This is a genomic window from Streptomyces sp. NPDC127068 (genome assembly GCF_042724695.1).
In the GTDB taxonomy this organism is placed as follows: Bacteria; Actinomycetota; Actinomycetes; order Streptomycetales; family Streptomycetaceae; genus Streptomyces.
Map to the genome: position 1 here is coordinate 1 of NZ_JBHXEN010000051.1, position 43,116 is coordinate 43,116.

Annotated in this window: 40 protein-coding genes, 1 tRNA gene and 1 pseudogene; 20 read left to right on the forward strand and 22 right to left on the reverse strand. The window is 72.7% G+C overall.

The window, feature by feature from the left end:
* From ACFWIA_RS27210 to cdgB, 3 genes and pseudogenes are all read right to left on the reverse strand, one after another.
* Window positions 1–229 (reverse strand): annotated as a pseudogene (locus ACFWIA_RS27210) (LytR family transcriptional regulator); the annotation flags it as partial.
* Window positions 230–497: 268 nt separating this feature from the next.
* Complete coding sequence (locus tag ACFWIA_RS27215) at window positions 498–1,484, reverse strand: carbohydrate-binding protein (protein ID WP_387009494.1); 987 nt, start codon at window positions 1,482–1,484, stop codon at window positions 498–500.
* A 308-nt stretch (window positions 1,485–1,792) separates the two neighbouring features.
* Entirely contained in the window at window positions 1,793–3,484 is a 1,692-nt protein-coding gene (gene cdgB / locus ACFWIA_RS27220) for a diguanylate cyclase CdgB (RefSeq protein ID WP_387009496.1), read from the reverse strand.
* Between the two features lie 533 nt (window positions 3,485–4,017).
* On the opposite strand from cdgB, the gene ACFWIA_RS27225 reads away from it, so the two are divergent.
* Window positions 4,018–4,584 carry a flavin reductase family protein gene (locus tag ACFWIA_RS27225; RefSeq protein ID WP_387009592.1) on the forward strand — a complete coding sequence of 189 codons (567 nt, stop codon included), beginning with the start codon at window positions 4,018–4,020 and terminating at the stop codon, window positions 4,582–4,584.
* Between the two features lie 250 nt (window positions 4,585–4,834).
* Here the strand turns inward: ACFWIA_RS27225 and arfB are convergent, their stop codons facing one another.
* Window positions 4,835–5,263: an alternative ribosome rescue aminoacyl-tRNA hydrolase ArfB gene (arfB, locus tag ACFWIA_RS27230; RefSeq protein ID WP_387009498.1), complete on the reverse strand. Its 429-nt coding sequence runs from the start codon at window positions 5,261–5,263 to the stop codon at window positions 4,835–4,837.
* Between the two features lie 215 nt (window positions 5,264–5,478).
* Between arfB and ACFWIA_RS27235 the strand changes: the two genes are divergently transcribed.
* A complete protein-coding gene (locus ACFWIA_RS27235; RefSeq protein ID WP_385489684.1) occupies window positions 5,479–6,054 on the forward strand; it encodes a TerD family protein in 576 nt (191 codons plus the stop codon).
* A 166-nt stretch (window positions 6,055–6,220) separates the two neighbouring features.
* Here the strand turns inward: ACFWIA_RS27235 and ACFWIA_RS27240 are convergent, their stop codons facing one another.
* Window positions 6,221–6,691 carry a hypothetical protein gene (locus tag ACFWIA_RS27240; protein ID WP_387009501.1) on the reverse strand — a complete coding sequence of 157 codons (471 nt, stop codon included), beginning with the start codon at window positions 6,689–6,691 and terminating at the stop codon, window positions 6,221–6,223.
* Window positions 6,692–6,974: 283 nt separating this feature from the next.
* Here ACFWIA_RS27240 and ACFWIA_RS27245 point away from each other — a divergent pair, with 283 nt between their 5' ends.
* Entirely contained in the window at window positions 6,975–7,901 is a 927-nt protein-coding gene (locus ACFWIA_RS27245) for an SAM-dependent methyltransferase (RefSeq protein ID WP_387009503.1), read from the forward strand.
* Between the two features lie 334 nt (window positions 7,902–8,235).
* Here the strand turns inward: ACFWIA_RS27245 and ACFWIA_RS27250 are convergent, their stop codons facing one another.
* Both ACFWIA_RS27250 and ACFWIA_RS27255 read right to left on the reverse strand, forming a co-directional pair.
* Window positions 8,236–9,756, reverse strand: coding sequence for a M1 family metallopeptidase (locus ACFWIA_RS27250; RefSeq protein ID WP_387009506.1), 1,521 nt, complete (start codon window positions 9,754–9,756; stop codon window positions 8,236–8,238).
* Between the two features lie 97 nt (window positions 9,757–9,853).
* Window positions 9,854–10,480, reverse strand: coding sequence for a heme-binding protein (locus ACFWIA_RS27255; RefSeq protein WP_387009508.1), 627 nt, complete (start codon window positions 10,478–10,480; stop codon window positions 9,854–9,856).
* A gap of 370 nt (window positions 10,481–10,850) precedes the next feature.
* On the opposite strand from ACFWIA_RS27255, the gene ACFWIA_RS27260 reads away from it, so the two are divergent.
* Complete coding sequence (locus tag ACFWIA_RS27260; protein ID WP_387009594.1) at window positions 10,851–12,035, forward strand: sensor histidine kinase; 1,185 nt, start codon at window positions 10,851–10,853, stop codon at window positions 12,033–12,035.
* Window positions 12,032–12,706 (forward strand): response regulator, encoded by a 675-nt coding sequence (locus ACFWIA_RS27265; protein WP_387009510.1) that lies wholly within the window; start codon window positions 12,032–12,034, stop codon window positions 12,704–12,706. Before ACFWIA_RS27260 ends, ACFWIA_RS27265 begins: the two co-directional genes overlap by 4 nt.
* Before the next feature lie 25 nt (window positions 12,707–12,731).
* On the opposite strand, the gene ACFWIA_RS27270 is transcribed toward ACFWIA_RS27265, so the two are convergent.
* Window positions 12,732–14,333: a transporter substrate-binding domain-containing protein gene (locus ACFWIA_RS27270; protein WP_387009512.1), complete on the reverse strand. Its 1,602-nt coding sequence runs from the start codon at window positions 14,331–14,333 to the stop codon at window positions 12,732–12,734.
* Between the two features lie 144 nt (window positions 14,334–14,477).
* Between ACFWIA_RS27270 and ACFWIA_RS27275 the strand changes: the two genes are divergently transcribed.
* Window positions 14,478–14,726 (forward strand): hypothetical protein, encoded by a 249-nt coding sequence (locus tag ACFWIA_RS27275; protein ID WP_387009514.1) that lies wholly within the window; start codon window positions 14,478–14,480, stop codon window positions 14,724–14,726.
* A 44-nt stretch (window positions 14,727–14,770) separates the two neighbouring features.
* A complete protein-coding gene (locus tag ACFWIA_RS27280; protein WP_387009515.1) occupies window positions 14,771–15,271 on the forward strand; it encodes a hypothetical protein in 501 nt (166 codons plus the stop codon).
* Between the two features lie 96 nt (window positions 15,272–15,367).
* On the opposite strand, the gene ACFWIA_RS27285 is transcribed toward ACFWIA_RS27280, so the two are convergent.
* Window positions 15,368–16,042 carry a pentapeptide repeat-containing protein gene (locus tag ACFWIA_RS27285; RefSeq protein WP_387009517.1) on the reverse strand — a complete coding sequence of 225 codons (675 nt, stop codon included), beginning with the start codon at window positions 16,040–16,042 and terminating at the stop codon, window positions 15,368–15,370.
* 129 nt (window positions 16,043–16,171) lie between these two features.
* Here ACFWIA_RS27285 and ACFWIA_RS27290 point away from each other — a divergent pair, with 129 nt between their 5' ends.
* The 3 genes from ACFWIA_RS27290 (at window position 16,172) to ACFWIA_RS27300 (ending at window position 19,499) form a co-directional block, all read left to right on the forward strand.
* Entirely contained in the window at window positions 16,172–17,194 is a 1,023-nt protein-coding gene (locus tag ACFWIA_RS27290) for a zinc-binding dehydrogenase (protein WP_387009519.1), read from the forward strand.
* A 177-nt stretch (window positions 17,195–17,371) separates the two neighbouring features.
* Window positions 17,372–18,796, forward strand: coding sequence for an MFS transporter (locus tag ACFWIA_RS27295; protein WP_387009596.1), 1,425 nt, complete (start codon window positions 17,372–17,374; stop codon window positions 18,794–18,796).
* 109 nt (window positions 18,797–18,905) lie between these two features.
* Complete coding sequence (locus ACFWIA_RS27300; protein ID WP_387009521.1) at window positions 18,906–19,499, forward strand: dihydrofolate reductase family protein; 594 nt, start codon at window positions 18,906–18,908, stop codon at window positions 19,497–19,499.
* A 3-nt stretch (window positions 19,500–19,502) separates the two neighbouring features.
* Here ACFWIA_RS27300 and ACFWIA_RS27305 read toward each other — a convergent pair whose 3' ends face one another.
* The 4 genes from ACFWIA_RS27305 to ACFWIA_RS27320 all read right to left on the reverse strand — a co-directional run bounded on the left by ACFWIA_RS27305 (window position 19,503) and on the right by ACFWIA_RS27320 (window position 24,257).
* Window positions 19,503–19,991, reverse strand: a complete 489-nt coding sequence (locus ACFWIA_RS27305; protein WP_387009523.1) for a GNAT family N-acetyltransferase — start codon at window positions 19,989–19,991, stop codon at window positions 19,503–19,505.
* A 91-nt stretch (window positions 19,992–20,082) separates the two neighbouring features.
* Window positions 20,083–21,000 (reverse strand): aminoglycoside phosphotransferase family protein, encoded by a 918-nt coding sequence (locus ACFWIA_RS27310; protein WP_387009525.1) that lies wholly within the window; start codon window positions 20,998–21,000, stop codon window positions 20,083–20,085.
* Window positions 21,001–21,070: 70 nt separating this feature from the next.
* Entirely contained in the window at window positions 21,071–23,332 is a 2,262-nt protein-coding gene (locus tag ACFWIA_RS27315) for a restriction endonuclease (protein ID WP_387009527.1), read from the reverse strand.
* Window positions 23,333–23,501: 169 nt separating this feature from the next.
* Window positions 23,502–24,257 (reverse strand): ATP-binding protein, encoded by a 756-nt coding sequence (locus ACFWIA_RS27320; RefSeq protein WP_387009529.1) that lies wholly within the window; start codon window positions 24,255–24,257, stop codon window positions 23,502–23,504.
* Window positions 24,258–24,504: 247 nt separating this feature from the next.
* Here ACFWIA_RS27320 and ACFWIA_RS27325 point away from each other — a divergent pair, with 247 nt between their 5' ends.
* From ACFWIA_RS27325 to ACFWIA_RS27335, 3 genes are all read left to right on the forward strand, one after another.
* Entirely contained in the window at window positions 24,505–25,878 is a 1,374-nt protein-coding gene (locus tag ACFWIA_RS27325; RefSeq protein ID WP_387009531.1) for a hypothetical protein, read from the forward strand.
* 86 nt (window positions 25,879–25,964) lie between these two features.
* Window positions 25,965–26,942, forward strand: a complete 978-nt coding sequence (locus tag ACFWIA_RS27330; protein ID WP_387009533.1) for a hypothetical protein — start codon at window positions 25,965–25,967, stop codon at window positions 26,940–26,942.
* Window positions 26,939–27,532, forward strand: coding sequence for a hypothetical protein (locus ACFWIA_RS27335; RefSeq protein ID WP_387009535.1), 594 nt, complete (start codon window positions 26,939–26,941; stop codon window positions 27,530–27,532). Before ACFWIA_RS27330 ends, ACFWIA_RS27335 begins: the two co-directional genes overlap by 4 nt.
* A gap of 69 nt (window positions 27,533–27,601) precedes the next feature.
* On the opposite strand, the gene ACFWIA_RS27340 is transcribed toward ACFWIA_RS27335, so the two are convergent.
* Window positions 27,602–28,891 carry an XRE family transcriptional regulator gene (locus ACFWIA_RS27340; RefSeq protein WP_387009537.1) on the reverse strand — a complete coding sequence of 430 codons (1,290 nt, stop codon included), beginning with the start codon at window positions 28,889–28,891 and terminating at the stop codon, window positions 27,602–27,604.
* A gap of 236 nt (window positions 28,892–29,127) precedes the next feature.
* Here ACFWIA_RS27340 and ACFWIA_RS27345 point away from each other — a divergent pair, with 236 nt between their 5' ends.
* The 3 genes from ACFWIA_RS27345 (at window position 29,128) to ACFWIA_RS27355 (ending at window position 31,099) form a co-directional block, all read left to right on the forward strand.
* Window positions 29,128–29,568, forward strand: coding sequence for an ATP-binding protein (locus ACFWIA_RS27345; protein ID WP_387009539.1), 441 nt, complete (start codon window positions 29,128–29,130; stop codon window positions 29,566–29,568).
* Window positions 29,569–29,843: 275 nt separating this feature from the next.
* The gene (locus ACFWIA_RS27350; RefSeq protein ID WP_387009541.1) at window positions 29,844–30,230 is read left to right on the forward strand and encodes a hypothetical protein; all 387 of its coding nucleotides are present in this window, start codon (window positions 29,844–29,846) and stop codon (window positions 30,228–30,230) included.
* A gap of 65 nt (window positions 30,231–30,295) precedes the next feature.
* Complete coding sequence (locus ACFWIA_RS27355) at window positions 30,296–31,099, forward strand: class I SAM-dependent methyltransferase (RefSeq protein ID WP_387009543.1); 804 nt, start codon at window positions 30,296–30,298, stop codon at window positions 31,097–31,099.
* Between the two features lie 71 nt (window positions 31,100–31,170).
* On the opposite strand, the gene ACFWIA_RS27360 is transcribed toward ACFWIA_RS27355, so the two are convergent.
* Window positions 31,171–31,244: transfer RNA gene (locus tag ACFWIA_RS27360), tRNA-Thr, on the reverse strand.
* A gap of 225 nt (window positions 31,245–31,469) precedes the next feature.
* Between ACFWIA_RS27360 and ACFWIA_RS27365 the strand changes: the two genes are divergently transcribed.
* The 3 genes from ACFWIA_RS27365 (at window position 31,470) to ACFWIA_RS27375 (ending at window position 34,178) form a co-directional block, all read left to right on the forward strand.
* Window positions 31,470–32,606 (forward strand): ABC transporter ATP-binding protein, encoded by a 1,137-nt coding sequence (locus ACFWIA_RS27365; protein WP_387009545.1) that lies wholly within the window; start codon window positions 31,470–31,472, stop codon window positions 32,604–32,606.
* Between the two features lie 239 nt (window positions 32,607–32,845).
* On the forward strand, window positions 32,846–33,292 hold the full coding sequence (locus tag ACFWIA_RS27370) for a hypothetical protein (protein WP_387009547.1): 447 nt from the start codon (window positions 32,846–32,848) through the stop codon (window positions 33,290–33,292).
* Between the two features lie 154 nt (window positions 33,293–33,446).
* Window positions 33,447–34,178: an NDP-sugar synthase gene (locus ACFWIA_RS27375; RefSeq protein WP_385489810.1), complete on the forward strand. Its 732-nt coding sequence runs from the start codon at window positions 33,447–33,449 to the stop codon at window positions 34,176–34,178.
* A 74-nt stretch (window positions 34,179–34,252) separates the two neighbouring features.
* Here the strand turns inward: ACFWIA_RS27375 and ACFWIA_RS27380 are convergent, their stop codons facing one another.
* The 7 genes from ACFWIA_RS27380 to ACFWIA_RS27410 form a co-directional block, all read right to left on the reverse strand.
* Window positions 34,253–35,980 carry a DoxX family membrane protein gene (locus ACFWIA_RS27380; protein ID WP_387009598.1) on the reverse strand — a complete coding sequence of 576 codons (1,728 nt, stop codon included), beginning with the start codon at window positions 35,978–35,980 and terminating at the stop codon, window positions 34,253–34,255.
* 177 nt (window positions 35,981–36,157) lie between these two features.
* On the reverse strand, window positions 36,158–37,102 hold the full coding sequence (rlmB, locus tag ACFWIA_RS27385) for a 23S rRNA (guanosine(2251)-2'-O)-methyltransferase RlmB (protein WP_387009549.1): 945 nt from the start codon (window positions 37,100–37,102) through the stop codon (window positions 36,158–36,160).
* A 115-nt stretch (window positions 37,103–37,217) separates the two neighbouring features.
* Window positions 37,218–38,618 (reverse strand): cysteine--tRNA ligase, encoded by a 1,401-nt coding sequence (gene cysS / locus ACFWIA_RS27390; protein ID WP_387009551.1) that lies wholly within the window; start codon window positions 38,616–38,618, stop codon window positions 37,218–37,220.
* Window positions 38,619–38,723: 105 nt separating this feature from the next.
* A complete protein-coding gene (locus ACFWIA_RS27395; RefSeq protein WP_387009553.1) occupies window positions 38,724–39,128 on the reverse strand; it encodes a PPOX class F420-dependent oxidoreductase in 405 nt (134 codons plus the stop codon).
* Window positions 39,129–39,288: 160 nt separating this feature from the next.
* A complete protein-coding gene (gene ispF, locus ACFWIA_RS27400; RefSeq protein ID WP_387009555.1) occupies window positions 39,289–39,789 on the reverse strand; it encodes a 2-C-methyl-D-erythritol 2,4-cyclodiphosphate synthase in 501 nt (166 codons plus the stop codon).
* Window positions 39,779–40,546, reverse strand: coding sequence for a 2-C-methyl-D-erythritol 4-phosphate cytidylyltransferase (gene ispD, locus ACFWIA_RS27405; protein WP_387009557.1), 768 nt, complete (start codon window positions 40,544–40,546; stop codon window positions 39,779–39,781). Before ispD ends, ispF begins: the two co-directional genes overlap by 11 nt.
* Before the next feature lie 449 nt (window positions 40,547–40,995).
* Complete coding sequence (locus ACFWIA_RS27410; RefSeq protein ID WP_003953493.1) at window positions 40,996–41,478, reverse strand: CarD family transcriptional regulator; 483 nt, start codon at window positions 41,476–41,478, stop codon at window positions 40,996–40,998.
* Between the two features lie 841 nt (window positions 41,479–42,319).
* Between ACFWIA_RS27410 and ACFWIA_RS27415 the strand changes: the two genes are divergently transcribed.
* Window positions 42,320–43,024: a DUF461 domain-containing protein gene (locus tag ACFWIA_RS27415; RefSeq protein WP_387009559.1), complete on the forward strand. Its 705-nt coding sequence runs from the start codon at window positions 42,320–42,322 to the stop codon at window positions 43,022–43,024.
* Window positions 43,025–43,116: the final 92 nt, after the last annotated feature.

Consider the following 43,116-nt stretch of genomic DNA (forward strand, 5'->3'; position numbering starts at 1 on the left):
CCTGACGGCCGGGGCGGGCGGCGGGGCCGCGGGCGCCGGGCGGTCCGTGGGGGGCGGCGCCGCGGGGGCGGGGGGCGGCGCCGCTCGCGGAGGCGCCGCGGGGGCGGGGGGCGGTCGGCCACCGGGGGGCGGGTTCCGTCCGCAGTTCGAACTCGCCGGTCTGCGGATTGCGGACCCACTGGTCTGCGGGGTCGATCTCGTCCGACCCTCCGCGGCTCTGCGCATCCACGGTCGTTGAATCCTCCGTTGGTGCCGCCCGAGGCGCCGTGTCCTCGCGATGGCGCTCGATGTGCCGTTCCGCACGGGTGACGGGGGTCACCGGCAAGACCGGATCGCGTCAGGCTATCCACACGGACACGATCGGGCCACGGTCGTCTTCCCCGTCACGGCCCTTACACCTGGGCATTTCCCGGCAAACACCAGGGCGACGGCCGGATTCTTGGCCATCGCCTTACCCTCGCCCCCCACGGTCACCCCGAGGCGACCGGGCCCGGGGGTCAGCCCTTCCAGCCCTTGCCGAGCCAGACCCGGTCGAGGTTGACGTCGCACTTGTTGCCGTCCTCGCAGGACAGCTTGAGCGTGTTGGTGCCCTTGTTCAGTTCCACGTACGCGAAGGACTCGGTCCAGCCGCGCTCCGCGTTGCCCTCGGGGGCGCCCGCGTAGTTCTTCAGGTTGAACGGACGGCTCTGCGGGGTCCCGTTGACGGTGAGGGTGGCGTCCGCGTCCTTGCCGGGGACTCCGTACCCGACGAACACCGTGTACTTGCCGGCGTCCGCGAGGTCGTCGACGGTCCAGGTCACCGCGGCGCCGGGCTTGTTGAAGCCCGTGACGTACACGCCGCCCGCCGCCTTGGCGCCCTTCACGTCGGAGGCGGTGGAGGTGCCGCCCTCCAGCTTCAGCGCCTTCGCGTCGAGCGCGGGCAACTCGTCGGGGTCCGCCGCCTCGTCGGTGGGCTTCCCCGTCTCCTCTTCCTTGTCGTCGTCCGGCTCCCCGGCCGACGCCGAGGGGGTGCTGTCCGCGCCGGTGCGCGCGGAGTCGTCCTCGGAGTCGCCGTTCCACACGACGATGCCGATGCCGACGACCACGGCCGCGACCACGGCGACCGCGCCTATGAGGATGCCCTTGGTGTTGGGCCCGCGTCCCCGGCCACCGCCCTGCCCGCCGTGCGACCCGTGCCCGCCGTGCCCCGGCCCGCCCGGACCCGGCTGGCCGTACTGGCCCTGCTGCCCGTGCTGGCCGCCCTGCTGCTGGTGCGGCACCTGGCCGTAGGCGGCCGTGGGCGGCTGCTGGGCGTACTGCTGCTGCTGGCCGCCGTACTGGCGCTCCCCCACCGGGCGGACCTGGTGGTACGAGGAGCGGGGGCCCGGGTAGCCGTAGCCGCCGCCACCGCTGGGCGGGGTGGCCCCGGACGCCTGCCCGTCGGCGTACAGATAGCCGAACGGGTCGTCGTCCTCGGGCTTGCTGCCGTTGTCGCCGGCGGTCATCCCTGGGTCACTCCTCAGCAAGGTCCGGTGCGTGATGCGGGCGAGCCTACCCGTTCCGACTCATCCCAATGGGTGACGGTTCCCCCCACACCGGAACCCGGTGCGGAGGGCGCCGCGCGCCGGGTGGCGCACGGCGGACCGCGCGAGTAACCGCGACAGACCCGCCGAGAACCCGCCAACGCCCCACCCGAGCACAAAGGGGCCGCGGGACACCGTGCGGGGCCACCAGAACAGACCGGGCGCCCGAAGGACAAACCGGCGCCCCCCGGCCGGGGGACCCGGTGCGTCCGCTCGGTCCGCGCGGCGGTTCAGCCCGCGCGGCGCTGCTGCTTCGCGCGGGACCGCTTCTCCACGTACATCAGCTGGTCCGCCGACTTCAGGACCTCGTCCGCGGTCATCCCGCACCGCGCCCAGGCGATGCCGAAGCTCGCCCCGACCCGCACGGCCCGCCCGTCCACCCGGATGGGCGGCACGATCGCGTTGCGCAACCGTACCGAGAGGTCCTGGGCGTCGGCGCTGCCGAGCCCGTCCGCGAGGACCACGAACTCGTCGCCGCCGAGCCGGGCGACGGTGTCTCCGTCACGCACCCCGCTGGTGAGCCGGCGGGCGACCTCGATGAGGACGGCGTCCCCGGTGTGGTGCCCGAACCGGTCGTTGATCGACTTGAAGCCGTCGAGGTCGCAGAAGAGGACGGCCAGCCCCTTGGTGCCGTCGTCGTGTTCGTCCTCGGGGGCGACGACGTGCACGTGGTCGTATCCGATGACGGGTTCACCGGCCGGGGTCTCGAACCGCTCGGCCGCCCGGGCGGCGCGCTCCGCGAGGGCCTCCGCCTGGTCGAAGCCCTCCAGACCGGGGCCGCCGTAGGCGGCGTCGACCGACTCCCCCGCGGCGGCCCGGGCGCTGACGCTGCCCTGCGGGCGGCGACAGAGCCGGGAGGACAGCCGGGAGCGCAGCTCCGCGGAGTTCGGCAGTCCGGTGAGGGCGTCGTGGCTGGCGCGGTGGGCGAGCTGGAGCTCCCGCCGCTTGCGCTCCTCGATGTCCTCGACGTGGGTGAGCAGGAACCGGGGCCCGTCGGCGGCGTCCGCGACGACGGAGTTGCGCAGGGAGACCCACAGGTAGGTGCCGTCGCGCCGGGCGAGCCGTAGTTCCGCCCGGCCGCCCTCGGCGGAGGTGCGCAGCAGGGTCCCTATGTCCTCGGGGTGGACCAGGTCGGAGAAGGAGTACCGGCGCATCGCCGAGGCGGGGCGCCCGAGCAGTCTGCACAGGGCGTCGTTGGTCCGCAGGATGCGCCCGTGCTGGTCGCCGCCCATCTCGGCGATGGCCATGCCGCTGGGGGCGTACTCGAACGCCTGCCGGAAGGACTCCTCGCTGGCCCGTAGCGCCTGCTGCTCGCGTTCGAGGCGGACCAGCGCCCGCTGCATGTTTGCTCGCAGTCGTGCGTTGCTTATCGCAATGGCGGCCTGGAAGGCGTACATCTGGAGGGCTTCGCGCCCCCAGGCGCCGGGGAGCCGTCCGTTGCGGGGGCGGTCCACCGAGAGCACGCCGATCAACTCGCCGGGCAGCCCGCCGTTGGCGTAGAGGGGGGCGAGGAGGCGGTCCGCGGGGTGCCACTCGTCCTCGAACCGGGGCTCGGGTCCGTCGGTATACCACTGCGGGACGTCGTCGTCGTCGAGGACCCAGCCCTCGGTGTGCGGGATGAAGATCAGGCTGCCCCAGCGCTCGCCCATGCCCAGTCGGCGGTCCCAGGAGGCGCGCGGACCGACCCGGCCGGTGATGAGGGCTTCGGCGGAGGCGTCCCCGGCGAAGGCGGCGACGACGAGGTCCCCGTCGGGGCGCACGAGGTTCACGGCGGCCAGCTCGTACCCGAGGCCGGTGACCACCCCGTTGGCGACGGTCTGCACGGTGTCCGCGAGGCTGCGCGCCGTGTTCATGTCCGCCATGACCTGGTGCAGCTGCCGCAGGGTCGCAAGGCGGACGTACGGCTCCGACTCGGTCTCCATGCTTGCCCTCCCCGAGACGTCGGCAGCAACTCCAGGTTCTCTCATCGGCGGGGTGCACCCGAGTGCACCTGAGCGCGGCGTCCCCGCCACTGAATCACAGTGAGCTGTCCACCCGGTACACAGGGTCAACAAATATTGGGTGCTGTGACTCATGTCACATCAGATGAATATGCCGGTCGACGCGCATAGATCGCACCGGGACTCGTTTGCTGCCCGCAAACAGTGGGGCCACCGTGGTCCCATTTGACGGGCGTTTCGACAGCTGTGGGGGGTAGGTACAGGGTGCCTCGGGGGGCGCATTCAGCCCTGCGGAATACGCTCCGAGAAATCCTGGAAAGGGGTTTTGGATCCATACGGCACTGGGTATACACATCCATTTCCCTCCGTGGGGGTAGGCCGACGGTACCCCGCGGACCGCCCGTGCGGGAGCGAAACCGGTCCGGTGGTCCTAGGACCATCGTCGGCCTTCGGGCCGATGTGTCCGGCGGCGATCTCCGGTTAGCGTTGCGGACGTGCTGAAGACCTCCCTAACGGTGCCGAACCCTCCCGGCGACGCCCCGGCCGACTCCACGGCCGGGCATCCTGAGGGAGTGACCCACGACGAGTTCCGCGCCGCGATGGCCAGACTGGCCGCGGGGGTGGTGCTGGTGACCGCGCATGAGCCGCCGCTGTCACCGCACGGCCCCCGCGGCGAGGACGTCGGCATGACCGCCACGGCGTTCCTGTCCGTGTCGCTCGACCCGCCGCTCGTCCTCGTCAGTCTGCGCGAGGGCTCCCGGATGGACGACCTGCTCGAAGAGCAGCCCCACTGGGCGGTGTCCGTCCTCACGGAGAGCCAGCGCCACATAGCGGGCCGCTTCGCCATGAAGGGCCGCATCAGCGATCGGTTGCTCTTCGAGGACATCCCCTACGTGCGGGGGGAGGTCTCGGGCTCCCCGCTGGTCGGGGGGGCGCTCGCCACGTTGGAGTGTCGGACGGAGCAGCGGGTCGCGGCCGGGGACCACACTCTCGTCATCGGTCGGGTGCTGAGGGCTGACCTTCCCAGTCCGGACGGTGCGCCCCTGGCGTACTTCCGGGGGCGGTACCGGACGCTGGGCTGACGCGCTTCCCGTGCGGGTGCGTGGTGGGTTGCTCGCGCCGTTCCCCGCGCCCCTTCGGTGCGCTTCCCTGCGGGTGCGATGTACCAGTGCGGGTGCGCTGTTGTTTTGCGCAGTTCCCCGCGCCCCTGAAGGGGCACTCCCCACCGTCGCCGTCCGCCCCCACACGTGCCCCAACAGGGACATGCCCCGACAGGGGCGTGGGGAACTGCGCGGGCAAGCACAGCGCACCCGGACGGGGCAGCGGACGGGCTCAGCCCCAGTCGCGGCCTGACCGCCCCCGCTTCGTCTCGGCGCGAGCCTTCTTCTGGCGCAACCGCCGCTCGTTGATGCCCCGCGGGATACGCGTCGGCTTGCGCGACTTCGGCGGCGGAGCACTCGCCTCGGCGAGCAGCGCGGCGAGCCGGACGGCGGCCGTCTCCCGGTTGCGCCACTGGGAGCGGTGGTCGGAGGAGCGGACCGTGACGACCCCGTCGACCAGCCGGTCGGCCAAGCGCGCGAGGGCCCGCTCCTTCCACACCTGGGGCAGGGCGGTGGTGCGCGCCAGGTCGAACCGCAGCTCCACCTGCGAGTCGGTGGTGTTCACGTGTTGGCCGCCCGGCCCGGACGACTTCGAGAAACGCCACATCAGCTCGGCCTCCGGCAGGAGGACCGAACCGCGGATGACATGAGGACCGGACATGCCGTCCATGGTCGCGCGCGGAGCGGGTCCCCGTCACCCTCATTTCGGCGGACGCCGCCGACCCCGCGATCGAACACGCGTACGCACACAGGGGCGGATGAGAAAGAAGGTGAAGGCATCAGGAACCCCGGGGTGTCCCCGCGGCGTTCATAGGGGTGACGGTAGCTTCGTCCTCAGTACGAAGCCCGACACATCACAGGGAAAGGGACATCCCCATGGCTGTAAGCCTGTCCAAGGGCGGCAACGTCTCGCTCACCAAGGAGGCACCGGGCCTGACCGCCGTCACGGTGGGCCTCGGCTGGGACGTCCGGACCACCACCGGCACCGACTTCGACCTCGACGCCTCGGCCATCGCCGTGAACCCCCAGGGCAAGGTCTACTCGGACGGTCACTTCGTCTTCTTCAACAACAAGCAGACCCCGGACCAGACGATCGTCCACACGGGCGACAACCGCACGGGCGAGGGCGCGGGCGACGACGAGGCGATCAACGTCAACCTGGCCGCCCTCCCGGCGGACATCGACAAGATCGTCTTCCCGGTCTCGATCTACGACGCCGAGTCCCGCAGCCAGAACTTCGGCCAGGTGCGGAACGCGTACATCCGCATCGTCAACCAGGCCGGCGGCGCGGAGATCGCCCGTTACGACCTCAGCGAGGACGCCGCGACCGAGACCGCGATGGTCTTCGGCGAGCTGTACCGCAACGGCGCCGAGTGGAAGTTCCGCGCGGTCGGCCAGGGCTACGCCTCCGGCCTCGTGGGCATCGCCCAGGACTTCGGCGTGAACGTCTGAGGCTGAGGCCCGGACCCGCACGCGAAGGAGGCCCCCCGGTTCACCTCGAACCGGGGGGCCTCCGCGTCCCACGGCCTCGGCCCCGCCCCGCGCCCATGACGGCAACGACAGGCCCCACCAGGACGTCAGGCGCTGTTCCCGCCATCCCCAGGACTCCGGGAGCGGGCTACTTCGAGCGGGCCTCGTTCCACCGTCGGGCCACGGTCTCGGTGACCGTGTAGAAGTACTCCTTCTTGAGCCCCGGCTCTCCGGTCAGCGTCTCGACCCAGGTCATCGGCCACGCCACACCGTCGTACCCGCTCTTCAGGACCCGACTGAAACCCGACAGTGCGCCTTGGAGCTGGGACCGCTCCAATTCCAGCCTGTCGGCCAAGTGCGTGTAGCTCACGCGCTCGCCGGGGCGGTCGGCCAGGACGTCGAGCAGGGAGACGACGATCCGGACGGAATCACGCTGGTCGGCGATCAGCCGACGGAAGTCCTCGACGCTCCAGCGCTCGGCAGCCGGCCCGTCCGTCTGGTCCTCCTGGCGCTTCTGCGGCCCCGCCGCGCCGGTCAGCTCGGCGAGATAGGCGTAGATCTGCGGAGCGAACTGACTGGGAACCGGTATCGAGATGAACTGCTGCGCGCCGTCACTCATCTGAGTCGTCCTCACTCTACTTGCCGCCTTCTGCGGAACACGACGATGTTGACACAGCTGAATCCCAACCGTCCACCATCTACCGGAGATTACTTCGGAATCCCGAAGTAGACACCCGATGCTTCACCATCGGGGCCAGTAACACCGCAGGGCGCACCGGGCCGCTCGCGGTTCCGGGGCGGCGGGATCCCGCTGCGCACCGCCCATGACATCAACTTCCCGCGTTTTTCCGCGAATTACGGCATCGTGGGGCCCACGGAAAACCTCACGGAGGCTGGTGGACATGAGCGGCGACGCCCGCGGGACCGACGACCGAACCGAGCGCGCGACGGACGCACCGGGGTTGGACATCGACACGACCAAGGCGCACCCGGCGCGGGTGTACGACGTGCTGCTCGGCGGCAAGGACAATTACGAGGTGGACCGCGAGGCCGCCGCCGCGGCGCTCGCCGTCAATCCGCGGGGCTACCTGGACGTCCGGCACAACCGCGACTTCCTGCGGCGGGCGGTGTCCCACGTGACGGACACGATCGGGATACGCCAGTTCCTCGACATCGGCACGGGGTTGCCGACCCGGGAGAACGTGCACCAGATCGCCCAGCGCACCGCGCCGGACACCAAGGTCGTGTACGTCGACAACGACCCCGTGGTGCTGGCCCACGCGCGTGCGCTGCTCACCAGCCACCCGGAGGGCCGGACCGCGTACGTCCACGCCGACTTACGGACGCCGGGGCGCATCCTCGACGAGGCCGCGGAGACGCTCGACCTGTCCCGGCCGGTGGCGCTGGTCCTCGTCTCGGTGCTGCACTTCGTCGAGGACGAGGAGGCGTACCCGGTCGTCGCCGAGCTGATCGGCCGGTTGGCGGCCGGCAGTGTGGTCGTCCTCAGCCACCTCAGTGCGGACTTCAACCCGGTGGCGATCGGCGGGGTGGCCGAGACGTTCCGGGCCCGGGGGTTCTCGTTCGTGCTGCGGTCCCGTGCGCAGGTCGCGCGGTTCGCCTCGGACAACGGTCTGGGGCTGGTCGAGCCGGGCATCGTGCGGGTGCACGAGTGGCGGCCGGACCGGATCGAGGACGCGGTGCGGGCGGCTCCCGCGGATGCGGCGTACTTCGCTTCGCTGGATTACGTCGACCGGACCAAGTACTTGGACATCACGGACGTCCGTGACGAGGACATCAACCTCTACGCATGGGTGGCCCACAAGACCTGACCCCTGCGGGTGCAATGTCCTGTGCGGTGCGCTGTTGTCTTGCGCAGTTCCCCGCGCCCCTGAAGGGGCACTCCCCTGCGGGGTGCGTTGTCCGGTGCGGGTGCGTGGGGGTTGCTCGCGCCGTTCCCCGCGCCCCTATCGGGGCCCGTGTGGGGGGGCGGACGGCGACGGCGAGGAGCGCCCCGTCAGGGGCGCGGGGAACTGCGCAAAACCACAGCGCACCGCACAGAAACAACGCACTCGCAGGGAAGCGCACCGAAGGGGCGCGGGGAACTGCGCGAGCAACCCCCACGCACCCGCACGGAGCAGCGCACCCCGCAGGGCAACGTGGGCGTCAGGGCCGCGACGGCTTGCCCACCCCGTGGAGCCACGTCGCCCAGACGCGACGCAGCGCGCCCCGGTGCCGCGGAGCGACCCGCTCGACGTACGCGGTGAACGCGGCCGTGTCCACCGTGCCGTACCGGTGAACGGTGGGCCACCCCCGCAGGACCTCCCGGAACGTGCCCTCGCCGACCGTACGCCGCACCCGGTGCAACACCATCGCCCCGCGCTGGTACACGGGCGCCTCCGAAACCTGCGCAGCCGAAGGCGGCGCAGCCGGCGGGAACGCCCACACCGCCGCGTCCGCGCCCGGCTCGTCGTAGTAGTCGCCGCGGTACAACGCGTCGAAGACGCTCTGCGCGGTGCGCCCCCCGTGCTCCTCGTCCCACAGCCACTCGGCGTACGTGGCGAACCCCTCGTTGAGCCACATGTCCCGCCAGGTCCTCGGGGTGACGGAGTCCCCGTACCACTGGTGGGCGAGTTCGTGGACGATCAGGACGGGGTCCGGGGCGCCCGGGTACACCGGGCGGGTCTGGGTCTCCAGCGCGTACCCGGCGTCGCCGTCCCGGTCGACGATCGCGCCGGTGGCGGAGAACGGGTACGGGCCGAAGGTGCGCTCCGCCCAGGCCATGATCGCGGGCAGCCGGGCGAGCGGCTTGCGGGCGGCGCCGGCCTCCTGCGGGTCGACGGCGTCGTACACGGACAGTTCGCGGCGCCCGTCGGTGGTCTTGATGCCGTCGTCCTCGGTGAGCCGGTCGGCGTCGATCCGGGAGGTGCTGACCCGGTAGCGGCCGATCGCGACGGTCGCCGTGTAGCTCGCCTGCGGCTCGGCGCCGTGCCACTCGAAGGTGGTGCGGCCGTCGACCGTGCGGGTGGAGCGGAGTTCGCCGCCCGAGACGGCGGTGAGGCCCTCCGGAACGGTGACGGCGATGTCGTAGGCCGCCTTGTCACCGGGGTGGTGGTTGCCGGGGAACCAGGCCATCGACCCGGTGGGCTGTCCGAGGGCGAGGGCGCCGTCCGCGGTGGGCAACCAGCCCTCCTCGGAGCCGTCCGGGTCGGTGATCGTGCGGGGCCGGCCGGCGTAGCGCACGGTGGTGCGGAACTCCTCGCCCCGGGCGAGGGCGGCCCGGGGTCGCACGGTCAGTTCCTGTCCGTCGCGCGTGACGCGGGCGGACGCGCCGTCGACGGTGACCGAGCGGACCGTCAGGCCCAGCAGGTCCAGGTTGAAGGCGGTGAGGTCCGCGGTCGCCCGGGCGGTGAGGGTGGCCGTGCCGGTGAGGTGGCGGGTCTTCGGTGCGTAGGCGAGGGCGAGGTCGTAGTGGGTGACGTCGTAGCCGCCGTTGCCCATCAGCGGGAAGTACGGGTCCCCGACCCCGTCGGCGCCCGCCCCGCGGCCACCGGACCCGGCGGTCAGATCGCCGCCGGTGGCGGTGCAGCCCGCCAGCACGGTGATCGCGAGGCCCAGCCCCAGCCGGGCGCGCGTACGGGCGCGGGTGGCGCAGCGCCTACGGGTACGGGGGCGGGCGGGGTCCACGCGGCCGATCCTATGCAGCCCGGGCCCGGCCCGCCTCCGCTCCCGGCGCCCCTGGTGCAGGGGCGGGGCGGGAGCGGAGGCGGGCTCGGGCGGGGGGCTAGCGGTTGTTCAGCGCGGCGACGCCGGCCTTGGCGAACTTCTCGTCCAGGTCGCCCGAGGGGGCGCCCGCGACGCCGATGCCCGCGATCGGGGCGCCCTTCACGGTGACGGGGGCGCCGCCGCCGAGGAACAGGGTGCCGGGGATGTCCTTCAGGTTCGGGGTCTGGGCGAGGCGCTTGACCAGCTCGGAGGTGGGCGCGTTCCAGGAGACCGCGGTGAACGCCTTGCGCTCGGCGGACTCGTAGGACTGCGGGCCCGCACCGTCGCCGCGCAGCGTCACCAGCGTGTTGCCGTTGCGGTCGACGACGGCGACCGTCACCCGCTGGTTCTCCCGCTCGGCCGCGTCGAGGGTGGCCTGCGCGGCGCGGGTCGCGGCGTCGACGGTGAGGTGCGTGGTCTGCTGGAGGTGACGGCCCGAGGGGTCGGAGGTGGCGGTGGTGCGGTTGGCCGCGGCCGGCGAGTCGGCGCTCGCCGACACGACGCCGAACGTTCCGGCACCCACCGCGGCGAGGGCGAGGGCGCCGACGCCGATCCGGACGCGACGGCCCTTGGGGGACCGGTGCCGCGGGGGCGCGGCCGTCTCGGAGGTCGTGGCGGTCTCGTGGGTCTCGGGGGTGTGGCTCATGACGGCACTGCCTTTCGCTGGCGGGTCCGACCGGACCGGCCGGTGGGTGGTGGTGCCGGTGCGGTGCTGACCGGCTCACTTCGATCCTGGTGCCACAACCGGTCGCCACCCGTCGGCGGACCGGACACGGTGGCGGTGCGGGACGGCTGACCCGGGGGTCGACCGATCGGATGACCCCGCGGCTCCCGCACCGGGTCACAATGGGAGGGAATGCCCCGGCCGGGCCGGACCCGTACGCACCACGAGGAGGCACGGCGTGGCCGCACCACCCCCACCGCACCGCACCCCTCCGCCGCCGCACCGCACCCCTCCGCCGCCGCACCGGACGCCGGCCGGCGCGGACCCGGACGCGCGCTGGCTCGCCGTGGTGATGCACACGGCGTTCTTCCTGCTGCTGGGCGCCTCCCTGGCCCGGTTCCTGCTGCGCCACCCCGGCGAACCCCGTACCCCGTGGATCATCGCGCTGTCCGTGGTCCTCGCCCTGCTCTACGTGCTGGGCCCGGCCCTCGGCACCACCGCGCCCGCCGACCCGCCCACGGACGACCGGCGGCGCACCCGGGCCCCGGTGCTGCTGTGGCTGGGCATGGTCGTCGCCGTGTGGGTGGTGCTCGTCGTGCTCGCGCCGAGCTTCGCCTGGTGCGCGGTCCCCCTCTTCTACACCGGCCTGCGCACCCTGCCGGCGCGCCCCGCGCTCACGCTGATCGCCGTGCTCACCGCGTTCGTCGTGGTCGCGCAGATGCGGCTCGCCGACCGGTTCGACCCGAACCTGCTGCTGGCGCCGCCCGCCGTGGCCGCGATCGCGGCGGCCGGGTTCGTCCACATGCAGCGCCAGGCGGCCCGGCAGCGCGCCCTCATCGACGACCTGATCCGCACCCGCCGGGAGCTGGCCGCCACCGAACGCCGCGCGGGCACCCTCATCGAACGGCAGCGGCTGGCGATGGAGATCCACGACAGCCTGGCCCAGGGCCTGTCCAGTCAGCGGATGCTGCTCCAGGCCGCCGACCGGGTGTGGGAGACGGACCCGGCGAAGGCCAGGGCGCACGTCCACGCCGCCGCCTCGATCGCCGAGCGCAGCCTCACCGACGCCCGGCGGTTCGTCCACGACCTGGCCCCCGCGGACCTCGCCGAGGGCGGCGGGCTGGTGGGCGCGCTGCGCCGACTGGCGGAGCGGGAGTCCCGCGCGGAACTGCCCGTGCGCTTCCACGTCGAGGGCGCGCCGGCCGCACTGCCCGAACGGACCGAGTCGGCGGTGCTGCGGATCGCGCAGGGCGCCCTGGCGAACGTCCGCGAGCACGCCTCGGCCCGTACCGCGGCACTCACCCTGACCTGTCTGGGCGACCAGCTGGTGCTGGACGTCGCGGACGACGGCCGGGGGTTCGTCCCGGAGGCCGTCGCCGCGGACCCGGCGGGCGTGCGGGGCCACGGGCTGCCGGCGATCCGTGCCCGGGTGCGCGCCCTGGGCGGCACCCTCACCATCGAATCGGCCCCGCACGAGGGCACGGTCCTGACCGTGTCGGTCCCCCTGCCCGCACCCGAACGCCCGGAGCGACGATGAGCACCCCCCACGGCCACCCCGTGCCCGACCCGCCCGCCGGCGCCACCGGCGGAAGCTCCGTACGGCTGCTGCTCTGCGACGACCACGCCGTGGTCCGGGCGGGGCTGCTCGCCCTGCTCGGCAGCGAACCGGACTTCGAGGTGGTCGGCGAGGCGGGCGGCGGGGAGGAGGCCGTGGCGATGGCGGCGAAGCTGGGCCCGGACGTCGTCCTGATGGACCTCCAGTTGGGCGAGGGCATCGACGGGGTGGAGGCGACCCGGCGGATCGCGGCGACCGGCGGCCGGGTCCTCGTCCTCACCACGTACGACACGGACGCCGACATCACCCGGGCGATCGAGGCGGGCGCGACGGGGTACCTGCTCAAGGCGGAGCGGCCCGAGGAGCTGTTCGCCGCGATCCGGGCCGCCGCCCGGGGACACACGGCCCTGTCGGCGCCGGTCGCCAGCCGGGTGATGGAGCGGATGCGCAGTCCGCGGCCGTCGTTGACGGCACGGGAGCGGGACATCCTCGGGCAGCTGGCCCGGGGGCTGGGCAACCGGGAGATCGCGCGGGCGCTGTTCATCAGCGAGGCGACGGTGAAGACGCACCTGGGGCGCATCTACGACAAGTTGGGCGTGGACACCCGGGCCGGGGCGGTGGCGGTGGCCACGGAACGGCGCCTGCTCGCCTGACGGGCCGGTCGTGACCTCCGGCCGGTCAGGGGCTGCCGGAAGGCCCGGTGGTCGGCACCGGCCGGCACCGGTCCGGCTTCGGGGGACGGTCGTCCTTGCCGTCCAACGGTCCCTTCAGGTGTGCGTCGTACAGGTCCTGCCAGCCGTCCGCTTTGATGGCCTCGACGAGCTTGCACACCCGGCGGTGGAGTTCGGGATCGTCGAGGTGCATGCCGATGCCCCAGTACTCGGTGCTGTCGGGCAGGCTGTCACGGATCATCCTCAGCCTGTCGTCGGTGGCGAGGAAGCCGGCCAGGACTGCCCGGTCGGTGCTCACGACGTCGGTCTGCCCCTTCGGGTCCAGGAGGTCGTCGACGCACTTCTTGTAGTCCGAACGCTTGATGACCTCGAACTTCTTCTCCGGGTACGCGCGCTCCAGCCGGTCCACGGAGGTCGAGCTGCTGGCCGTGCAGACGACCGTGCCGGGCCGCAGGTCGTCGATGGAGTCGACGTCCTCGTGCGTCCGACCGCCGTTCTCCCGGAGGACGACCTTCCCGGGACTGTCGCCGTGCATCAGCAGGGCCTGCGGGGTGGCGAAGTACGGGCCGGCGAACTTGATCAGCTTCTCGCGGTCATCGGTGATGCTGAAGCTCCCGACGAAGAGTTCGACGTTCCCCGCCACCACCTCGGAGGCCCGGACCCCGGTGCCCAGGGGGACGAACTCGATGGTGCCGGTGAACCCCAGCCCGCGGACGACCTTCCGGGCGTACTCGATGTCGAATCCGGTCCACTCGCCGTGCGCGTCCTGCTCGCTCAGGCCGGGCTGGTCCTGCTTGACGCCGACCCTGAACACCCCCTTCCGCTTGGCCTCTTCGAGTACGTGGGACACCCGCGGAGGCTGCGTCGCCTCGATCCGGGCCTTCGGGACGGGGCCCGTCTGCGCACCGGCGCCGTTCGGCTCCTTCCGGTCCTGCCAGTCCTCGACGATCAGTGCTCCGCCCGCCAGCAGGCTCAGACTCACCAGCCCCGCCCACAGCGCTCGCTGCCAGCGCACCGGGAGTGGCCGGCCGCCCGCCGTGTCCGCCGTGTCCGCGGTGTCCGCCGCCGGGCGCGGGCCACGGTCGTCCCCGGTGGCGGGGGTGTCCGTGCCGTCCGCCCCGTCCGCGGCATGCCTCCCCAGCGGGCCCCCGTCGGCTGCCGGCGCGGGCGCCGGAACCGCGGCTCCAGCAGCGGGAACGTCGTCGGTGCCGTCCGCGGACAACGGGGGGACGGTCCCGCCGGATGCCGTCACCGTCCGGCCGGAGGGCTGCGCAGGCCCCTGGGGGCGCTCACGGGCGGCGGCGCGCTGCGCCGTGTCCAGGAGGTGGCTGCCGATCCCCAGTTGCAGGCGCTGAGCGCTCTTGGGCACCAGTTCGGCGACGAGTTCCTGGAGGAGCCACAGCGGTATCAGTTTGCGGCCCCGGAGGAACTCGCTCCACTGGTTGCGGCCGTAGTCGAAGCGGCCCTCCAGGTCGCGCACCGTCAGCCCCTCCGTGAGCTGGCGCAGCCACCTGGCCAACTCCGCCGCCTCCTCCGGCGTGCTCGGGTCGATGGCGCCGAGCCGGGACCGCAGCCGCTGTGACGGTCGTTCGTCGTCGGGTTCCACCACGCACCCCCGTAGGTTCTGCTCCCTTTGTCCGTTGTCCCCTACTTGACCGGCCCTGACCTGCGATGACAGCAACGGACTGAACGGACAGCCGAGGTCCAACTCAAGCTGATTTTCCACCCGTTCGCACAGCGGAAGGAAGATTCGATGCGTACACGTCCTCGCCGTCCCGGCCGGTTCCGCCCCGACCACCGCGTACTGGCCTTCACCGGGGTCCTCGCCGTGGGTGCCGCGCTCCTCGCCCTGGACGTCCCCTCCGACTGGTTCACCGTCATCGGACTCGCCCTCGCCTGCGTGGCCGGCCAGTCCCCCGCCCCGGGGCGCCGCCCCGGTCGCTCCCGCCGGGAGGCAGCCGGCCGCAAGCGGCGCGACGACCGGCGCCGGCACACCCGCTGAGCGTCGCCGGCCGGGAGGCGGTGGCGCCGTGCGACCATCGAGGGGTGCTCGACATCGGATACGCCCTCTCCAACCGCTTCCCGGACCCCCCGCAGGCCGACTACCGCCGGGCCGACGTCCGCGCACTGCGGTACGACCTCTTCTGCGGGGACGTGTACCTCGCGGACACCGAAGCGGACCGGGAGTTGTCCACAGCCTGGGGATGGGTGCCCGTCCTGGACTTCGCGTGGGCGCTGTGCGACATCGTGGAGCGGCTGGACCGCAACCCGCTGGGGTCGCGGGCGGCGGAGCCGCAGTACGCCGAGCTGGACTTCACCGAGTCGACGGACCGCCTGCTGTTCGAGCGGCGCTTCGGCTGGGTCGACATCGAGGCGGAGTGGCGGCCCGTGGACGACAAGCCGCTGTCCTTCGCGCACACGGAGCTGCGCCGGGAGGCCCGGGACTTCCTGCACGACCTGATCGCGGACCTGACCGACCTGCACGACGACCTCGCGGAGAACCCGACGATCTGGACCCTCCAGGCTCGCTTCCCCCGCATCGCCTGAGGACCCGTATCCCCTGAGGCCCGTTTCCCCTGGGCCCGCGGCCACTCCGGCTCCGCGGCCACTCCGGCTCCGTGGGCCCCGGGTGACCGGGCCCGCTCAGCCCTCGACGCGCACCCCCAGCTCGCCGGCGAACAACCAGGCCAGGTCGAGCAGTTGGGACGGGCTGATGACCGCGCCCCGGAGCCCCTCGACCCCGCGGGTGATCTCCAACTGGTCGGCCCCCCGCAGATCCACGTCCCTCATCCGCGCCGCACCGAAGTCCACCCCCTTGAGCACGCAGTCGTGGAACTCCACCCGCTCCAACGTGGCGCCGCCGAAGTCGGGTTCGACCAGGACGACCGACTCGAACACCACGTCCTTGAGTCGGGCCTGCCGCAGGTTCAGATAGTCGATCTTGCCGCCCCGGACGAGCACCCGTTCCAGGTGGGCGCCGTGCAGCTGCACCCCGCCGAGCCGGGCGTCGACCACCTCGGCGTCCCGCAGGGTCGCCTCCGCCAGGTCCGTCCCCACGCCACGGGCGCCGCTGAGCACGGTGTCGACGATCCGGGCCCGGGTCAGTCTGGTCTCGTTCAGCGTGACGCCCGACAGCCGGCAGTCCAGGAAGTGCGCGCCGCCGCCGTCCTGACCCGAGCAGTCCAGGTCCGTGAACTCCACTCCGTCGTAGTCCCCGTCGGGCTCCCACCCGGCGCCCCGGAACGGGACAAGGGCCGGGAGGTTGACCGTGGGCCGCTTCGCCCTCTTCACCGTCGCGCTTCGCGTCATGACCCCCATCGTGCACCCGACCACTGACAGTGACCCTCCGGTGCCACCGCCCGGAGCGGCTTGACCTCAAGGTCGCTTCAGGTTGCAGGCTGTGACCGTACCGCCGAGGAGGGCAGCCCCCACCCCTGAGGAGTCACCATGCGCGCCATCCGCCTGCACGCCTTCGGCCCGGCCGAGAACCTGGTCTGCGAAGAGGTGCCCGACCCGGTGCCCGCCGCCGGCGAAGTCCTGATCGAGGTGGCCGCCGCCGGGGTGCACGTCCTGGACACGCACCTGCGCAAGGGGGTCCAGGGCCCCCTGCCCCGTCCCGTGGAACTGCCCACCGTCCCGGGCCGCGAGGTCGCCGGCACGGTCAGCGCCGTCGGCGAGGGCACCGACCCCGCACTGGTGGGCCGGCGCGTGGTCGCCCACCTCGGCATGAACCCGGGAGGTTACGCGGCCCGGGCCGCCGTCCCCGCCGAGCGGCTGCACGAGGTCCCCCCGCAGCTGGACTTCGCCGCCGCCGTCGCCATGATCGGGACGGGGCGCACCGCGATGGGCGTCGTCCAGTTCGCCGAGCCGGGCCCGGGCCCCGCCGACGTGGTGCTCGTCCCGTCCGCGGCGGGCGGCATGGGCATCCTCTTCGTGCAGCACGCGAAGAACGCCGGTGCGGTGGTCGTGGGCCTGGCGGGCGGCGGGCCCAAGCTCGACCGGGTCCGGGCGGCCGGCGCCGACCTCGCCGTGGACTACCGCGAACCCAGCTGGTCCACGCAGGTGCGGGACTTCCTCGACGGGCGCGGGCTGCCGGGCGCGACGATCGTCTACGACGGGGTGGGCGGCGACACCGCGCGGGCCGCCGTCGACCTGCTCGCCCCGGGCGGCCGGCACCTCGTCTTCGGCTGGTTCGACGCCGAAGGCAGCGGGACGACCGGCCCGTACGAGCCCGCCGAGGCGTTCCTCAAGGAGCGGGGCGTCACCTCCACCCACGTGCTCGGGCCGGCGATGATGAAGAAGGCGGGCGGCGAGAACCCGATCCGCACCCTGGAGCTGCGCTCCCTGGCCCTGGCCGCCGAGGGGCGACTCGTCCCGGCGGTCACCCGCTTCCCGCTCGCCGAGGCGGCCCGCGCCCACCGCGCCCTGGAGAACCGCCGCACCGTCGGCAAGGTCGTCCTGGAACCCTGACCGCGCCGCGACACGGGGCCGGGACCGGCGGATGCGGATGCGACCCGTCCCGTTCCATGGTGTTCTGTCAGGGTGAGTACGCCCCTGAGCGGTGAACGGGCCGACGAACCGGCGGCGGACGGCACGCCGGACCGCCACCGCTGGTGGGGGCTCGTCGTCATCGCGCTCGCCCAGCTCATGGTGGTCCTCGACGCGACGATCGTGAACATCGCACTCCCCTCCGCCCAACAGGACCTCGGCATCTCGGACGCCAACCGCCAATGGGTCATCACCGCGTACACCCTGGCCTTCGGCGGCCTGTTGCTGCTCGGCGGGCGGATCGCCGACTTCGTGGGCCGCAAACGGACGTTCATGATCGGCCTGGTCGGATTCGCCGTGGCCTCCGGCATCGGCGGGGCGGCCACCACCTCGGGCATGCTGTTCGGGGCCCGGGCGCTCCAGGGCGTGTTCGCGGCGCTCCTCGCGCCCTCCGCACTGTCCCTGCTGACGACGTCGTTCGTCGACCCCAAGGAACGGGCCCGGGCCTTCGGCATCTACGGCGCCATCGCGGGCGGCGGGGCGGCGATCGGCCTGATCATGGGCGGGGTGCTCACCGAGTTCCTGGACTGGCGCTGGTGCCTGTACGTGAACGTGCCCATCGCGGGCATCGCGGTCCTCGGCGCGGTGACCCTGCTCCACGACCGCCCCGGGCACCGGGAAGCCGCGCTCGACATCCCGGGCGTGGTGCTGGGCTGCGGCGGACTGGTGGCGATCGTCTACGGGTTCAGCGAGGCCGAACCGCGCGGCTGGACCGACCCGTTGGTGCTGGGCCTCCTGCTGGGCGGCGTGGCGCTGCTGACCGCGTTCGTCTGGTGGCAGACCCGCTCGCCGCACCCCCTGCTGCCGCTGCACGTCATCCGGGAACGGAACCGGGCCGGTTGTTTCCTGACGATGGCCCTGGTCACGATCGGGCTGTTCGGGACGTTCCTGTTCCTGACCTACTACCTCCAGACGATCCTCGGCTACTCCCCGTTGAAGGCGGGCCTCGCGTTCCTGCCGATGACCGCGGCGATCATCATCGGGTCCACCCAGGTGTCGGCGCGGCTGATGCAGTACGTGGCGCCGCGCACCCTGATGGTGCCCGGACTGGTGCTCGCGGCGGGCGGCCTGGTGATCCTGACCCAACTGACCGTGCACGCCGAGTACGCGACGCACATCCTGCCCGCCGAACTGCTGCTCGGCCTCGGGATGGGCATGACGTTCATGCCGGTGATGGCGACGGCCACGCTGGGGGTCGCCCCACGGGACTCCGGGGTGACCTCGGCGACCGTCAACACCTCCCAGCAGGTGGGCGGTTCCATCGGAACGGCGCTGCTGAACACGATCGCCACCAGCTCCGCGGGCGCGTACGTGGCGTCCCACCTGAGCGCGGTCGACGCCCGGGACCCGGCGGCGGTGGCCCGGATCACCGACGTGGGCGTGGTGCACGGGTACACCGTCGCCATCTGGTGGGCCGTCGGGATCATGCTGCTGGCGGCGGTGGTCGCCGGGACGATGGTGACGGGCCGTCCCCGGCCGCACCCCGCGCCCGCCGGCGAACCGCTGCGCACGCCCGCGTCGTGACGGTCCCGGGCGATGAGTTCACGGGGCCGGTCCGGTCTGTCCTGTCGTCACCACCGGGTGACCGTCACCACGGGGTGACCCACCGGACGATCGAAGAGGAGCAACCGTCGTGCGCATCGTGATCAGCGAGTTCATCAGCCTGGACGGAGTCGTGCAGGCGCCGGGCGGACCGGACGAGGACACGGACGGCGGGTTCGCCCACGGCGGCTGGTCGCACCCGTACTTCGACCCGGAGGTGGTCGGCGGCTTCATCGACGCGGCGATGTCCTCGACCCGGGCGCTGCTGTTCGGGCGCCGCACCTGGAAGGTGATGGCCGAGGCGTGGCCCGAGCGGGCGGGCGACCCGTTCGCGGACCGGATGAACGCCCTCCCCAAGTACGTGGTCTCCCGCACCCTGACCGCCTCCGACCTCACCTGGAACAGCACGCTCGTCCCCGGTGACGGGGCGGTGGCCCGACTGCGCGAGCTGAACGGCACCGGGGACGGTGACCTGCTGGTGATGGGCAGCCCCAGCCTGGTGCGGACCCTGCTCGCGGAGGACCTCGTCGACGAACTGCGGCTGATGACGATGCCGGTGCTGCTCGGCGGCGGCAAGGGCATCTTCCCCGCCGACGGGTCCCTGCGCGCCCTGGAACTCATCGCCACGGCCACCAGCCCGGCGGGCGTCCTGACCAGCACGTACCGCCGGGCGGCGACCGGGTAGCGGCTACGCCACCGGGGCCGGCGCGCCCAGTGCGCTCAGCGCGTCGTCCGTGAGGCGGTACACGGTCCACTCGTCCTGCGGTCGGGCGCCCAACGCGCGGTAGAAGTCGATGGAGGGCTGGTTCCAGTCGAGGACCGACCACTCCAGGCGCTCGTAGCCGCGGTCCACGCAGATCCGGGCGAGTTCCGTCAGCAGGGCCTTGCCGTGGCCGCCGCCGCGCCGGGAGGGGCGGACGTACAGGTCCTCCAGGTAGATGCCGTGCACCCCGCGCCAGGTGGAGAAGTTCAGGAACCACAGGGCGAAACCGACGGGCTCGCCGGTCGTGTCGTCCTCGGCGATGTGCGCGTACGCCGCCGGCCGCTCGCCGAACAGCGCCTCGCGCAACTGGTCCTCGGTGGCCTGCACCTCGTGCAGCGCCTTCTCGTAGTCGGCCAGCTCACGGACCATGGCGTGGATGACGGGCACGTCGTCGGGGGTGGCGGTACGGATCATGCCGGCCAGTAAACCCGGTGTATCACCCACCGGTCCAGTGGTCCCCGGCGGCGGTCCCGGGGAGCGGTCCCGGGAGGAGGACGCGCCCCGCTCACCGCGTGCGGTGCCTCAGCATCAGCTCGGCGATCCGCAGCTGCATGTCCTGGAGGGGCTCCCCGTCCTCGATGTCCCACAGCGAGTTCTGGAGCGCCCGGGCCAGCGTCCACCGCGCCGCGCTCCCCCGGTCCAGGCCCAGTCGCTCGGACAGCAGGTCGAAGCGCCACAGCACCTCGCCGTCCTCGTAGCGGTTGTCCAGGGCCGGCATGATGTCGAAGCCCGGGTCCCCGACCAGCGGGTTCGGGTCGATGGCGAGCCAGGGCTCGCGGTCGGCGGCCAGCACGTTGTCGAAGTGCAGGTCCCAGTGGAGCAGCCGGTCACCCGGCTGGGGCAGCACCTCGCGCAGGGCGTCGCCGCAGGCGGTCAGTACGCGTCGGGCGGTGGGGTCGGGGACCCGGTCCAGGGCGCCGGGCAGCTCGGCGAGCATGGCGGCCCCGATGTCGGCGAGGTGCTGCACCCCGTCCGGCCCCGGCACCGCGGTCAGCCGGGCCAGCAGGTCCCCGATGACGGCGACCGCGGCCCGGGAGTCCTCGACGGCCGACAGCGGACGGCTCTCGTCGGCCCGTTCGAGCAGCTGGGTGGTGGTCTTCTCGTCGATCTCCAGCAGCCGGATGATCCCCTGACCGTCCCAGATCCGCAGGGCGAGCCCCTGGTGCACGCTGTCCTCGTCCGCGACCTGCATCTTCAGCACGGCGGGCGTCCCGTCGACCCGGGTCACCGGCAGGACCAGGGACGCCATTCCGTGCATCGGGGGGCCGGTGACGGTCAGCTCCCAGCGGTCGACGTACTCGGCGGCCAGCCGCGGCAGGTCCTCGATGAACGCCCGGCCCGCCTCCCCCTTGGCCCGGTGCTGGCTCGCGATCAGTTCCGTCGGGATCTCGAACCCGGGACGCGTCTGCTGCTTCTCGGTCATCCGACCGATCCTAGGCAGCGCGCCCCTCGCCCGCCCCCGAATATCCGGCGGTGACGCGGCCGGCCGGCAGTCACTCCACGTCGATGCCGAAGTCCCCCACCAGCGCGCCCAGCCCGCCCTCGTACCCCTTGCCGCCCACCACGAAGTTCCAGTCGCCGCCGGCGCGGCGCCGGAACGAGCCGAGGACCAGGGCCGTCTCGCCGGGGCGCCCGTCGGACACCTCCAACTGGTCGAGTTCCGTGCCGTCGGCGTCCCGCAACCGGATGCCCGCACCGGTGAACCCCGCGAGGTCGGCGTCCGGATTGACCTCCGGGTCGACGGCCGCCACCAGCACCACCCGGTCCGCCGCCGCGGGCAGCCCGTCGAACGCGACCCGGACGGCGGCCCGGTCGCCCGCGAACCCGCCGAGCATCCGCACCGAACCGTCCGGGGTGCCGGGGTTGTTGAAGAAGACGAACCAGTCGTCGCCGAGCACCCGTCCGCCCCGGCACACCAACGCGCAGACGTCCAGCGCGACGGACCCGGACCAGGACATGCCGAGCACGTTGTAGTCACCGCCCCCGTACGTGTCGTCGTCGCCGCTCCGGTGGGTGCCGTCGGCGCCGGGGCCGTACGCAGCCCGGTCGCCGGAGCCGCCGCGCGGGGCGCCCGCCGACACCGGACCGTCCGGGCCGCTGGGCATGACCAGCGTCGGGGCACTGGCCGACGCCGCGACCGCACCGGCAGGCCCAGCAGGTCCGGTGGGCCCGCCGCCCTGCGCGACCGGGGCCGTCGGGCCGCCGCCGAGCCGCCCGCGCAGCCCGTGCGCGTGCAGCAGGTCGACGAGTTCCGCACCGGAGACCAGGGTGAGCGGCTTGCCGTTGGCGAAGGTGTACGAACCGGGGCCGAAACCCGAAGTCGTCACCAGCACACCCTTGTTGGCGCCCTGGTCCTGCACGGTCCCGTACAGGTCGCGGACCGCGCTCGGCGGCACCGTGTTCCGGTACCGCTTGACCTGGACCACGATCTTGCCGCCGCTGATCGGATCGGGGTCGACCGCGTCCACGTCGATGCCGCCGTCCCCCGACCGCTGCGTGGTGACGGCCTGCATGCCGCGGGCCCGGAACAACTCGGCGACCAGGTCCTCGAACTCCAGCGGGTCCATCTCCAGCAGGTCCGGTTCGGCGCCCCCGCCGTGGCTGATCACCCCCGCGCCCACCTGCTCCGGCAGCCGCACCGGCCGCACCGCGGTCCGCTGGTCGGGCTTGGCCGACAGGGTGCCGCGCAGGGCGCCCGTCAGACAGTCCACGGCGTTCACCATCTCCAGCCGCAGCTCCCCGAACGCGTCCCGCTCCGCGACCACGGAGGCGACGACGATCTCCGCGCGCCGGCCGGTCGCCGGATCGTGGTCGTCCACGAAACCGTTGAGGGCGACCGACGCCAACACCCCGTGCTCGTCCGCCGCGAACACGTCCCGCAGCGCCAGCAGCACGCTCTGCGCCAGCACCTCCCGGTACAGGGCCCGCCGCTGGGTGACCGGCCGGGGGCTCTCCTTCACCTGGTCCGCGTTGATCAGGTAGCGCGCCGACTTCGACTCCGGGACGACGTCGAGCGCCGGCAGCTCCCAGGTCAGGACGAACTGCCGCGGCCCGGGGTCGAACGCGGCGCTCACCTGCCGGGGGAAGCCTTCCGGCCACACCGAGTTGGCGTACAGCGCCGCCGAGAAGTACTCCACGACCGTCTCGGGCTCCGCCGCGCGCAGGGCCGCGGTCATCGAGCCGACGCCCCGGTTGTGCCCGCGCACCTCGGCCAGCCGGCCGGCGGCCCAGGTCTCGTACCGGTGGCGGTAGTCGGCCAGCTCCCGCAGCCGCCGCTCCTCCGCGAGCCGCGCCGCGTCCCAGTCCCGCCGGAAGCGTTCCTGGGCCTCCTGCTGGGCGCGTGCCCGGGCGCCGGGACCCCAGCCGCCGGCCCGGGCTTCGTACGCCCTCGGGTCCGGCATCGGCACCGGCACGGCGAGCGGTCCGGGCGCGAACGCCTCCACCGACTCCTCGCGCCGCAGCGCCGCCACCCGGAACGCGGGCGCGCGGCAGCCGGCGACCAGCAACCCCGACAGTTCGGCGACCCGCGTTTCGATCTCCTCGGTGCGGCGCAGGGCGTCCGTCTCCCGCTGTCTGCGGTACGCGGCCTGCTGTTCGCGGTGCATCCGGGCGAGGTCCCGCTCCCGGGCCCGCTGGTCACGCTCGTACGCGCGCTGCTGACGGGCCTGTTGGCGCCGGCCCTCTTCGTACTGCCGCTGCTGCTGCCGCTGGGCCTCGGCCCACGCACCGATCAGCCCACCCGAACGCCGCCCCACCGAGCCCGCCCCTTACGTCCGCCTCGCACGGTCCGCGCGCACCTTCCGCCCCGACCGCTCACTCTCCCGACCTCCCAGTCTTACCAATACGAACGCGATCCAACAGGTTTTCACCTGATTCAGCGCAGATCAGGGCCGGGACGAAGCGCCGATCGCCCGGCCGGGCGCCTCACCGTCGGCCCGCCCCCTCCAGCGCATCGGGCCCGTCGGGCGACGACAGCGTGCACCAGACCACCGCGCCGTCCCCCCGGATCCCCCAGTCGTCGGCGAGCGCCTCCACCAGGAACAGCCCGCGGCCCCGCTCGGCCAGCGGATCGCGGGGCAGGAACGGCGCGGTGCGCCCGAACGCCTCGCGGCCGGCGGCAGGCGGGGTGGCCCGCGCCGGCGCCGGAACGTCCCGGGGCGCCGGAGGTCCGGGCGGCGGCGCGCCGGGCGCGGTTCTCGGCGTGGCCACCACGGGACGGGCCCGGCCGGCCGCGGGCCGGGGCGCAGCCGGTACGGGACGGGGCTCGCCGTTCACGTGCGGGGCCTGGCCGTTCGCGAAAGAGGTCGGCGGCGGGGGCGGGGTCGCGGTCGGACCGGGTAAAGGGCGGGGGGCCGGGGCGAGTACGGGGCGGGAGGCCGGGCCGGATACGGGACTGGGGGTCGGGACGGATACGGGGCGGGGCGTCGGCAAGGGACTCGTCCGCACCTCGACCCGTACCGTGCGCGCCGTACGGCTCAGATGGATGCCGACCTCGTCGCCCCACCCGTGCTGGAACGCGTTCGTCACCAGTTCGCTCACCACCAACTGCGCCGGCTCGACCAGTTCCTCCAAACGCCAGTGGCGGAGCTGCGCCCGGACGATGCGGCGGATCTGCCGGGGCCGCGCGCCGTCCCGTTCCGTCAGTACCCCGCCCGGAAGTGAGGTGCGCAGATAACTCACGGCGAATCCGCCTTCCGCCGTGGTGCCCGTCGTGCCCGCCGTATGGTCGTTTCCGCGGTCGACTGTTCTGGTGCCGCTCACCCTGTTCTCCAAGGGGCCTGGATCGTTCAGTGTCGATCGATATCGATGGATGGCCTTCAATGTCCGTGCAAGAGATAACCGTCCTGGCGGTGTTCACCGGTACCGTTGGAGACCAGTGGGACCGTGAATACCGTGAACACCCAGATCGGCACGGGGAGTTGAGGTCATGGCCACGAGGAAGCGCACCCCCAATCCCAACCTCGCCCGGCTGCTCGACGAGGCCGGATGGACGCGGACGCAACTCGCGCAGCAGGTCAACCGGCTCGGCCCGCAGGCCGGGTTGAACCTGACGTACGACCGCACGGCGGTGGCGCACTGGATCGCCGGCACGGCACCGAGGCCGCAGGTCAGGGCCCTGATCGTGGAGGCGCTGTCCGCGCAGCTGGGCCGTCCGGTGACCCATGCCGAGGCGGGGCTCGCCCCCGCCGAACGCGCCGCACCGGCCGGCGGGGCCGGCGCCACCGGGGACGCGGTGGAGGAGCTGATCGAGCTGGGCCGGGCCACGATGGACCCGTCCCGACGGGGAGTGCTCGCGGCCTCGGTGTTCTCGGCCGCGCTCACCCTGCCCGCGTTCACGCTCCCCGCGCACGCCGCCGACCGACCCGCGACGACCTGGCGACCCGGGCACCGCACCGTCCGGATCGGCACCTCCCAGGTCTGGTCGGTGCGCACCATGACCGACCGGATCGCCGACATCCTCGACGAGTTGGGCGCCGCGCACGCGATGCCCATGGCGTCCGCGTTCCTCGTCAACACGGTCGGCCCCTGGCTCAAGGCCCAGGCCACCGAACCGGTCCGCAAGGACATGCTCGCCGCGGCGGCCGACCTGGCGTACCTCACTGGCTGGATGGCCATGTACGAGAAGGCCCACGGTCTGGGCCAGCAGTACTACGTACGGGCCCTGGGCCTCGCGCAGGAGGCGGAGGACCAGGTCACGTACTGTCGCACCCTGCGCGGGATGTCCCTCCAGGCGTCGAACCTGGGCCACGGGCGCAAGGCCCTGGAACTGGCCGACTCGGCGGCCGAGGCGGCCCCTTCGGCCGCGCCCAGACTCGTCGCGTTCCTCCGCGGCCAACAGGCGCACGCGGCGGCGATGGTCGGTGACCGCGGCCTCGCGCACACCCGATTGCGCGAGGCCGAGGACGCGTTGTCCCGGGCGGACAACAGACGGGAGTCGATCGGCGGCTACGACCGTACGGCCTGGCTGTTCCACGTGGCGCACGTGCTCCACGAGGAACGGGACCTCCAGGGCAGCATCCGCGTCCTCCAGCAGTCGATCAAGCACCAGCCGGTGCAGGAGCGACAGGGCAGGGCCCATGCGTACGCGGTGCTCGCCGAGCGCCAACTCGCCCTGGGGCACCTCGACGCGGCGTGTCACAGCTGGGGGCGGTTCCTCGACGAGTACGAACACGTGAGCAGTGCCCGGGCCGACGGCCACTTCCGTACCCTGCGGGGCGTGGTGCGGCGGCACGCCCGGGCCCGACCGGTGACCCGGCTCGCCGACCGGGCCGGGGAGATCGCCGCGCTCAAGGCGGCGTGAACCCGCCACGTCCGTGAACACCCGGCCCCGGGCGGTCGCCCGGGGCCAGACCCTCGCCGGTGCGTGCGGCGGGAAGGAACGGTGCGGTGGCCCGGAGATCGACCGGTGAGCGGCGCGGTCCGCTGGCCCGACGACAGGGCCGGGCGACGACCCGGGCCGCGCAACGCCGCCCCCCGCGCGACGGCCCGGCGGGTCCCCAGGAGGCCGGACCCGACCAGCCGGGTGCCACCGGGCGCATCAGCAGAGGGATGTGGCTGGCGGGCCTGGCGACCGTCGTGCTCGGGGCGGCACTCGGCACCTGGCTCACCGGACTCCCGTGGCTGCTCTTCGACAAGCCCTCGGTCAAGGACGACCTGCGGTCCGGCCCCGACCTCGGAACGGCCGTGGCGAAGGTCCAACTGGAGGACGAGGGCATGAGCAGGGCCACCCGCGCGGACCACCACCCCGACGCGTCGTTACGGCGCTTCCTCGCCCGCCCGATGGCGGCGGCCTCACCGGAGTTCGACGGCAGGCTCGCCGCGGTGGGCGCCATCAACGTCGAGAAGCTGACCGTACGCGTCGTCTTCACCAGCCGCCGCAGCCAGTTGCTCAACATCATCGACATCACGCCCGAGATCGTGAAACGCGAACGGCCCTGGTCAGGAACGCTGTTCGACGCCCCGCCGCAGGCCAGTAGCCCCACGATGAACATGATGTTCGACCTGGACCGCCCGCGCCCCCTCGCCCGGGACGCGGGATTCGACGAGAAGCGCAACACCCTGGCCCCCGGCAAACCCTTCTTCGCCCAACGGACGATCACCCTCCCGGGCGGCAAGCAACAGGTCGTCCTGATCCGCACCGAAACGAAGCACCACTACGTCGCCTTCCGACTCAAGGTCACCTACATGCTCGGCGACCGGACGAAGACCACCGTCATCGACGACCGCGGACGCCCCTTCCGACTCACCGCCCTCAACGGCACCCGGGACGGCGACGGCAAGAACCTCAAGTACCCCCGCCTCTACGAGTTCCACCAGGGCTTCTCCCTCTGCCAGACCCGCCCGGCGAGCAAGGACTGCGGATGACCCCCCGCCGCCCCCGCTGGGTGTGGCCCCTCGGCGCCCTCCTCGCCGTCAACGCCCTCCTCCTCGTGTACGTCGCCCTCAGCGCCCTCGAACGCGACGAGCACGCGGACCGCTCCGCACCACCGCCCGCCCCGGGAAGGTCGCCGTCTCCGGCGCGGACGCCCACGGCGTGCGCGGGGGCGAACCTGGACGGGGTCGGCGCGGGGCTGCCCGCGGCTGCCGCGCGCGAAGCCCGCAAGTCCTGGCGGTCCGCGGTGGACCCGGTCTACCGGGCGGCCTGCGACCAGGACGACCCCCGCCTCGCCGCGCTCCTGGAGTTCGAGGGTTCGCCCGAGCACTTCCACACCGCCCCGTGCCCCGGATGCTCCTCGCTGGAGGTCGTCGCCATGTGGCGGGACGAGTTCCTGTTCGACGGCGCCGACCTCGCCCGGCTGTTGCAGACCCGCCCGGTCCTGGACCAGGGCGGCCTGACGTACCGCCAGGCGGATTCCGTCACCTGGTTCGCCCGCGGCACCCACGACGCCCCCGGCCAGTGGTCGGGCCTCCACCCCCGCTGCGACCTGGACGACCGCTGCACCGACATCACCTGACCCTCCCGCCCGAGCCGCGACGGATCGAGTCCGGTCCCGCACAGTGAGAGGACCGTCGTCGGATCGGGCTCAAGCGGCCCGCTGACCGGTGGCAGCGTGTTCGGCCCAGGCCCGCACGGTGGTGCTGCCGGGTGCGGCGACCCGCAGTGCGGCGCCGAACCCGTGCAGAAGGCGCGAGACGCGTGCGTGACGAGTGGCAGCGTCCGTCGGAACGCCCATCGCGGTGGCCGCGGCGGCTTCAACCGCTCCCTGGGCGAGCTGAGCATAGGCGAGACGGGCCGTGTTGATGGCACGATCACGCTGCATCTGCGGTCGGAGCAGCGTGAGGCTCCGATGGGCGTGCGCCTCGGCACGCGCGAAGTCCCCCAGACGGAGATGCGCGGCGAGAGCGAGTGTTGCCAGTTCCGCTCCGTCCCGGGCTCCGGTCATCCACACCGGTCGGGCGCGACCCGTATCCGCGCGTCCGAAAGCGTCCTCAGCGCAGCCGAGGGCATGCCGTACCGCAGGAGCGTCCCCGGTGAGGCCGAGTGTGGCCGCCTGGCGGGCGTGCCCCAGGGAAGCGAACAGCGGGTCTCGCCGGGTGAGGTGCAGGTTGCGGGCGACGTCGTTGGCGGCGAGGGCCTCCGCGGGACGGCCCAGGTGTCGGTACATGGTTCCCGCGTGGCTCCAGATGCGGAACTTGATCGTTTGGTCACCGGACAACTCGGCGAGCGCCTGAGCCTCGCGCATGTGCGCCTTGGCTACCTCGTAGCGACGACCGTCGATGGCTGCCCACATCGCCGATGAGCGGAACGCCGCCGCGGAGGCGTAGAGGCCACTACGCACGCGCTGTGTCGCGCTGCCGGCGTTCTGGAGGTCCAGCGCCTCCTCGGCGAGCGCGGCTGCTTCTTGTTCGATGCCGAGTTGCCCTCCATGGCGGTGGTCGCTCACCACGATGCCTGAGAAGCGCTCGTTCAGCCGGCTGACGTCGCTCATGCCGATGCGGCGCGTCGATGTGGAGCTGGGCGCGGTGGTCGACACGGCAGCTGCCGCCAGGCCGCCGACGAGAGTTCGACGCTTCATGTCTGGGTCCTCCTCTTGCTGCTGCGGTGGGACCGGAGCCGACGAAGGCCGCCCCCGTGGCACGAATCCCAGGGCGATCGCGGATAAACCGGTGACGTCTTCAAGTGCGGCGCGGGTGAGCGACTTGGGCCACCGAACCCGGCCCGACTTCCACCCCCGCACCGATGAACCGTCGTGTCCTCCGGGACGCCCCGACAGCTGCTCGGTCGCTTTGTTCACTGCCTCGGCAAGGCTGTTGGAGCTGTATCCGTGCTCGGTCATCCACGCCTCAAGCACGACGTTGCGGATGTTCTCCATCCCGGCACGGTAGCCCTTTCCCTCCCGACAAAGCACGCAAAGGGAGTGCCAAAAACTCCTAGGTAAAAGCACGCGGCGGACGTACGAGTCCCCTAACCAGGGGCTACCGGAGAGGAGTTGTCTAGGTACTGGCCGCCCGTACCGTTCGCCTTTCAGGCGGCTGTTGACGGCTCGGCCACCCGAAGACGTTGCCAAGGGTGTGCCGGGCACCGAGACAAGACGAAAGCTCCGCCTCGATGACAAGTTCGAGAACACAGGCCGTTTACCGCGGCAGCCCCACGTACAGTCAGACCTTCCCCTGCGAACCGTCCACGGCTTCCACCGGACGCATGCTCGTTCGAGGGCTACTCGCCCTATGGCGTCTGAGCGATCTCGCGGACCGTGCCGGCTTGGTCGTCACGGAGCTGATCGCGAACGCGACCAGACACACCCCCTGCCCCGAGGTCCGCGTCATCATTCGACGGCCGGGAGCGGCGTGGGTCCGGGTCGGCGTCGTGGACCGGGAGCCGTCGCGCTTGCCGACGCTCGGCCCGACCTGCGATGAGGACGAGTCCGGCCGCGGACTCCTGCTCATCGACGCGGTCGCCGACCGATGGGGCTACGACCTGCACCGTCGGGGCCGACACCCGTGGTGCAAAGAGGTGTGGGCCGAGATCCACGTCAGCGGTGACGAGTGAAGGACCCGACCGCGGCGCACCTGTCGCTACCAGATGTCGCCCACCTCCGTCCCCGCCAGCAGATGGCCATGGAGTGCGCCCTCTGCGCCCGCCCGCTAGGCGCGAACGGCCGCAGCTTGGGTGAGGCGCACCACCTCGGATTCCCGTTCCGACTCTGGGCGTGCGCACCGGCCTGTCGGTCCACCGGCTGAGGCAGGGTCCGCCCCGTACACCACTGGCGAGGACCGCCCGGCGCGGCGGTCCTCGCCAGCATCATCGCGTCGAAGGGGGGAGCCTTGGCACTGGTCCGCAAGGGAGCGCGTCGGATCGTCGTCGACGGCACGGCGTACCGCTGGCGCGTGCGCGGCAGACCCACGTACCTCCAGGCACTGGCCTGGACCCCGTGCACGTTCGCGGTCGAACTCGCGGACGTTCCGGGGGCCACACTCGTGGTCACGACCGACCGGCCCCATCCGAGCAACTGGCTAGGACACGAGACCAGCGCCGTACTGCCGGTCGACGTCGCCAAAGCCGTACGGATCGCCCTGCGGAAGGGGTGGACTCCGACGACGCCCGGCTCCCCGTTCCGCCTCGGCCGATCCACCGGCTTCACGCCCCCGCACGGTGAGCATCCGGATTCCGCTGCACGGGACGCCCCTTGCGTGCCGAATTCGGACGCATGACACGCAGGCACCGGCAAGCAGTCCGTTCGACGGCAAGTCCCCTACCCGAACGAAAAGCTGACCGCATGACCGCGCACCGCGACCCCGCCGAACTCTTCGCCTCGACCGCCCCCTACTACGCGAGGTACCGCCCCGGGTACGACCCGGCCCTCTACGCCTTCCTCGCCGAACGCTTCCACCTCGACGGCAGCCAACGCGTCCTGGACCTCGGCACCGGCACCGGCGCCCTCGCCCTCCCGCTCGCCGCCCACGTCGCCGAGGTCATCGCCGTCGACCCCGAACCCGGCATGCTCGCGGAAGCCCGCCGCCTCGCCGTCGAACGCGGCATCACCACCGTCGACTGGCGACAGGGCGACTCCACCACCCTCCCCGGCATGGACCTCCCGCCCGTCCTGCTCACCGTGATGGGCGCCGCGTACCACTGGATGGACCGCGACCAGGTCCTCCGCGACCTCGACCCGATCACCGAACCCGGCGGCGCCGTCGTCATCGTCTCCGGAGGCGCACCCGGCGACCTCGACCCCGCCCCCTGGCTGGACGTCGTCGCCGACGTCCGCACCCGCTACCTCGGCCCCGAACGCCGAGCCGGCTCCGGCACGTACAGCCACCCCGCGGAACGCCACCGACAGGTACTGGAGCGCTCACCGTTCTCCCGCGTCGAAACCGTCCGCTGGGACCGCACCCTCACCCGCACCGTCGACGAGGTGATCGGGTACGTCCTCAGCCTCTCCTACTCCAGCCCCGCACAGCTCGGCGAGCAGAAGGACGCCTTCACCCGTGACCTCCGCACCGCCCTCCTGGCCGCCCGCCCCGACGGCCGCTTCGACGAGGTCGTCCGCACCGAAGCGATCACCGCCACCCGCCCCTGACCCCGTCCGCACACGCGAACGCCCCCGTGGTCGGTGGGACCACGGGGGCGCAGGCGCAGGTGATGCGGGAGAGCCCCCTGTCGGATTCGAACCGACGACCTTCGCTTTACAAGAGCGGCGCTCTGACCAGCTGAGCTAAGGAGGCGTGCCCGTGCAGTGTACCGGGAGCGGGGTGCCCGCCCGCGGGGAAATATCGACGAAGTTCACACCCTTGCAACGGATGACAGATCGGGTGAACGGCAGGTAGCGTCCTGAGGCAGTTCACCCAAGTGGACTACACCACTGAGTTGCCCGCCCCGGGGTTCCGGAGCGGACCACCTTTACTCGGATCGTCCGGCACGTTCCTGCCGGTGAAGGGGGCTTCACAGCCATGGCTTCTGTCACGTTCGACAAGGCGACCCGTCTCTACCCGGGCTCCACCAAGCCCGCCGTGGACAGCCTGGAGATCGACATCGCGGACGGCGAGTTCCTCGTCCTCGTCGGTCCCTCCGGTTGCGGCAAGTCGACCTCCCTGCGCATGCTCGCCGGCCTGGAAGACGTGAACGGCGGTGCCATCCGCATCGGCGACCGCGACGTCACGCACCTGCCGCCGAAGGACCGGGACATCGCCATGGTGTTCCAGAACTACGCGCTGTACCCGCACATGACGGTCGCCGACAACATGGGCTTCGCCCTGAAGATCGCGGGCGTCAACAAGACGGAGATCCGCGCGAAGGTCGAGGAGGCGGCGAAGATCCTCGACCTGAGCGAGTACCTGGACCGCAAGCCGAAGGCCCTGTCCGGTGGTCAGCGCCAGCGCGTCGCGATGGGCCGTGCCATCGTCCGCGAGCCGCAGGTGTTCCTCATGGACGAGCCGCTGTCGAACCTCGACGCCAAGCTCCGCGTCTCGACCCGTACGCAGATCGCCTCGCTCCAGCGCCGGCTGGGCATCACCACCGTGTACGTGACGCACGACCAGGTCGAGGCGCTCACCATGGGTGACCGGGTGGCCGTGCTCAAGGACGGTCTGCTCCAGCAGGTCGCCTCCCCGCGCGAGATGTACGACCGTCCGGCGAACCTCTTCGTCGCCGGCTTCATCGGCTCCCCCGCGATGAACCTGGTCGAGGTCCCGATCACGGACGGCGGCGTGAAGTTCGGCAACTCCGTGGTGCCGGTCAGCCGCGACGCCCTGTCGGCCGCCTCCGAGCGCGGTGACCGCACGGTGACCGTCGGCATCCGCCCCGAGCACTTCGAGGTGGTCGAGCACAACGGCGCCGCCGCGAAGTCCCTCGCCAAGGACACCTCCGACGCGCCCGCCGGCCTCGCGGTCCAGGTGAACGTCGTCGAGGAGACCGGCGCCGACGGCTACGTCTACGGTGGCGCCGACGTCGGCGGCGAGAGCAAGGAACTGGTCGTCCGCGTCAACGGTCGCCAGGTCCCGGAGAAGGGCACCTCGATCCACGTCGTGCCGAAGCCGGGCGAGCTGCACGTGTTCTCGACCTCCACGGGCGAGCGCCTCAGCGACTGATCGCCGGCCGCGGGCCACGGGCCCGCGTGTCGTAACGGAGCCCGGTGCTCCAGGGACGTCCTCCCTGGAGCACCGGGCTCCGTCGCATCACGGTCGCGGCCCTCCGGGGTCGAAATCGCGGCACATCGGGCGTTTCGAGGGGTGTTCGTCAACACGGGCGAGCGAATGGGGCCCTTCACCGTCCCTCAAGAGGGTGACTAAGTGTCTTCGCATGACTACCGCCCGCTACGCTTCCGTGCGTGACGCTTTCCCACACCTACAAGCAGCGCCGGAGGCGTGGCCCTGCCCGCCGCATCGGCCGCTCCCTCGCCTTCGTCCTGCCTGTCGTGCTGGTGCTGTCCGGCACCCTCGCGGTCACCTCCGTCAACTGGTCGGGTTCCCAGGACTCGGTGCTCACCGCCTCCGCGGAGAACCTGCCGCGCCGCGCCGAGGCCAAGGCCCCCGCCGCCCACGAAGTCCTACGCGACCGACTGCTCGTCGAACTCCAGGAGAAGGATCCGGGCGTCGCCCTGACCCACCTCCAGCAGGAGGTCGACCGCAGGCCCTCGCTGTCCAAGCACTGCGTCTCCATCGCCCGCTCCCTCGGTCGGGCCGCCGTCCGCGCCTACGGGCCCGCCCGTGCGCAGTCGTACTCCCGCCCGGTCTGCGACACGGCCTTCGCCTCGGGCGTCGCCACCCAGGTCTGACGTCCCAGGTCTGACGTCCAGGGTCTGACCCCCCACGTCTGACACCCAGGGTCCTCATGGCCCACCCCCCGCCGCCGCGCGCCCCGCGCGGGCCACCCGCACCGTCGCGGGTGCGCCCCGCGAGGCGCGCGGCGGCGCCACGTACAGTTCCGTCATGACCGATCCGCACGTCCACGCACGTCCGACTCAAGCCGTCGTCCTGGCCGGGGGCCAGGGAACACGGCTGCGCCCCTACACCGATGACCGGCCCAAGCCGATGGTGGAGATCCCCGGCACCGGCACCCCGATCATCGGGCACCAGCTGGCCTGGCTCGCCGAGGAGGGCGTGACCGACGTCGTCGTCTCGTGCGGGCACCTCGCCGAGGTCCTCCAGGAGTGGCTGGAGTCGTCGGACCTGCCGTTGCGGGTCACCACCGTGGTCGAGAAGGAGCCGCTCGGCCGCGGCGGCGGTCTCAAGTACGCGGCCGGCCACCTCCCCCACCCCGACCGGCCCTGGTACGCCACCAACGGCGACATCTGGACCCGGTTCTCGCTGCGCGAGATGGCCGCGTTCCACGCCGAGCGCGCCGCCACCGCGACCCTGGCCCTGGCCCGCCCCCGCATTCCGTGGGGCGCCGTCGAGACGGACCGCTTCGGCCACATCACGGACTTCATCGAGGCCCCGCCGTCCCCGTTCCTCATCAATGCGGGCGTGTACGTGTTCTCCGCGGAGTTCACCGAGCTGCTGCCGGACCAGGGGGACCACGAGCGCACCACCTTCCCCGGGTTGGCGCGCGCCAAGCGCCTCGCCGGCTTCCCGATCCCGCAGGGCGCGTACTGGAGGGCCATCGACACGGCGAAGGACCTCACGGAGGCCTCGAAGGAGCTCGCCGCCCTCGCCCGCTGACCCGCTTCGTAGGCAACGCCCGAGGGGTCCGCGCACGGTGCGCGGACCCCTCGGGCGTTGTCGTACGGGCCCGGTCAGTCGCCGCCGATCAGGCCGCCGACCAGCCCGGGCCGCCGTTCGGCGCCGCCGCCGGTCGTCCCGTTGCCGCCGGTCCCGGTGCTGCCGCCGGTGGACTCGCCGCCGCCCGAGGTTCCGCCGGTGGCGCCCGCCGAGGCGCTGCCGCCGGAGGTGGGCCCCGCACTGGTGGCGGGCGCCCTGGTGGGCGCCGGCTGCCGGGCCGGGGGCTGCTGTACCGTGCCCTGGGTCTGGCTGGGCGTCCCGGCGCTGGCGGTCCCCGAGGACGGCGGGGTGCCGCCGGTCGCGGCGCCGGGGGTGGCCGCCGCCCGGGAGGGCTCCGGGGACGCCTCGCGCGCCGGTCGGGTCGGCGTACCGGACGCGGACGGGGTGCCGGTCCGCTCGGCCCGGCGCTTGCCGGGCTCCTGCGGCAGCGGCGAACCGGGCAGCTCGTTGCGTGGTGCCTGGCCCGGACCCGGCACGGTGACCCGGTCGGCGTCCCGCACGGCGCCGCCGAGCACCGAGCCCAGCAGCAGGGTGAGGCCCACCGCGACGGAGGCGACGACCGTGCCCCGGCGCAGCACCCGGCGCCGCAGCTCCCACAGTTCGGCGCGCGGGCCCAGGGTGCGCCACGCCTCGGAGCCGAGCCGGCCGTCCGCGGAGTAGACCGGGGCGCCCGCGATGATCAGCGGCGACCAGGCGGCCAGGTAGATGATGTCGGGCGCGTCGTACGCGGGGACGGTCCGCCAGCTGACGGTGACGATCAGCGCGGCCGACAGCAGCGCGCCGACCACCGCGGCGACCCGCTGCCAGAGCCCCAGGACGGTCAGCACGCCCACGATGACCTGGAGGAACGCGATGGTGAGCCCGGCGCCCACCGGGTGCTGGAGCGCGAAGTCCCGCAGCGGTTCCGCGAGGGCCCAGGGGTGGAGGGAGTTCAACCACTTCATCATGGAGCCGCGTTCGCCGCCGTCGAAGTAGACGGGGTCGCTCAGCTTGCCCAGGCCGGCGTAGACGGAGATCAGGCCGAGGAACACCCGCAGCGGCAGCAGGACCACGCCGAGGTTGAGGCGGCGGCCCGGGTAGTAGGCGTGGTGCGGTCGCCGGGCGTCCCCGTGCCGCGGCTCCCCGGTGCCGTCCGCGTCGAGGTCGTACCCGTCGTCGTAGTCGTCGTGGCCCCGGTAGCCGTCGTAGCCGGCGTACCCGTCGTAGCCGGCGTGGTCGTCGGGGCGGCGGTCGTCGGCGCCGACGACGGGCATGCCGGCCGTCTCCTCGTAGGCGCTGCCGGTGCTGCGCATCTGGGCGGGCAGCAGTCGGGTTTCGGGACCGCCGGCGCCCGGCGTCTCGACCGTGTCGTCGAACGCGGTCCTGGGGGTGACCCGGGGGATGACCTGGGTGGCTCCGCCGTCGCCCGGTTCGGCCCCGACGGCCCGCCGCACGCCGGTCTCCCGCACGGCCTGGAGCAGTCCGGTGGCACCGGTGTCGCCCGGCGCTGAACGGCCGCTCCAGACGACGGGCGCGCGCCGGCGCGCGCCGGCCACGGGAACGCGCCCGGTGTCAGCGGCGCCCGCGGCCCGCGCGACCCGCGCGGAGCGCGTCGGCGTGGCGTTGAGCTGCACGCGGAAGCTCGCATGGTTGACGATGACCTGCGCCGGATCGCTCGGCACCTTCACCATGCTCAGCGCGGGAGCGTCGTCGAATCCCGACGAGCGGGCCCCCGTGAGTGTGCGGGGTGTTCTGGTGTCCACACTCATCTAACCGAGTGACGCGAGGTTAGGACACTGCCTTGACCACCCCAAGATGTCCGACCCCCGACAAGCGCCGGAACCCCGCCCCGGGCCCGTCCCTAGGGGGACGCGCCACCGGGGCGCGGGCGGCGGACCGGCCGGCCCGGACGGGCCGACCGGCCGGGCCCCGCGGGTGGATCAGCGGCGCGACTGGGCCGCCTGGTACAGCACGATGCCCGCGGCCACGCCGGCGTTCAGGGACTCCGCGCCGCCCGGCATGGGGATGCGGACCCGCACGTCGCAGGTCTCCCCGACGAGCCGGGACAGCCCCTTGCCCTCGCTGCCGACGACGATGACCACGGGACCGCTGAGCGCGGCGACGTCGGCGACCTCCGCCTCCCCGTCCGCGGCGAGCCCGACGATGGCGATGCCGGCCTTCTTGTAGGCCTCCAGCGCCCGGGTGAGGTTGGTCGCCCGGGCCACCGGGGTCCGGGCCGCGGCGCCGGCCGAGGTCTTCCACGCACCGGCGGTCATGCCGGCGGCGCGGCGCTCGGGCACCAGCACCCCGTGGCCTCCGAAGGCGGACGCGGAACGCACCACGGCCCCGAGGTTGCGCGGGTCGGTGACCCCGTCGAGCGCGACGATCAGCGGGTCCTCGCCCGCGTCGTACGCGGCGGCGACGAGGTCCTCCGCGTGCGCGTACTCGTAGGGCGGCACCTGGAGCACGAGCCCCTGGTGGTTGAGCCCGTCGGTCATCCGGTCCAGCTCGGGCCGGGGCGCCTCCATGAGGTGGATCCCGCCGCGCTCGGCGGCGAGGTGCAGCGCCTCGCGGACCCGCTCGTCGTTGTCGATGAACTGCTGGACGTACAGCGTGGAGGCGGGGACCCCGCCGCGCAGCGCCTCGACGACCGGGTTGCGCCCGACGACCAGCTCGGACGTGCCCTTGCCGCCCCGGCCGCGCGGTGTCGCGGTGCGGCCCTGCGCGCGTCGGGTGCGGGCGTTCGCGGCCCGCTGCTTGACGTGCCCCTTGCGCATCTCGGCGGGCGGGGTGGGGCCCTTGCCCTCCAGGCCCTTGCGCCGCTGGCCGCCACTGCCGACCTGCGCGCCCTTCTTGCCGGACATGCGGCGGTTGTTTGCGGCCATGACCTACCCGTTTCCTGTGGATGACGACCGCGTACGGTTCCGCGTACGGGTCAGTGTGCGTATGTGTGTACGAGTGTGCCGCCCGGCGGAGCGGGCGGCACCTCGCGTGCGGGCTCTAGCGCGGTCCGAGCGTCCAGCGGGGGCCCTGGGCACCGTCCTCGATGACCAGTCCGGACTGGTTGAGCTGGTCCCGGATGGCGTCCGCGGTGGCCCAGTCCTTGCGGGTGCGGGCGGACTCGCGCTGCTGGAGCACCAGCCGGACGAGCGTGTCGACGACGCCGTGCAGGTCCTCGCCGCGGTCGTTCTCCCCGGACCAGTGCGGGTCCAGGGGGTCGAGCCCGAGGACGCCGAGCATGGCCCGGACCTCCGCGAGCCGGGCCACCGCGGCCTCCTTGTCGTCGGCGGCCAGCGCGCTGTTGCCCTGGCGGACCGTGGTGTGGACGACGGCGAGCGCCTGCGGGACGCCCAGGTCGTCGTCCATGGCCTCGGCGAACGCGGGCGGCACCTCGCCGGCCGGTTCGACGGGGCCCCCGGTCTTCTCCACGACCCGCTGCACGAACCCTTCGATCCGGGCGAACGCCGACTCGGCCTCCCGCAGGGCCTCGGGGCTGTACTCGATCGTGGAGCGGTAGTGCGGGGTGCCCAGGTAGTAGCGGAGCACGATGGGTCGCCAGTGCTTGACCATCTCGCTGACCAGGACGGAGTTGCCGAGCGACTTCGACATCTTCTCGCCGCTCATGGTGACCCACGAGTTGTGCACCCAGTACGTGGCGAAGTCGTCGCCGTACGCCTGGGCCTGCGCGATCTCGTTCTCGTGGTGCGGGAAGATCAGGTCGATGCCGCCGCCGTGGATGTCGAAGGCGGTGCCCAGGTACTTGTGGGCCATGGCCGAGCACTCCAGGTGCCAGCCGGGCCGGCCGCGACCCCAGGGGGTCTCCCAGTCCGGTTCGCCCGGTTTGGTGGCCTTCCACATGGCGAAGTCGCGGGGGTCGCGCTTGCCGGTCTCGCCCTCGCCGGCGGGCTGGCGCAGCTCGTCGAGGTCCTGGTTGGACAGCGACAGGTACCCGGGGAACGAGCGCACGTCGAAGTAGACGTTGCCGTCGGCCTCGTACGCGTGTCCGCGTTCGATGAGGCCGCGCATCATCTCGACCATCTCGGTGATGTGGCCGGTGGCGCGGGGCTCGTAGGTGGGCGGCAGGCAGCCGAGCGCGGCGTACCCGTCGTTGAACGCGCGCTCGTTCTCGTAGCCGATGGACCACCAGGGGCGACCCTGCTCGGCGGACTTGTGGATGATCTTGTCGTCGATGTCGGTGACGTTGCGGACGAACGTCACTTCGTAGCCGCGGTAGGCGAACCACCGCTGCATGATGTCGAAGTTGAGACCCGAGCGGATGTGCCCGATGTGCGGAGCGGCCTGCACGGTAGCGCCACACAGGTAGATCGAGACACAGCCCGGAACGAGGGGGGCGAAGTCACGGACCTGCCGGGCGCTGGTGTCGTACAGGCGAATAGTCACCCCCCCAGGGTAGTGGTCGCGGGGCAGTGCCCCGCGACCCCTAGGGCGTACGGGGCACTGATTTCGCGACAACGCGGTGGTGGGCCGGGCACCGGTTCCCAAGGGTCAGATCCGGCCAACCACCTTGCGCGGGGTGACGCGGACGACGACGCGCTGGGCGTCGTCGGCGGCGGCCGGGTTGAAGTCGGCGTACTGCTTGCCGGTGTACTTGACCGACAGTTCGTCGATCAGCTCGGGGCCGCCCTCGGTGGTGAGCTCGGCGGTGCCGCGGATCTCCGCGTAGGTGTAAGGGGCGTCGAAGGGCTGGAGGAGCACCGTGATCCGGGGGTCCCGGCGGAGGTTCTGCTCCTTGCGGCGCCCGATCGTGGTGGAGAACAGCACGTCGTCCCCGTCCCGTTTCACCCAGACCGGCGACAGCTGGGGGCTGCCGTCCGGCTGAACGGTCGCGACGGTGATGAAGACGGGGCCGTCGAGCAGGGCCTTGAGGTCGTCGGAGAGCTGGGTGGACACGGGTTCCCCTTCGCTGCCGGTTCTGGTGGTACGCGCACATCGCGCCGACCCACCGTTACCCCACCGGACCGCCCTCGAACCCGACCGGTCCCGTCCCCGCCGACCGGCCGGTGCCCGAGGGGCGGCCGGTGTGGCAGGGACGGTGGGGGCGGGCCGGGGGTCAGCTGCGGGGGTGCACCAGTGCGGTGGCGATCGCGGCCAGGCCCTCGGCGCGACCGGTGAGCCCGAGGCCGTCCGTGGTGGTGCCGGAGACGGTGACCGGGGCGCCCACGGCGGCGGAGAGCGCCTGCTGGGCCTCGGCCCGGCGCCGTCCGATCTTCGGGCGCACCCCGATCACCTGCACGGACACATTGCCGATCTCGAAGCCGGCGGCCCGCACGATCCGCGCGGCCTCCGTCAGCAGGGCCGCTCCGGACGCCCCCGCCCACTCGGGCCGCGCCGTGCCGAAGTGCGCCCCGAGGTCCCCGACCCCGGCGGCGGAGAACAGCGCGTCGCAGGCCGCGTGCGCGGCGACGTCGCCGTCGGAGTGCCCGGCGAGTCCGTAGCCGCCGCTGTCGGCCTCGTCCCAGCGCAGTCCGGCGCACCACAGTTCGCGCCCCGCCTCGAAGGCGTGGACGTCGGTCCCGATCCCCACCCGGGGGAGCACCACCTCAGAAGCCATCGTTGGCCCTCCTGCGGGCGAGTACGGCTTCGGCCAGCACCAGATCGAGCGGCCGGGTCACCTTGAACGCCTCCTCATGCCCGGGGACGAGCACGACGGGCTTCCCGGTGCGCTCCACCATCCCGGCGCAGTCGGTGGCGCCCTCCCCGTCGACGGGGACGGTGGCGTGCGCGTGCACGAGGGCGTCGCGGTGGAAGCCCTGCGGGGTCTGCACGGCGCGCAGCCGGGCCCGCTCGGGGGTCGCCACCACCGGCTCGGGGTCGTCGGGGCGGGCCGGGTCGCGCGGCTCGACCTCCTTGACGGTGTCGGCGAGCGGGAGGGCGGGCACCACGGCGGGCGCTCCGGCGTGCACCGCGGCGATGACGGCGTCCACCGTCTCCACGGGCACCAGCGGCCGGGCCGCGTCGTGCACGAGGACGGTGTCGATGTGCGCCGGCAGGGCGTCGAGCCCGAGGCGGACGGACTGCTGGCGGGTGTCGCCGCCGGGCACGACCAGGAAGTCGGTGCGCTCGGGCAGGGCGTGGGTGTCGAGGAGGTTGCGCACCTCGGCCGCCCCGTCGGGCGGGGCCACCACGACCACCAGCGCGACGGTGCGGGAGGCCGCCATGGCGCGGACGGCGTGGATCAGGAGCGGGGTGCCGCCGAGGGGGCGGAGTGCCTTGGGGGTGCCGGGGCCCAGCCGGACCCCGCGGCCGGCCGCGGGGATCACGGCCGCGGTCCGGGCGGCTGGAGGCGCGGGGCGCGAATCGTCAGACATCGCTTCCGTTCAGGTTTGTGTGCTCGGGCGACATGGGTATGGCCTGGGGGTACCCCCGGCCGGTGGTTGGGGGAGTGCTGGGTGCGACGCCTTGACCGGAGCCCTTCCGTGACCTTTGGTCGAGCCGCTGCGCGTACCCGGCACGCCAGGGGCGGCACAGGCGGGGCACGGGGGCGTTTTCGAGACGGTTCCACGAGTCCGGCCCTGTGCTCCGGTCGCGCCGCGTCCGCATGCGCGGCGCGTCCGCCCGCAACGGGGCGTCGACGCACGGTGGGCGCCCCGGTGCACCGTCTTCCCCGACCCCGGCGACCGTGGGGGCGCGGGGAGGGGGGTACGGACATGCCGCAGCGCCCGGCGACCTTCTCAGGTCATCGGGCGCCACGGCATTTCCCCGCGTCAGGACCGGTCGCGCCGGATCGGGCGCTCCCGGGTGGGCACGGGGGTGGATGTCAGGACGCGAGCACTTCGTCGAGCAGCGCTTCGGCCTTGTCCTCGTTGGTGTTCTCCGCGAGGGCGAGCTCGCTCACCAGGATCTGGCGAGCCTTGGCGAGCATGCGCTTCTCACCTGCGGAGAGTCCGCGCTCACGCTCACGGCGCCACAGGTCGCGAACGACCTCGGCGACCTTGATGACATCACCGGAGGCGAGCTTCTCCAGATTTGCCTTGTAACGACGGGACCAGTTCGTGGGCTCCTCGGCGTACGGCGCGCGCAGCACCTCGAAGACCCGGTCCAGCCCGTCCTGACCGACCACATCACGCACGCCGACGAACTCCGCATTGTCCGCTGGCACACGTACCGTCAGGTCACCCTGGGCGACCTTCAGCACCAAGTAGGTCTTGTCCACGCCTTTGATCTGGCGAGTTTCGATGGCCTCGATCAGCGCGGCCCCGTGATGGGGATAGACCACGGTGTCGCCAACCTTGAACGTCATGTGACAGGTACCCCTTCCGTGGCTATCAAGGGTAACACGGATACGGCGTCTTCTGAATGGCGTTTTCGCAGGTCAGGGCATATCTCGGGGCTTGACAACAACAACCGGAACGTGCTGCGGCGGGGGTCGCGGGACCGCGGCCCGGCGGGTAATCGCAGGTGGGAGCCGATGTCCGGGCGGGGTGAAACGTGCACGTTACGGACCCGGGGCGGGGACCTCAAGGGGGCGAACGTCCCGGTTTGCCGGGTTCGGTTCGGGTCACTTCCGCGCACTTCCCGGTGTTCCCGCTACTCCGTTCGGCGGCCGGAGCCGCGTTCTGGAATTGATCACCACGAGTGCGTTGATCAATTCCACCGTACGGTGTTGATTGTTACGCGGGATTGCCGGAAAAACCCGCCGTCCGCTTCCGCGGGTTTGACGGTCGGCTTCCCCCGGCTTTGCGGTCCGCCGCGCCGGGGTTAGGGGTCGGCTTCGGCGGGCTTAGCGGCCCGCCTTCCCTGGGCTTATGTGAAAGGTCAACGAGAGGACAATTCGCGGCCCCGGGGACGGTCCGCACCCCCCGCGGGCAGACCGCCCGCGCCGCCGCCCTCACCGCCGTCCGACCGCCAAGGGGCGGGTCGGGTGCGGTGGCCGGACAGCGGGTCGATAACCTAAGCCCGCTGACACACCCTTAGGGCGGCTTTATGGCCGCCCTGCTCGCCGTACGGGCCCCATCCGGCCCGGCACCCGGGCTCCGGGGTCGTCACACCCGCTCGACCTGCACGAACCGCACGACCCGCGTACGACCAGCACCACCGCAGGACCGTTCCGTACCGCCCACGTTTAAGGAGTTGCCGCCGCCGTGAGCAGCAGCCTTCGACGCGGCGCCCTCGCCGCCACCGCCATCGCGTTCTCGATCGCCTCGCTCAGCGCCTGTGGCGCCGGCACGAACGCCCAAACGCTGGGGATCAAGCCGGACAACGCCGCCGTCACCGTCGGCAAGATCCAGATCCAGAACTCCAACATCGTCACCCAGCCCGAGTTGGAGGCGAAGGGCCCCGCGGCCATCTCCGTCACGCTCTTCAACAACGGTGACAAGGACCAGACCCTCGAAGCGATCACCCTGACCGAGTCGGGCGACAAGGCCGAACTGAAGCCCGCGAAGGGCTCCGGGAAGGTGACCGTGCCGGCCGGCGGTTCCGTGGTGATCGGCGGCAAGGACAACGCGTCCGCGCTGCTGCCGAGCGGCCGGGAGTCCGTGAAGGACGGCGACGCGCAGAACGTCACGTACACCTTCAGCTCGACGGGTGACGTGAAGGTCGACAGCTTCGTGGTCCCCGCGGCCAGCTACTTCAAGGACTGGGGCCCCACCGAGGCGCCGGCCGCCCCCGGCCCTCAGGCGTCCGCCGAGGCGGAGCCGGCCGGGTCCGGTTCGCCGGCCGCCGACGCGTCCGGTGACGCGACCGGTGCGGCTTCGGAGCCCGCCGACGGCGCGTCGAGCGCGACGGGCAGTGCCTCCGCGCCGGCCGCCGGTGACACCGGCGGGTCGACCCCCGCGACCGGCTGACGGAACGCGTACGGGGAAGGGCGGGACCCACGCGGGTCCCGCCCTACACCGAAAGTGCAACGGCCCGAACCGGCCGGCGCGGAGGTTGACGG

What these genes read in the sequence shown, in the direction of transcription:
- cdgB (WP_387009496.1), bottom strand. Translation starts at nt 3,484, where the DNA reads ATGGAGACCGAGTCGGAGCCGTACGTCCGCCTTGCGACCCTGCGGCAG.
- ACFWIA_RS27265 (WP_387009510.1), top strand. Translation starts at nt 12,032, where the DNA reads ATGAGCACCCCCCACGGCCACCCCGTGCCCGACCCGCCCGCCGGCGCC.
- ACFWIA_RS27325 (WP_387009531.1), top strand. Translation starts at nt 24,505, where the DNA reads ATGGCCACGAGGAAGCGCACCCCCAATCCCAACCTCGCCCGGCTGCTC.
- ACFWIA_RS27345 (WP_387009539.1), top strand. Translation starts at nt 29,128, where the DNA reads ATGACAAGTTCGAGAACACAGGCCGTTTACCGCGGCAGCCCCACGTAC.
- ACFWIA_RS27375 (WP_385489810.1), top strand. Translation starts at nt 33,447, where the DNA reads ATGACCGATCCGCACGTCCACGCACGTCCGACTCAAGCCGTCGTCCTG.
- ACFWIA_RS27245 (WP_387009503.1), top strand. Translation starts at nt 6,975, where the DNA reads ATGAGCGGCGACGCCCGCGGGACCGACGACCGAACCGAGCGCGCGACG.
- arfB (WP_387009498.1), bottom strand. Translation starts at nt 5,263, where the DNA reads ATGTCCGGTCCTCATGTCATCCGCGGTTCGGTCCTCCTGCCGGAGGCC.
- ACFWIA_RS27240 (WP_387009501.1), bottom strand. Translation starts at nt 6,691, where the DNA reads ATGAGTGACGGCGCGCAGCAGTTCATCTCGATACCGGTTCCCAGTCAG.
- ACFWIA_RS27340 (WP_387009537.1), bottom strand. Translation starts at nt 28,891, where the DNA reads ATGGAGAACATCCGCAACGTCGTGCTTGAGGCGTGGATGACCGAGCAC.
- ACFWIA_RS27290 (WP_387009519.1), top strand. Translation starts at nt 16,172, where the DNA reads ATGCGCGCCATCCGCCTGCACGCCTTCGGCCCGGCCGAGAACCTGGTC.
- ACFWIA_RS27285 (WP_387009517.1), bottom strand. Translation starts at nt 16,042, where the DNA reads ATGGGGGTCATGACGCGAAGCGCGACGGTGAAGAGGGCGAAGCGGCCC.
- ACFWIA_RS27365 (WP_387009545.1), top strand. Translation starts at nt 31,470, where the DNA reads ATGGCTTCTGTCACGTTCGACAAGGCGACCCGTCTCTACCCGGGCTCC.
- ACFWIA_RS27260 (WP_387009594.1), top strand. Translation starts at nt 10,851, where the DNA reads ATGCACACGGCGTTCTTCCTGCTGCTGGGCGCCTCCCTGGCCCGGTTC.
- ACFWIA_RS27295 (WP_387009596.1), top strand. Translation starts at nt 17,372, where the DNA reads ATGGTGGTCCTCGACGCGACGATCGTGAACATCGCACTCCCCTCCGCC.
- ispD (WP_387009557.1), bottom strand. Translation starts at nt 40,546, where the DNA reads ATGTCTGACGATTCGCGCCCCGCGCCTCCAGCCGCCCGGACCGCGGCC.
- rlmB (WP_387009549.1), bottom strand. Translation starts at nt 37,102, where the DNA reads ATGGCCGCAAACAACCGCCGCATGTCCGGCAAGAAGGGCGCGCAGGTC.
- ispF (WP_387009555.1), bottom strand. Translation starts at nt 39,789, where the DNA reads ATGGCTTCTGAGGTGGTGCTCCCCCGGGTGGGGATCGGGACCGACGTC.
- ACFWIA_RS27275 (WP_387009514.1), top strand. Translation starts at nt 14,478, where the DNA reads ATGCGTACACGTCCTCGCCGTCCCGGCCGGTTCCGCCCCGACCACCGC.
- ACFWIA_RS27255 (WP_387009508.1), bottom strand. Translation starts at nt 10,480, where the DNA reads ATGAGCCACACCCCCGAGACCCACGAGACCGCCACGACCTCCGAGACG.
- ACFWIA_RS27310 (WP_387009525.1), bottom strand. Translation starts at nt 21,000, where the DNA reads ATGACCGAGAAGCAGCAGACGCGTCCCGGGTTCGAGATCCCGACGGAA.
- ACFWIA_RS27335 (WP_387009535.1), top strand. Translation starts at nt 26,939, where the DNA reads ATGACCCCCCGCCGCCCCCGCTGGGTGTGGCCCCTCGGCGCCCTCCTC.
- ACFWIA_RS27215 (WP_387009494.1), bottom strand. Translation starts at nt 1,484, where the DNA reads ATGACCGCCGGCGACAACGGCAGCAAGCCCGAGGACGACGACCCGTTC.
- ACFWIA_RS27235 (WP_385489684.1), top strand. Translation starts at nt 5,479, where the DNA reads ATGGCTGTAAGCCTGTCCAAGGGCGGCAACGTCTCGCTCACCAAGGAG.
- ACFWIA_RS27305 (WP_387009523.1), bottom strand. Translation starts at nt 19,991, where the DNA reads ATGATCCGTACCGCCACCCCCGACGACGTGCCCGTCATCCACGCCATG.
- ACFWIA_RS27355 (WP_387009543.1), top strand. Translation starts at nt 30,296, where the DNA reads ATGACCGCGCACCGCGACCCCGCCGAACTCTTCGCCTCGACCGCCCCC.
- ACFWIA_RS27410 (WP_003953493.1), bottom strand. Translation starts at nt 41,478, where the DNA reads ATGACGTTCAAGGTTGGCGACACCGTGGTCTATCCCCATCACGGGGCC.